Here is a 55,659-nt window from a genome sequence, read left to right on the forward strand (position 1 = left end):
GCGAAACCGGCGCTCAGGAGGTCATGCGACATGGATGTCGCTAGAGCCCCGATCAGCACAGGGACGTGCTGTCGGGGGGGGCCTCCGTGGCGGGGGAGTTCGTGAGGGTAGCCCGGCTCCATCGGGCCCGTATGCGGGGCAAGCCTTTTTGGTTCCTTTTGTGGCGATTGACAAAAGGGACTCGCCCGAGGGGGCGAAACAAAAAATCTCCGCAGACTCGGAGCGGCGCGCTACACCCAGACCCGACATCAACTGGGTCCCCGGCGGGAATGACGGGCTGGAGACCGGAGCGCAGGGCCATAACCGCAAACGAAGCCCCCTATGAAAAATGCCGTTTCTCCCATGGGAAGAAACGGCATTCTTCAAGGGAACAGCATCAGGGCATCTGCCCGGCTTCTCCCCGTGCGCTCGCGCCTATCAGAAGCGATAGGTGACTTGCGCGGTCAGGCCGTGGGCGCTGTTGTCGTACTTGGCGCTATAGGCCGGTTGTACGTTCAGGCCGAGGACGCTCGGGCCGTCGGGCTGGTTCACGCCTGCGGTGTTTTCCCACAGGTAGGCGTAGGCCATGTCGACGGTCAGGTCGGCGTTCGGCGACCAGCCGGCGCCCAGGGTGAAGATCTTGCGATCGCCCACCGGGATGCGCACGTTGCGGTCGGCGTTGCTGGTCGGCGACGGATCGTAGGCGAAGCCGGTGCGCAGCACCCATTCCGGGGTCAGCTGGTAGGAGGTGCCGACGGCCACGGACCAGGTGTCCTGCCAGTTCAGCTCTTCGCCGATGGTGTTGAACTGGGCGACCGGGGCGCCCTGGTTGCGCACGCTGATTTCCTTCAGGCGGCTCCAGCGGGTCCAGGTGGTGCCGCCGTAGACGGTCCACTTGTCGTCCAGCTTCTGGGTGATGGACATGTCCACCGACTCGGGCAGGGTGATGTCCAGCTTGGCGTCCATGCGCGAGTCGAACAGGCCCAGCGGCGAGCCGGACACGGTGGTGTGGCCGCCCAGGTGGTAGTCGACCTTGGAGTGGTAGGTCAGGCCCAGGCTGGTGCTGTCGGTCGGGGTGACCAGCACGCCGACGTTGTAGCCGATGGCGGTGTCGTCGCCCTTGATGCTGATCTTGGTGTCGTTGGCGGCGCCGGCCAGGCCGGCAGTGGCCAGGTAGTTCTCCAGCTTGCCGTCGATGCGGTTGAAGGTGGGGCCGAAGCCGACCGACACGACATCGTTGAACTTGTAGGCGATGGTCGGCTGGACGGTGATCACCTGGACCTTGCTGTAGGAGCCGTGGGCACGGCCCTGGAAGCCGCTTTCGTAGTCGTTGATGATGCCGTAGGGCACGTAGATGCCCAGGCCGAAGGTGAAGTCTTCATTGATCGGCGTGGAGAAGTAGCCGAACGGAACGGCGGCCAGGGGAACCGAGTCGCCCTTGTTGGTACCGGTGCCGCCACCGTGGGCCTGGCTGATGTCGTCCTTGGCGTCGACGATGGCCAGGCCGCCGCTGACTTCGGTGCGCTTGAGCTTGGACAGGCCGGCCGGGTTACCGTAGATGGTGCTGGCGTCGAGTGCCGAGGAAGCGCGGCCCGCGTAGGCGGTGCCGGCGCCGCTGGCGCTCTGTTCGTTGATCGCGATGCCGTTGGCCAGGGCCTGGGCAGAGGCAGCGCTGATGGTCAGAGCGAGGGTGGTTTTGAGCCATGTTGTTTTCATTGTAAGAGCAACTCCTGTGGTCAACGGCGCGCAAGCTACCAAGATTCCCGGGCCTTTGGTAGTACCCCAAAGGGGCTCTACGTCGGGCTTTTGCGCGCAAAGGGCCGCCGTTGGGCGAGCCTTTAGCTTCGTTAATGTATGTAAATGAAAGCTGACTGATCGGTCATTGATCGAGGTCAGGCCGCGAGCAGCGGATCGCCGATGTACGCCTGCCAGGCGTCGAGGAAATCACGCAGGTGGCCATGGGGCCGGAACACCCGGCGCCAGACCCTGGCCTGGCCGAGGTGGTCGGTGGGGGCGGGCAGTGGCAGGCGCTGGGCCTCCACCAGCATCCAGGCGATGGCGGTGCTGTAGCGCAGGTTCACGGTCAGTTCCAGGTGCGGGGCGTCGAGGAAGGCGTGCTGGCTGGCCAGGCCGCGCACGCGGCTGGCGAGGTTCGGGTCCAGGGCCAGGTAGCGATCCCAGAGCTGTTGGTGGCGGTATTCGTCGATGCGGAACAGGCCGTGTCCGTGGCCGTTGTCCAGGCTGCTGCCAAGCGCCGATTGACAGGCCGCCGCTCCCAGCAACAGCGCCTCGGCCTCCCCGCTGTGACGTTCCAGGTACAGCAGGGTGGGCCGGATGACGTGCTGTCGCAGGTCGCAGGCGGCGATTCCCATGGTCTTGTCCCTCGATGAACGGCGGGGCTGGGCGTCTTGGCAGCTTCTGATGTTCTCCTGGGCCCCGCCGTAAGCGGACTTAGCCGCTCGATTTGAAGTGTAGTGCGACAAATCCGCTGTAAAGGACTGTTTTTAAATTGTTTTGACTTTCTGCGGCCCAGGCATATTCCTCGATGTGATTAATCGGGAACGGGTTACTGTGCCGGGGAAGGAGCCCCGGGCCGCGTCAGCCGCGGCCTGGGGCGGGGCGTCAGGCGCCGGTGGCCACCGGGTGCCGCGGGTCGGTGATCCATTCGCTCCAGGAGCCGGCGTAGAGGCGGCCCAGGGGGTAGCCGGCCAGGCTCAGGGCGAACAGGTTGTGGCAGGCGGTGACGCCGGAGCCGCAGTAGGCCACCAGCTCCTGGGCCGGGCGGCCGCGCAGCAGGTGGGCGAAGCGCTGGTGCAGCTGCGCCGGCGGCAGGAAGCGGCCGTCGCTGCCGAGGTTGTCGGTGAAGGCCGCGCACTGGGCGCCGGGGATATGGCCTGCGACCGGGTCGATGGGCTCCACCTCGCCGCGGAAGCGCGGCTCGGCGCGGGCGTCGATCAGCGGCAGTTGCGGGTCGGCGAGCAGCGCCGAGAGTTCGCCGGCATCGATCAGCAGGCCGTTGTCCGGCTCGCCGTGGAACGCGCCCCGGGGCACCGCCGGCTCGGCGGTGGTCAGCGGCAGGCCGGCGGCGCGCCAGGCGTTCATGCCGCCGTCGAGCAGGTACACGCCGTCGCGCTTGCCCAGCCACAGCAGCAGCCACCAGGCACGGGCGGCGAAGGCGCCGGGGCCGTCGTCGTAGAGCACCACCTCGTCGCTGTTGTCCAGGCCCCAGGCGCGCAGGCGCTGGATCAGCGCATCGGCGTCGGGCAGCGGGTGGCGGCCGGTCACGCCCTTGACCACCGGCGCGGAAAGGTCGCGCTCGAGGTCGGCGTACTGGGCGCCGGGGATGTGGTTCTCGGCGAACACGCGGGCGCCGTAGCCCGGGTCGTCCAGGGCGAAGCGGCAGTCGAGGATCAGCAGGCCGGGTTCGTCCAGGCGGGCTGCCAGTTGTTGCGGGCTGAGCAGGCGGGCGAGTGACATCGTGCGGGTTCCTGTGTCGTGACGGTTTCCTCGCGCATCATAAGGCTTGTGCAATGGAAAACGCCGGTCTGCGGCGGCTTTCTTCGATCCGATGGAGTTTTCGCCCATGTCCAGTCTGCAACCGGCGACCCAGGCGGCCTCGCGGGCGCGCGTCTGCGCCATCGCCCTGGCGACCGGCCTGATCACCCTCTACTACAGCCTGCTGGTGCTGTCCCTGGCCGCCATCGGCCGCCTGCGCCGCGAGCGCGTGGACCGCTACACCCGCCAGTGGTCCGGCCTGCTGCTGCGCCTGGTGCGCATGCGCCTGAGCGTGCACGGGGCCATGCCGGACTTCGGCGACGGGCGGCGCTACATGATCCTCTGCAACCATTCCAGCCACTACGACATCCCGGCCAGCTTCGCCGCGCTGCCCGGTTCGATCCGCATGCTGGCCAAGCGCGAGCTGTACCGCATCCCGGTGCTCGGCCGGGCCATGCGCGCCGCCGAGTTCCCTTCCATCGACCGGCACAACGGCCAGCGCGCCCGCGACGACCTGCAGCGCGCGCGGCAGATGATGGAGAGCGGCATCGTGCTGTGGGCGGCGCCGGAGGGCACCCGCTCGGACGACGGGCGCCTGCTGCCGTTCAAGAAGGGCTGCTTCCGCCTGGCGCTGGACACCGACGCGGTGATCATCCCGGTGGCCATCCGCGGCATCCACCGGGTGCTGCCGGCGCGCACCTTCGACCTCAACCTGGGCCAGCCGGTGGACCTGCTGGTGGGCCGCCCGGTGGATGCCGCGGCCTTCCGCGGGCAGGGCCTGGAAGCCCTGATGGGTGAAGTCCGCGGGCGCATGCAGGAACTGCTGGAGCCGGGCGCCGCGAAGTGCGCCGAAGCGGCCCGAGAGGAGCCGCTGGCGCTGGGCTGAGGCGCCTCAGCGGAGCTTCAGGCGGCCGATGCGGTCGTTTTCCAGGCTGCCGAAGTACAGGTAGTCGCCCACCGGCTTGGCCGAGGTGATCATGCGCAGGTGCTGGCCGCTGGTGTCGTGCAGGCTGCGGACGATCTTGCCGTTCTCGTCCAGGGCGATGACCAGCCCGTAGGGCACCGGCTTGGGCAGCAGCGCCCGCGGCAGCTTGGTCAGCTGGCGCTTGAGCCAGGGCTGGCCGAGGATGAAGTCGGCGTCGGCCTTGCGCGGCGTCGGCAGGGCCACCCAGAAGGTGCCCTTGCGGTCGCCCTGGAGGTTGTCCGGCAGCCCCGGCAGGTTGTCGATGAAGATGTCCTGCTGCCCGGCCTTCGGGCCTTTCAGCCAGTAGCGGGCGATGCGGTAGCGGTAGGTCTCGTTGACCAGCACGAAGTCCTCGTTGGCCGATAGCGCCACGCCGTTGGCGAAGTACAGGTCCTTGAGCAGCGTCTCGGCCTTGCCGGTCGCCGGGTCGTAGCGCAGCAGGCGGCCGTGGGGGCGGGTCTCCAGGTAGTCGAGGATGTAGTCGGGCTGGCGGAAGCGGCTGGAGGCGTCGCTGAAGTAGATGCGCCCGTCGCTGGCGATGTCCAGGTCGTCGGTGAAGGCGAAGGGCACGCCGTCGGCCTCGGTGGCCAGCACGCTGACCTGGCCCCGGGGGTCGATCTTCAGCAGGCCCTTCCAGGCGTCGGCGACGATCAGGTTGCCCTGGGCGTCGAAATCCATGCCCAGCGGGCGGCCGCCGGTCTCGGCGAAGGTGCTGACCTGGCCGTTGTCCAGGCGCACCACGCGGCCATCGTCCAGGCCGGCGTAGAGGCGGCCCTGGGCGTCCACTGCGGTGTCTTCCGGGCCCTTCACCTGGCCCAGGCCGAGCAGTTCGGCCTTCATCAGGGTGTCGTTGGGTTCCAGCACGCCGGTCATCGGCGGCGCCGGCGGCGGGTTCCAGGCCACGGGGTCGATGGGACTGGGGGTGATGGCGAGGTAGACCGCGGCGGCGACGACCAGCAGTACCAGCAGGGTTGCGAGTTTCTTCATCATGAAGGCTTCTTGTCGGGGATCCTGGGGCGGGAAAGATAAGCCTTCGTCCGCATCTGTACAGCCTTGTAGGCAAAAGCGGAATGCTCGTACATCATCCGGCCCGATATAATGCGCCCTACGTGAAGCAAGGAGATGTTCGTGAGCGCCCTCGATATCCGGTGGATCCGCGACGATGCCAGCCTGGCGCAGCAATGCCGGGACTGGAAACAACGGCCGTACCTGGCACTCGATACCGAGTTCATGCGCGTCGATACCTTTTACCCCGGAGCCGGCCTGGTGCAGGTCGGCGACGGCGAGCGGGCGTGGCTGATCGACCCGCTGCTGATCCGCGACTGGACGCCCTTCGCCAAGGTGCTGGAGGCGCCCTCGGTGGTCAAGGTGTTCCATGCCTGCGGCGAGGACCTGGAAGTCTTCCAGCGCCTGACCGGCAGCCTGCCGCAGCCGCTGTTCGACACCCAGCTGGCCGCCGCCTACCTGGGCATGGCGCATTCCATGGGCTATTCCAAGCTGGTGCTGGAGATGCTCGGCCTGGACCTGCCCAAGGACGAGACGCGTTCGGACTGGCTGCAGCGCCCGCTGACCGAGATGCAGGTGCGCTATGCCGCCGAGGACGTGCAGCACCTGGCCGAGGTCTACGTGAAGCTGGCGCCGCGCCTGCCCGAGCACAAGCTGGCCTGGCTGCTGGCCGATGGCGCCGACCTGGTCGCCAACCAGACCCGCGTCAGCGACCCGCGCGAGGCCTGGCGCGACGTCAAGCTGGCCTGGAAGCTGGCCCCGCAGCAGCTCGCGGTGCTGCGCGAGGTCTGCGCCTGGCGCGAGGAGCAGGCGCGCCTGCGCAACCAGCCGCGCAACCGCATCCTGCGCGAGCAGACGCTGTGGCCGCTGGCGCGCCTGCAGCCGAAGGACAAGCAGGCGCTGGCGCGCATCGACGAGATGCACCCGCGCACCGTGCGCCAGGATGGCGACACCCTGCTGGCGCTGCTCGCCCATGCCGCCGCGCTGCCCGCCGAGCAATGGCCCGAGCCTCTGCCCGAGCCGCTGCCGCGCGAGGTGACGCCGCTGCTCAAGCGGCTGCGCGAGGTCGGCCAGCGCGAGGCCGAGCGCCAGGGCATGGCCCCGGAGCTGATGCTGCGCAAGAAGATTCTCGAGGCGCTGCTCAAGAGCGGCTACCCCGATGGCCCCTACCGCCTGCCCGATTCCCTGCAGGGCTGGCGCCGTGAACTGATGGGCCAGGCCCTGCTGGATTGCCTGGCCGCCCCGGAGAACCCATGAAACGCATCTGCTCCATCTACAAGAGCCCGCGCAAGAACGAGATGTACCTGTACGTCGACAAGCGCGAGGCCCTGAGCCGCGTGCCCGAGGCCCTGCTGGCGGCGTTCGGCGCGCCGCAGCACGCCTTCGACCTGGTGCTCGGCCCCGAGCGCAAGCTGGCCCGCGAAGATATCCACAAGGTGCTGGAGAACATCGAGAAGCAGGGCTTCCACCTGCAGATGCCGCCGGCGGAGGAGGAGTACATCGAGCACCTGCCCGAAGAGCTGCTGCGGATGAATGATCCTCTTTGAGGCGTCGAAAAGCCGACGCCTACGCGAATTGGTGCGAAATTGCTGTGCAAGTTGTGGGTGCAAGAGCATTATTGCGTCAGAAAATGCCTGGTTAAGCGGAACGCCTAGGCTTCCAGCCGGTCTACAGGCCCTCCGTTCAACTCGCACAGAATCGCCGCTGCACGCAGGGACGATAACGACAATGCCAACCAACGTGCCTCCGCCTTGCCCCACGGGTGCGATTTAAACCATGCGCCTGCTCATCCTCGATCGCGAACATACCCTCTACGCCGCGCTGACCATGGCTGCCGAGCCCAGCCTCAGCGTGGTATCCGGCGACAAACCCGACAACCTCGTCGAGGCCGCCGCCGAATGCCCGGTGTGGCTGGGCGAGCCCGACCTGGTGGCGCAACTGCTGCGCAAGGGCGTGCACCCCGTCTGGGTGCAGTCCACCTGGGCCGGCATCACCCCGCTGCTGGCCGACGACCTGCCCAAGGACTACGCCCTGAGCCGTGCGGTGGGCATCTTCGGCCAGGTGATGAGCGAATACCTGCTGACCTACATGCTGGCCCACGAGCGCCAGTTCCTCGGGCGCCTGGCCAGCCAGGTGGGCAGCCAGTGGGACGACCGCGCGCCCGGCAGCCTGCGTGGCCGCCACGTGCTGCTGGTGGGCACCGGCGAGATCGGCCTGGCCGTGGCGCACATGCTGGCCGCCTTCGGCGTCGAGCTGACCGGCGTGGCGCGCACCCCGCGGCCGCTGCAGCCGTTCCAGCGGGTGGGCTCGCTGGCCGAGCTGCCGCGCCTGGTGGAGACCGCCGACTACGTGGTCAACCTGCTGCCCGACACCCCGGACACCCAGGACATCTTCGACCTGGCGCTGTTCCAGCGGATGAAGCCCTCGACGCTGTTCATCAACGCCGGGCGCGGTGTCGCGGTGGTCGATGCCGACCTGATCAGCGCCCTGGAAAGCAACCGCCTGGCCGGCGCCGTCATCGACGTCTGCCGCCAGGAGCCGCTGCCGCCGCAGCACCCGTTCTGGAGTGCGCCGCGCCTGCTGCTCACCGGCCACACCGCCGCGCCGACGCTGCCGGGGCCGATGGTGGAGCTGTTCCGCGAGAACCTGTCGCGCTTCTGGGCCGGGCAGCCCATGCGCGGCGAAGTGGACTTCACCCGCGGCTACTGACGTCGGGCGCCCCGCGCGGGGCGCCCTGTCCCTTACAGGCTGAAATCGCCCTCGGCGGCCAACTGCTCCAGCGGTCGGCGCGGGCTGGGCGTTTCGCGCGCCTGCAGGCTTTCCGGGAGGATCGCCTTGTCGCCGAGCTTGCCGATGGCGATGGCAGCGTGGATCTCGTGGTCGTCCGGCACCTTCAGCTCGACGCGGGTGGCCTCGCGGTCGAAGCCGGCCATGCCGTGGCTGTGCCAGCCGGCCAGGCTCGTCTGCAGGGCCAGGAAGCCCCAGGCAGCGCCGGTGTCGAAGGTGTGCCAGAGCGCCGGTTTCTCCTCGCTGGAGCCGGGCGGGGCGAAGGTGGTCTTGGACAGCACTATCACCAGCGCCGCGGCGTTCTGCGCCCAACCGCGGTTGAATTCGCCCAGCAGGTCCAGGTAGCGCTGCCAGTTCGGCGTGTCGCGGCGCGCGTAGAGGAAGCGCCAGGGTTGCGAGTTGAACGAGGAGGGCGCCCAGCGCGCGGCTTCGAGGAAGCCCAGCAGGGTTTCCTCGGGGATGCTCTCGCCGCTGAAGGCGCGGGGCGACCAGCGATTGATGAACTGCGGGTCGATGGGGTAGTCGGCAACGCGGGGATTGACGCTCATGGCGGCTCCTGCTGGAAAAGGGGATGGTGCCGTGGACGGCTGGGCATCGCGGATCATGGGTGAGGCGGCGGCCCGCTCGGGCCTGATGGTGGAGGAAAGCTACCCAGCCGCGCGGCCCCTGGCAAGCGCTCCGGTGGTCACCTGCGCTTGGCCGGCGCGGCGCCTGGGCATAGACTTGGCGCCCCGTGAAAAGCCCCACCTAGAAAAACGATGGCCGCCAAAGTCGAACCCTTCTGGAAACGCAAGACCCTCGAGCAACTCGATCAGCAGGAGTGGGAGTCGCTGTGCGACGGCTGCGGCCTGTGCTGCCTGCAGAAACTCGAGGACGAGGACGACGGCACCGTCTACTACACGCGCATCGCCTGCAAGCTGCTGGACCTGAAGACCTGCCGCTGCACCGACTACGCCAACCGCCGCGCCAGCGTGCCCGACTGCATCCAGCTCACCCCGGCCCAGGCCGACGAGTTCCGCTGGCTGCCGCCGACCTGCGGTTACCGCCTGGTGGCCGAGGGCAAGGACCTGCCGCTGTGGCACCACCTGGTCTGCGGCGACCCCGACGCGGTGCACCACGAGCGCATCTCGCAGTCCGGGCGGATGCTCAGCGAGACCGCGGTGGCCGAGGACGACTGGGAAGAGCACCTGATCTTCCGGGCGGGGTGATATCGCCTGGGAGAATCGCGGACGGAGTCCGCTCCTACGCCGCCCCACCCACGTCATTCCCCTGTGGGAGCGGACTCCGTCCGCGATCGACCCGGCGCAGGCCGTAGGGCGCATAACCGTTCGCGGTTATCCGCCGCTGGCCGCAACGCCGGTGCCCGCGAGTGGTGGCGGATAACGCCGTAGGCGTTATGCGCCCTACGGTTATGGCTTGGCTGTAGCGCCGTAGGGCGCATAACCGTTCGCGGTTATCCGCCGATGGCCGCAACGCCGGTGCCCGCGAGTGGTGGCGGATAACGCCGTAGGCGTTATGCGCCCTACGGTTATGGCCCGGCCGTAGCGCCGTAGGGCGAATAACCGTTCGCGGTTATCCGCCGATGGCTGGAACACCGATGTCCGCGGATGACGGCGGATAACGCCGCAGGCGTTATGCGCCCTACGGTTATGACAGGCCCAGCACCTTGAACACGAAGGCGTATTCCAGGGCCACGTCCTTGAGCCCCTGGTAGCGCCCGCTCATGCCGCCGTGGCCGGCGCCCAGGTCGGTCTTGAGCAGCAGCAGGTTGTCGTCGGTCTTGCTGGCGCGCAGCTTGGCCACCCACTTGGCCGCTTCCCAGTACTGCACGCGGCTGTCGTTGTAGCCGGCCACCACCAGCAGCGCCGGGTAGTCCTGGGCGCAGACGTTCTCGTACGGCGCGTAGGCGCGGATGCGCTCGTAGACCTCGTGCTCCTGCGGGTTGCCCCACTCGTCGTACTCGGTGACGGTCAGCGGCAGGTCCGGGTCGAGCATGGTGTTGAGCACGTCGACGAAGGGCACTTCGGCGATGCAGGCGGCGAACTGCTGCGGGCGCTGGTTGAGCACCGCGCCCATCAGCAGGCCGCCGGCGCTGCCGCCGCTGATCACGCTCTGTGCCGGGGTGCTGTAGCCCTCGGCGCAGAGGTGCTCGGCGCAGGCGATGAAGTCGCTGAAGCTGTTCTGCTTGTGCGCCAGCTTGCCGGCGCGGTACCAGGCCTCGCCCAGCTCGCCGCCGCCGCGCACGTGGGCGATGGCGAAGACGAAGCCGCGCTCCAGCAGGCTCAGGCGGGCGTGGGAGAACCAGGGATCGAGGCTCGCCCCGTAGGCGCCGTAGCCGTACAGGTACAGCGGCGCCGGGCGGCCGGCGGCGATGCCTTGCAGTACCTCGCGGCGCGCCACCAGGCTGATCGGCACCTGCACGCCATCCACGCTGCCGGCCCAGAGCCGGCGGCTCTCGTAGGCGTCGGCGTCGAAGGGGCCTTCCACCGGGGTTTCCTTGAGCACCTGCTGGGCGCCGTCGAGCAGGCCCAGCTGGCGGATCTGCGCCGGGCGGTTGAGCGCCTCGTAGCGCAGGCGGATGACCGGGCTGTGGAATTCCAGGCTGTCCTGCACGTACAGGTTGTAGGCCGCGTCCGGCAGCTCCACGCGGCGCGGCGCCTGGCCTGCGGCGTGGACCTCGACGATCGGCAGGCCGCCCTCGCGCAGGCTGAGGGTGAAGGCATCCTGGTTGAGGGTGACGTCTTCGAGCATCACGCTGTCGCGGTGGGCGATCAGTTCGCGCCAGTGCTCGCGGTCGGGCTGCGCTTCGCTGGCGCTGTAGAGGGCGAAGTTGATGCCGCTCTGGTTGCTGCGGATGAACCAGGTCCATTGCTGGCCGAGCAGGCCATGGTCGACGTGATATTCGTGCTCTTCCTGGCGCGGCGCCAGGCAGCGGAATTCGCCGCGCGGCTGTTCGGCGTCGAGCACCCAGGCCTCGCTGGTGGTCTTGCTGCCCAGCAGCAGCACCAGCTGGCGCTCGGAGCTGGCGCGGTAGCAGTGCAGGAAGAAGCGCCCGTCGGGCTCCTCGAACACCAGTTCGGCGCCGGGCTCGCCCAGGGTGTGGCGGTACAGCTTGTGCGGGCGGTGGGTCTCGTCCAGCTCGCCGAAGAACAGGGTGCGGCTGTCGTTGGCCCAGGTCATGCTGCCGTCGCAGTCGTCGAAGGGCAGTTCTTCCACGGCGCCGCTGGCCAGGTCCTTGACGTACAGGCTGTAGATCTCGTCGCCGCTGGTGTCCAGGCTGTAGGCCAGGCGCGAATGGTCGGGGCTGATGCTGAAGGCGCCGAGGGAAAGGAAGCCGCCGGCAGCCAGTTCGTTGGGGTCGAGCAGCAACTGCTCGGCGCTTTCGTCCACGACCAGCGAGTCGCCGGCCGGGCGCGGGCAGCGGTAGTGGCGCGGGTACTCGTCGCCGGCGGTGGTGCGCTGGTAATACAGCCACGGGCCCCAGGGCGAGGGCAGCGACAGGTCGGTCTCGCGGATGCGGCCCTTGATCTCCTGGAACAGCTGCTCGCGCAGTTCGGCCTGCCCGGCCAGCTCGGTTTCGAGGTAGGCGTTCTCCGCCTTGAGGTAGTCGAGCACTTCGGCGCTGTCGCGCTGCTGCAGCCAGGCGTAGGGATCGGCGGCGGCTTCGCGGCGGGCGATGGGGGGCTGGCGGTGGGTCATGGCGGCTCCTTGGCGGGGCAGGGGTGACGCCCGGCTGCGCACCCGTGGGGAAAAGCGGCTATCATAAGCCCCCCTCTGCCGCCACCGCACGCACGCGCATGAACGAACACGATTATCAACTCGCCTGGGGCGTCTACCTGTTCGCCGCTTTCGGACTCCTGGTCGTCTGGTTCCTGATGACCGGCTGGATGTGGCGCTGGCTGCGCGAACCGCTGCGGGTGATCGTCCTCGTGCTGCTGTTCACGCCGACGCCGGTGGACCCGGCCAACAACGAATACGCCCCGGCCATCGCCATCACCGCCCTGGACGTGCTGTTCAAGGTGGGCAACAACGCCTGGCGCGCGGTTTCCGACCTGGCCCTGGTGCTGCTGGCGGCCTTCGTCGTGTACCTGATCTTCGTCGCCGTGCGCTGGCCCATCGAGCGCGCCGCGCGCAACCGCCGCCAGCGCGCCGAGGCGGAGAACGAGCCGACCATGCGCCAGCTCATGCAGCCGCAGCTGATGCCCGACGTGGACGACAGCCGCGCCGACGAGCGCGCCGGCAACCGCGGCATGCGCATCGAGCCGCGCCTCTGAGCGAAACCGGCGCCGCCCTTGCGCGGCGCCGGATGGGCGTTCAGCATGGCGGCATTGCCGTAGCGGAACGAGCCCGAATGCAGCCCCAGACCTTCGCGCCAGGCCGGCGCCTGATTTCCCTTGCCACCTTCCAGTCCGTGCCGGGCCTGTGCCTGCCACAGGAGCGCTGACCATGTGCGAACTGCTCGGCATGAGCGCCAACGTCCCCACCGACATCGTCTTCAGCTTCACCGGCCTGATGCAGCGCGGCGGCGGCACCGGCCCGCACCGCGACGGCTGGGGCATCGCCTTCTACGAGGGGCGCGGCGTGCGCCTGTTCCAGGACCCGAGCGCCAGCGTCGACTCGGAAGTGGCGCGCCTGGTGCAGCGCTACCCGATCAAGAGCGAGACGGTGATCGGCCACATCCGCCAGGCCAACGTCGGCAAGGTCTGCCTGTCCAACACCCACCCCTTCGTGCGCGAGCTGGGCGGGCGCTACTGGACCTTCGCGCACAACGGCCAGTTGGCCGACTTCGCACCGCCGCCGGGGTTGTACCGGCCGGTGGGCGACACCGACAGCGAGGCGGCCTTCTGCGACCTGCTCAACCGCGTGCGCCGGGCTTTCCCCGAGCCGGTGCCGGTGGAGGTGCTGCTGCCGACCCTGGTGTCCGCCTGCGCCGAGTACCGGCAGAAGGGCGTGTTCAATTGCCTGCTGAGCGACGGTGATTGGTTGTTCACCTTCTGCTCCAGCAAGCTCGCGTACATTACCCGCCGCGCGCCCTTCGGCCCGGCGCGGCTGAAGGACGCCGACCTGACCGTGGACTTCCAGTCCGAGACCACGCCCAACGACGTGGTCACGGTGATCGCCACCGAGCCGCTGACCGACAACGAGCACTGGTCGGTGCAGCAGAGCGGCGAATGGATGCTCTGGTGGCGCGGCGAGATTCTCGACCAGGGCCGCGTCTGAGAGGGGGACTCCCATGTTGCGCAGCTACATCCGCCTGGTGCTTTTCGCCCTCGGCCTGCTGGTCGGGGTGCAGGTGCCGGGCTTCATCAAGGACTATTCGATCCGCGTCGACGCCCACCGCCAGGAAGCCCTGCAGGCCCTGGAGGGCTACCGCAACACCGCCGGCCAGTACTTCCAGGGCGACCTCGACGCCCTGGTGGCGCACTACCGCGGCAGCCCGGACCCGGTGTTCCAGCGCGACGGCGACAACGTCGAGCGCCTGCTGCGCCGCGCCAAGCTGTTCGACAACGAATGGCAGGCCCTGCAGGGCCCCTGGTACGCCCGCGCCTGGCACCTGCTGAGCGCGCCGAACCGCGAGCTGCTGCAGGAAACCCTGGACGGCTACAGCTACCAGGTGGTGCTGGCGCCGGAAGCCATCGGCTGGGCCCTGGGCGGCGGCTTGCTGCTGGCCTGGATCGTCGAGCTGCTGATCGTTTCGGTCGGGGCCCTGGCGGGGTTGGGTGACAACCGCAATGTGGCGCGCCGGCATTGGAGTTGAACGCCGCACGGGACGGGGAGGGCGATCAGGCGGCGGATAATCGCGAACGGTTATTCGCCCTACGTCCATGATGGTCCTCGCGTAGGGCGAATAACGCCACGGCGTTATCCGCCGTTTCCTCAGCCCCGCGCCGCGAGGGCCCGTTGGTTGGAGGTGTAGATGTTGTCGCGCTCCAGGGCCTTGCCGCTTTCCACGGCCGCCAGCCATTGCGCCGTGCTGCCCACGGCGGCGAAGGACGACTGCAGCACCACGCTGAACACCCGGTGGATTTCCTCGGCGCTGGCCGCGCCCGCGCTGTTGGCGTAGGGCAGCGAGCCGCTGGCGTCGTCGAGGAACTCCACCTGCCAGCCTTCGTGGGCGGCCTGGCGGGCGGTGGAGTCGTCGCAGTTGTGCGTCATGTAGCCGACGATCGTCAGGGTGTCGACGCCGCGCTCGCGCAGCCAGTCGCCCAGCCCGGTGCCGCTGAGGGCGCTGGCCTTGCTCTTGTCCAGCAGCAGGTCGCGGGGGCGCTCGGCCACCTGCGGGTGCAGTTCCACGCCGTGGCTGCCGGGGGCGAAGATGGGCGCGCCGGCCGGGGCCTGGTGGCGCACCACCACCACCGGGATGCCGGCGGCGTGGGCGGCGTCCATGGCGCGCAGGATGTTCGGCAGCGAGTCGCCGACCGGCGGGTATTCGATGCGCAGGTTGCCGCTGAAGTACTCGTTCTGCACGTCGACGACGATCAGGGCGCGTTTCGGGGCGTTGCTCATGCTGGGTGTCTCCGCTGGAGTGGGGATGGGGCCATTCTGCGCAGGGGCCGGCGGTCGGCGTGAGTGGCCCGCAAGACAGCTTTCGCTAGAATCGGGCCAAACCCTTGCCCGGAGGATGCCCATGCAAACCCACCGCGTGGCCGTGGTGGCCTTCGACCAGATCAGCCCCTTCCACCTCTCGGTGCCCTGCCTGGTGTTCGGCGAGGGCGACCCGGGCGGGGCGCGCACGCGCTTCGAACTGCAGGTCTGCGCCGCCGAGCCGGGGCCGCTGAACACCACGGCCGGCTTCGCCATCGATACGCGCCATGGCCTGGAGGCACTGGAGAGCGCCGATACCCTGATAGTGCCGAGCTGGCGCGACCCCGCGGAGCCGGCGCCGCCGGCCCTGCTCGATGCCCTGGTGGCCGCCGAGGCCCGCGGCGCGCAGCTGGTGGGCCTGTGCCTGGGCGCCTTCGTCCTGGCCGAGGCCGGCCTGCTCGACGGGCGCCGTGCCACCACCCACTGGCTGTGGGCGGAATTCTTCGCCCGGCACTATCCGCGGGTGCAGGTGGAGCCGGACGTGCTCTACGTCGACGATGGCCCGATCCTCACCTCCGCCGGCACCGTGGCCGGCATCGACTGCTGCCTGCACCTGCTGCGCCAGCGCTGCGGCGCCGGCCTGAGCAACCAGCAGGCCCGCCGCCTGGTGGTGGCGCCGCACCGCCAGGGCGGCCAGGCGCAGTTCATCGAGCAGCCGCTGCCGGCCACCGCGCGGGACAACCGCCTGTCCGGCCTGCTCGACTGGGTGCGCGAGCGCCTCGACCAGCCCCACGACCTGGACAGCCTGGCCGAGCGCGCGTTGATGAGCCGGCGCAGCTTCAGCCGGCACTTCCGCCAGCTTACCGGCAGCACCCTGGGCGACTGGCTGCGCGGCGAACGCCTGGCCCTGGCACAGCGGCTGCTGGAATCCACCGAGCAACCGATTCCGGAGGTGGCGAGCCTGGCGGGCTTCGGTTCGGTGGCTTCGCTGCGGCAGCATTTCAGCGCGGCGCTGGGGGTGTCGCCGAGCGCCTATCGGCAGGCGTTTCGGGGGTGAGGCGGGTTTCGTGGGGGGCGAGATTGCTCGCGAATGGGGTTTGCCGGTTGCTTCGGTTCGGGGCTGGGCCACGCTCCCTCTCCCCAGCCCTCTCCCGCAAGCGGGAGAGGGGGCTTGTCCGTGCCGGTGGATAGCAATGGTTTCAACCTGAAACGTCATTTCCGGCTGACGCCGAAATATCCACATTCACCTAACGGTCCCCTCTCCCTTCAGGGAGAGGGTTAGGGAGAGGGAACGGAGTTCACCCGAAACACCATAGTCACCGGGAAACCCCATTCGCAAAAACAAGCGCCTACTCCGCCAGCGCCTTCTCCGGCAGCTCATTGCGCCGGTAGGGGAACACGTCTATCACCTTGCCCGCCCGTATCTGCGCCTGCAGGCTCTTCCAGTAGTCCGCGTCGTAGAGGTCGCCGTGCAGCTTGGCGAACAGCCGGCGCAGCTTCAGGTCGACGAACAGGAAGCGCGGGAACTCCTCGGGGAACACGTCCATCGGCCCCACCGAGTACCAGGGCTCGGACGACATCTCGTCCTCCTCGTAGCGCGGCGGCGGGATGTGGCGGAAGTTCACCTCGGTGAGGTAGCTGATCTCGTCGTAGTCGTAGAACACCACGCGGCCGTGGCGGGTGACGCCGAAGTTCTTCAGCAGCATGTCGCCGGGGAAGATGTTCGCCGCCGCCAGCTGCTTGATGGCCAGGCCGTAGTCGTACAGCGCCTCGTGCACCTGGGCCTCGGTGGCGTGCTCCAGGTAGAGGTTGAGCGGGGTCATGCGGCGTTCGGTCCAGCAGTGGCGGATCAGCACCACGTCGCCCTCCAGCACCACGGTGGAGGGCGCCACCTCCAGCAGCTCGGCCAGGCAGTCGGGGTCGAACTTGCCCACCGGGAAGCGGAAGTCGGCGAACTGCTGGGTGTCGGCCAGGCGGCCGACGCGGTCGTGGTTCTTCACCAGCTGGTATTTCTGCACCACGGTGGCGTGGTCGACGGTCTTGGCCGGGTTGAAGTTGTCCTTGATGATCTTGAACACGGTGTTGAAGCCGGGCAGGGTGAACACGCTCATCACCATGCCACGCACCCCGGGGGCCATGACGAAGCGGTCGTCGGTGGTCGCCAGGTGGTTGATCAGGGCGCGGTAGAACTCGCTCTTGCCCTGCTTGTAGAAGCCGATGGAGGTATACAGCTCGGCGATGTGCTTGCCCGGCAGCAGGCGCTTGAGGAAGGCCACCAGCTCCGCCGGCACCGGCACGTCGACCATGAAGTAGGAGCGGGTGAAGGAGAAGATGATCGACACCTCCGCCTCGTCGGTGATCACGGTGTCGAAGCGGATGCCCTGGCCTTCGCGGTGGATCAGCGGGAACACCAGCGGCCACTGCTCGTCCGGGGTGTACAGGCGGCCCACCAGGTAGGCGCCCTTGTTGCGGTAGAACACCGAGCCGATCAGCTCCAGGGCCAGGTCCGGGTCCTTGCACACCCAGTCGGGCAGGTTGCTGTGCAGCAGGGCGTCCAGGCGCGCCAGGTCGCCTTCGGCGTCCTCGTAGGGCACCTGGAAGCGGTAGTCGGCGAAAACCTGCTGCAGCGCCCGCCGCAGGTTGCCCTGGGGCCGGTAGAGGCGGGTGTGCGGGTCGCGGGTGTGGGCGCGCAGCGACGGCCGCGTGGTGTGCACGAACATGGTGCCGTCGCTGATGTTGTCGTGGCTGAACAGCCCGCAGAAGATCGAGTTGAACCAGGTTTCCGCCAGCTCGTCGTCGTTGCGCGGGTCGATCAGGCCGATGTAGGCGCTCTTGATCAGCGGCCAGCGCTCCACGTCCAGCAATGCCCCCGGGTCGAAGTCGGCGGTGACGCGGGCCACGGTCTCGCCGACCTTTTCCTCGTAGAGGTTGATGCGCTCGGCGGAGGTGCGCTGGATTTCCTGCCACTGCGCCCGCTCGAAGCGTTCCTGGGCGTCGTCGGTGATCTGCTTGAAGCGCTCGCGGTAGATGTCGAAGCCGTCGAGGATGGTCTGGGCGATCTGGGCGTGGAGCATGGCGCGCCTCTCGTGCGTGTCCTGTGCAGCGAGCTTAGCCAGACTCCGGGGGCGGCGAAAGCGCCGTGGGTGACCGGGCGGTCGGGGAAGCGGGGGCGCTGCCGCCCCCGTCCGTTCAGCGTCGCTCGGCCAGTGCCTCGGCGCGCTCCGGCCGCGGGCGGAACACCAGCAGCAGGCCGAGCACGATCAGCCCCATGCCCAGCAGGCTGAGGGCGCCCAGGCGGTTGCCGAAGGCCAGGTAGTCCAGCAGCGCGGTCACCGCCGGCACCAGGTAGAACAGGCTGGTGACCTGCACCAGGTTGCCGCGCGCGATCAGCCGGTAGAGCAGCAGGGTGGCGCCCACCGAGATCAGCAGGCCCATCCACAGCAGGCTGGCGATCAGCTCCAGGCTCCAGTCGAAGTGCAGCGGCTGCGTCGGCAGCAGCACCAGGCACAGCGCGAGGCCGGCCACGTACTGCAGCGGCAGGCTGCCCAGCGGGCTTTCGCTCAGGCCCTTCTGCAGGAGGGTGCCGAGGGTGATACCCAGCAGCGCCAGCAGCGCGCAGCCCAGGCCGGCGAAGGACAGCCCGGCGAGGCCCATGCCTTGCCAGACCACCAGTACCAGCCCGCCCAGGCCGAGCAGCAGCCCGGCCAGGCGGGTGGCGCCGAAGCGCCGTTCGGTGAGCAGGCCGGTGAGGATCGGCTGCACGCCGAGCAGGGTGGCGATCATCCCCGGGGTGACCTGCAGTTGCAGGGCCCAGACGTAGAAGATCGGGTAGAAGCCTAGCAGCACCAGGCCGGTGAGCAGGGCGCGGCGGCGCTCGCGCGGCTGCCGCGGCAGGCGCAGGCCGAGCAGCGGGCCGAGGACCAGCAGGGCGGCCAGGGCGATGGCGAAGCGGCCGATGAGGAAGGCCAGCGGCGAGGCATGGGCCAGGCCCCACTTGGAGGCGATGGCGGCGCTGCTCCAGAGCAGCACGAAGAGGCTGGAGCTGGTCACGCCGACCAGGGTGGAAGCGTTGATTCGGGACATGTCGTCACCTGTCTTGCAAGCGGTGGCCGGCTGGCGGGCAGGCGGCCGGGTGCAGTCCGCGGCGCGCGGGCGCGGCGGCGATGCGTTCAGGAAAGGCGCTGGGGCGCTGTCAGAAGGCGCTGGCGCCCGGCGGCGGGCAGGCCGCTACGCACGGGGGCGGAGGCGCTGCGACAGCAGCGGCGACGGGAGGCGACAGGAGGGCGACGGCACCACGCGGGCGCGCCCCGGCCTCGCCGCGGGCGGCGATGGAGAGGGCGAGGTTCGCGTGGGAGAGGGGCATGGCCGGGCTCTGGCTGGTGGTGGCGTCGAGGCAGACTATAGCGGCGCCTGTGGGCGAAGGCGAGGGGGAGCGAGAGTTTCGCGCCAGGCGCGCGAGCCCGGCGACGATTCGCCAGGCAACGGGCCCCCGCCGCGACGGGAGCCCGTGGGGCCTTACTTGCCGGTCTTGACGTTGGTCCAGATGCGGGTGCGCAGGCGGTCGATCTTCATCGGCATGGACTGCAGGGCGAACAGCTTGGCCATCTTGTCCTGCGGCGGGTAGATCGCCGGGTCGGCCTTGATCGCCGCGTCCACCAGCGGCTCGGCGGCCAGGTTGCCGTTGGCGTAGTGCACGTAGTTGCTGATGCCGGCCATGACGTCGGGGCGCAGCAGGTAGTTCATGAAGGCGTAGGCGGCCTTCTCGTCGGGCGCGTCGGCCGGCATGGCGACCATGTCGAACCACAGCGGCGAGCCTTCCTTGGGCGTGGAGTAGTGGATCTCGATGCCGTTGTTGGCTTCCTTGGCGCGGGTGGCGGCCTGCAGGATGTCGCCGGAGAAGCCGACGGCCACGCAGATGTTGCCGTTGGCCAGGTCGCTGACGTACTTCGAGGAGTGGAAGTAGGCGATGTAGGGGCGCACCTTCAGCAGCGCCGCCTCGGCCTTCTTGTAGTCCTCGGGGTTCTGGCTGTGGTGCGGCAGGCCCAGGTAGTTCAGGGCGATGGGCAGCAGCTCGGGGCCGTTGTCCAGCACGGCGACGCCGCACTTGGCCAGCTTCTGCATGTACTCGGGCTTGAAGAACAGGTCCCAGGAGTCGACCGGTGCATCTGCGCCCAGCACTTCCCTGACCTTGGCCGGGTTGTAGCCGATGCCGGTGGTGCCCCACAGGTAGGGGAAGCCGTACTGGTTGCCCGGGTCGTTGACCTCCAGGGCTTTCATCAGCACCGGGTTGAGGTTCTTCCAGTTGGGCAGCTGGCTCTTGTCCAGCTTCTTCAGCGCGCCGGCCTGGATCTGCTTGGCCATGAAGTGGTTGGACGGCACCACGATGTCGTAGCCGGACTTGCCGGTCATCAGCTTGCCATCCAGCGTCTCGTTGCTGTCGTAGACGTCGTAGGTGGTCTGGATGCCGGTTTCCTTGCCGAAGGTGGCGACGGTGTCCGGGGCGATGTAGTCGGACCAGTTGTAGATCTTCAGTGTCTCGGCCTGTGCGCCGGCGGCGCCCAGGGTGAGGGAAAGCGCGAGGGCACTGGACAGCGGTGCGGTCGTTTTCATTGTTGTTTCCTGACGGCAAGCGGTAGTGGCGCGGCCGGGGTTGGGCCACGGCTGCTCAAGGAATAACCGGATTGCCGGAGGATGTGGAGGGGGCGCGGTTGCCCGCGGGTCCGCAGACAGTGGCAAAGGGCCGCCGGGCGGGGCGCCGCCCCGGAGCGGGGCGGCGCACAGGGCCTACTGGACCATTTCCTGTTCTTCGAACACGCCCTCGAAGAGCATGCTCGACAGGTAGCGCTCGGCCGAGTCGGGCAGGATGACCACGATGGTCTTGCCCTGCATCGTCGGCTCCTCGGCCAGGCGCACGGCGGCGGCCATGGCGGCGCCGCAGGAGATGCCGCAGAGGATGCCTTCCTCGTGCATCAGGCGCTGGGCCATGCTGCGGGCCTCGTCGTCGCCGACCAGCTCGACGCGGTCGACCATGGCCAGGTCGAGGTTCTTCGGCACGAAGCCGGCGCCGATGCCCTGGATCTTGTGTGGCGAGGGCTTGACCTCCTCGCCGGCGAGGGTCTGGCTGATCACCGGCGAGCTGGTCGGCTCCACCGCCACCGAGAGGATCGGCTTGCCCCTGGTGTTCTTGATGAAGCGCGACACGCCGGTGATGGTGCCGCCGGTGCCGACGCCGGCCACCAGCACGTCCACCGCGCCGTCGGTGTCGTTCCAGATCTCCGGGCCGGTGGTCTTCTCGTGGATCGCCGGGTTGGCCGGGTTGTCGAACTGCGCCGGCATGAAGTACTGCCCGGGGTTCTCGGCCACCAGTTCCTCGGCCTTGGCGATGGCGCCCTTCATACCCTTGGCCGGCTCGGTGAGGACCAGTTCGGCGCCCAGGGCCTTGAGCACCTTGCGCCGCTCCAGGCTCATGGAGGCGGGCATGGTCAGCACCAGCCTGTAGCCGCGCGCGGCGGCGACGAAGGCCAGGCCGATGCCGGTGTTGCCGGAGGTCGGCTCGACGATGGTCATGCCCGGTTTCAGCCGGCCGCTGGACTCGGCATCCCAGATCATGCTGGCGCCGATGCGGCACTTCACCGAGTAGCCGGGGTTGCGGCCCTCGATCTTGGCCAGGATGGTGACGCCGCGCGGGGCCAGGCGGTTGATCTGGACCAGCGGCGTGTTGCCGATGGACTGCGCGTTGTCTGCGAAGATGCGGCTCATGATGGGTGTCCTTGTGGATCGATGCTGACCCACCAGCCTATTCCCCGGCGCCCTGGCCGTAAAGCCGCGAAACCGGCGGAAAGATCGGTCCCGCGACGGCGGCGGGATGCGAGGGTGGAGCGGCGCCGACAGCGTTCGACGAATGGATTGGCGGCCGTGCATTCAGTGACTGAATGCCATGCCTGCGTTCACACTCGCCCGAACTGCGCGGTATAGTCGCAGTCTGTCCCCCCTGTTCCCGCAGCCCGGGCCGCGGCCCGGCCGATACCGTTCGAGGATTCCCCGATGAAGTTCGAAGGCACCCAGTCCTACGTCGCCACCGACGACCTCAAGCTGGCGGTCAACGCCTCCATCACCCTGCAGCGCCCGCTGCTGGTGAAGGGCGAGCCGGGCACCGGCAAGACCATGCTCGCCGAGCAGCTGGCCGAAGCCTTCGGCGCCAAGCTGATCACCTGGCACATCAAGTCCACCACCAAGGCCCACCAGGGCCTCTACGAGTACGACGCGGTGAGCCGCCTGCGCGACTCGCAGCTGGGCGTGGACAAGGTCCACGACGTGCGCAACTACATCAAGAAGGGCAAGCTCTGGGAGGCCTTCGAGGCCGACGAGCGCGTCATCCTGCTGATCGACGAGATCGACAAGGCCGACATCGAGTTCCCCAACGACCTGCTGCAGGAACTCGACAAGATGGAGTTCTACGTCTACGAGACCAACGAGACCATCAAGGCCAGGCAGCGCCCGATCATCATCATCACCTCGAACAACGAGAAGGAGCTGCCCGACGCCTTCCTGCGCCGCTGCTTCTTCCACTACATCGCCTTCCCCGACCGCGAGACGCTGCAGAAGATCGTCGACGTGCACTACCCGGGCATCAAGGCCTCGCTGGTCAGCGAGGCGCTGGACATCTTCTTCGACGTGCGCAAGGTGCCGGGCCTGAAGAAGAAGCCCTCCACCAGCGAACTGGTGGACTGGCTGAAGCTGCTGATGGCCGACGACATCGGCGAGGCGGTGCTGCGCGAGCGCGACCCGACCAAGGCCATCCCGCCGCTGGCCGGGGCCCTGGTGAAGAACGAGCAGGACGTGCAGCTGCTGGAACGTCTCGCCTTCATGAGCCGCCGCGCTTCGCGCTGAATTTGACCGGCTCTTCGTAGGGGCGAGCTTGCTCGCGAAGCTCTTTGCGGGTTCGCAGGGTTCGCGAGCAAGCTCGCTCCTACAAGAGCAATGCTTCATGAGAGGGTGCAGCCATGCTGCTCAACCTGTTCAACGAAATGCGCGCGGCCAAGGTGCCGGTGTCGGTGCGCGAGCTGCTGGACCTGATCAATGCGCTCCAGCAGCGCGTGGTGTTCGCCGACATGGACGAGTTCTACTACCTCGCCCGCACCATCATGGTGAAGGACGAGCGCCATTTCGATAAGTTCGACCGGGCCTTCGGCGCCTACTTCAAGGGCCTGGAGAAGCTCGACGACCACCTCAAGGCGCTGATTCCCGAGGAATGGCTGCGCAAGGAGTTCGAGCGCCTGCTGACCGACGAGGAGCGCGCGCAGATCCAGTCCCTGGGCGGCCTGGACAAGCTCATCGAGGAGTTCAGGAAGCGTCTCGAGGAGCAGAAGGAACGCCACGCCGGCGGCAACAAGTGGATCGGCACCGGCGGCACCAGCCCGTTCGGCTCCGGCGGTTTCAACCCCGAGGGCATCCGCGTGGGCGATGCCGGCAAGCGCCAGGGCAAGGCGGCCAAGGTGTGGGACCAGCGCGAGTACAAGAACCTCGACGACCAGGTCGAACTGGGCACCCGCAACATCAAGATCGCCCTGCGCCGCCTGCGCAAGTTCGCCCGCGAGGGCGCGGCGGAAGAGCTGGACATCGACGGCACCATCGACCACACGGCGAAGGACGCCGGGCTGCTGAACATCCAGATGCGCCCGGAGCGGCGCAACACCGTGAAGCTCCTGCTGCTGCTGGACATCGGCGGCTCGATGGACGCCCACGTGAAGGTCTGCGAGGAGCTGTTCTCGGCCTGCAAGACCGAGTTCAAGCACCTGGAGTACTTCTACTTCCACAACTTCATCTACGAATCGGTGTGGAAGAACAACCTGCGCCGCGGCAACGAGCGCACCGCCACCTTCGACCTGCTGCACAAGTACGGGCCGGACTACAAGGTGGTGTTCGTCGGCGACGCGGCCATGGCGCCCTACGAGATCACCCAGGCCGGCGGCAGCGTCGAGCACTGGAACGAGGAAGCCGGCTACGTGTGGATGCAGCGCTTCATGGAGAAGTACAAGAAGCTCATCTGGATCAACCCCTACCCGAAGGACACCTGGAACTACACCGCTTCCACCAACCTGGTGCGCGAGTTGGTGAAGGACCAGATGTACCCGCTGACCCTGCGCGGGCTGGAAGAGGGGATGCGCTTCCTTTCGCGTGGGTGAGCCCACTGCGCTGCGCCAACCATCGCGCTCCCCTGTAGGAGCGCGCCCTGCGCGCGAATCGCGGGCAGGGCCCGCTCCTACAATTGCCGCCTTTGCCTTGCCAAATCCCATGCCCGCGACGGTAACATCGCGGGCACGGCGCAGCGCACCGATGGGCAAGACATGACCGGAACCAGCTTCTCCCGCAACACCTGGCTCAACTCCCTGCACATGACCACGCTGACGGTTTCCCTGCTGGAAGCCGAAGGCCATGAGCGCGACAGCATCCTCGAAGGCAGCGGCATCACCGCCGCCGACCTGGTGGACCTGCGCCGGCTGGTCAGCCCCTGGCAGGAGCAGCAGGTGTTCGCCAACGCCGAGCGCCTGGCCGCCGAGCCCGCCCTGGGCCTGCGCCTGGGCCTGCGCACACGGATTTCCGCCTACGGCCTGCTGGGCTACGCGCTGCTCTCGGCGCCGACCCTGGGCGAAGCGCTGCGCATCGGCCTGAGCTACCCGGTGCTGCTGGGCACCTACTTCCACCTGTCGCTGCAGGTGGAGGGCGAGGTGGCCTGGCTGGTGGCCACCGGCTACAGCGAGGACGAGGCCTTGCGGCCGTTCAACACCGAACTGTGCCTGGGCTCGATGAGGGTCACCTGCGGCGACCTGCTGGGCCAGCCGCTGGAACTGCTGTGCGCCGAGTTCGACTATGCCGGCCCGCCCGAACGCGAGGCCGCCTACGCCGAGGGCTTCGCCTGTGACCTGCGCTTCGGCGCCTCGCGCAGCGCCTTCGGCTTCCCCGCCGCCTGGCTGGAGCGCCGCCTGCCCCTGGCCGACCCGGTGACGCACCGCGAGATGCTCGAACAGTGCCGCCGCCAGAACGTCGACCTGGCCGCCCGCCGCGCCTGGCTGGACAAGGTCCGCGGCATCCTCGGCGAGCGCCTGCAGGCGCCGCCGGGCCTGGAGGAGCTGGCGCGGCGCCTGAACTGCTCCTCGCGCAGCCTGCGCCGCCACCTGCAGCAACAGCAGACCAGCTACCAGCAACTGCTCGACGAACTGCGCTTCGCCCGCGCCAAGGAACTGCTGCAGGGCGGCGACATGCCCATCTACCGCATCGCCGAGGAACTCGGCTTCAGCGAGACCGCCAGCCTGCGCCACGCCTTCCAGCGCTGGAGCGGCCAGCCGCCGAGCCATTTCCGGGCCTGAGTGGCACCCACCCACGCCATTCCAACCCGTAGGGCGCATAACGCCTGTGGCGTTATCCGCCGTTTGACCTTGGTTACCGGCCTGCTCGGTGTCGAGCTTGGCGCTGGTCATGCATTCCCCCGGATTGACCGAGGCATGGTCGATGAGAAAGGTGAGGCGGCGGATAACCGCGAACGGTTATTCGCCCTACGCAATTCCACCCGCTCCTACAGGAGGCACGGTGCCGGGAATGGCGTAGGAGCGGATCTTATCCGCGATAGCCGAACGTACCGGCGGGCACGGCTTCTCGTAGGAGCGAGCAGCCCGGCGCGGCCTGCAAGGCAGTTGTTCCTACGACCGACCCCTCATGGCCGCGCTTCGAGGATCAGGTTGAACGGCGTTTCCGCCGCCCGGCGGAAGCGGCTGAATCCGGCTTCCTCGAACACCGCGCGCAGCCTTGCCTCTCCGGCCTGGGCGCCCAGGCCCAGGCCCACTTCCTGGGACAGCGAGTTGGGTGTGCAGATGAAGGTCGAGGCGGCGTAGAACAGCTTGCCGATGGGCGTCAGGTTGTCCTCCAGGCGGTCGCCGGCGTAGGGCTCCACCAGCAGCACCGTGCCGTCCGGCGCCAGGTGGCGCAGGGCGTGGCGGGCGGCGCCCACCGGGTCGCCCATGTCGTGCAGGCAGTCGAAGTAGCAGATCAGGTCGTACTCGCCCAGGTAGTCCTTGGCGCTGGCCCTGGCGAAGCTCACCCGGTCCTCGACGCCGGCCTCGCGGGCGCGCTGGCTGGCGGTTTCCACCGAGGGCGCGTGGTAGTCGAAGCCGGCGAAGCGCGAGGCCGGGAAGGCCTGGGCCATGATCACCGTGGAGGCGCCGTGGCCGCAGCCGATGTCGGCCACCTGTGCGCCGTGCTGCAGCTTGGCCACCACGTCGTCCAGCGCCGGCAGCCACTCCTCTACAAGATGCGCGCGGTAGCCGGGGCGGAAGAAGCGTTCGGTGCCGCGGAACAGGCAGGGGTGGTGGTCGCCCCAGGGCAGGGCGCCGTCGCCGCGCATGGCGGCCACCAGCTTGTCCTTGTCCTGGTACAGCGAGGCCAGCACGCCGGCGCCGCCGGCCACGTACACCGGCGAGTCCTCGATGGCCAGGGCCATGGCCTGTTCCTCGGGCAGGCGGAAGTTGCCGCCTTCGTGTTCCAGGTAGCCGGCGGCGGCCTGGGCGCTGAGCCATTCGCGCAGCAGCCGCGGGTTGCAGCCGGTGCGTTCGGCCAGGGCCTGCGGGCTTACCGGCTGGTTGTCGGCCATGGCCCGGTACAGGCCCAGTTCGTCGCCGAGGATGACGTTCGCCAGCATGGCCGCGCCGCCCATGTCGGCGACCAGGCGGCCCATGAAGTCGTTGAGTTTGGCTTCGTCCATGGTAGCTCCTCCGCTGTCGGGCGCCCGCGCGGCGGCGGGGCTCCGGGTGGATGGCGGGAGGTGCCGGTTCTCCGTACGCGAGGCGAACGACGGGGCAGGGCAGGCGCCGGCCCGGGACGGGCGCGTGCCGGCAGCCGCGGTTCGCGCGTCATTGCCGGCCCGGGGCGGGCGGCCCCTCGGCGGGGCGTCGTTTCAGTCTAGCGCGGCGGCCGCGGCGGGTGGCGCCGGCCGACGCCCGGCGTCAGCGGGCGGCTTCGCCCAGGCCGCCGTTGCGCATGATCTGCGCGATGATCGGCACCGGCGTCATCAGGTGGTTGCGCATCATCTCGCTGGCGCGCGCGGCGTCGCGGGCGAGGATCGCCTCGACCAGCGCGGCGTGTTCCTGGCGCTTGAGCTCCAGGGCTTCCTCCGAGAACACCGTGTGCGTCAGCCACAGGTGGCGGTAGCGCTCGGCCTGGTCGAACAGGTAGGTGCGCGCCTGCAGCAGGTGCTTGGAGCCGCAGCCCTGGGCGATGGCCGTGTGGAAGGCCTTGTGCCGCTCGTCCCAGACGTCCAGGCGCTGCTCGCGGGTCTTCACCTCCACCACCTTGGCCAGGGTGTGCGAATGCGCCAGCACCTGCGCTTCCCAGGCGTCGTCGCCGCGCTGGATGGCCAGGCCGACGATCATCGCCTCCAGGTTGGCGCGGGCGTCGTAGATGTCCTTCATCTCCTCCAGCGACATGGGCGCGACGCGGTAGCCTTTCTGGCTGATGGCGACCACCAGGTGCTCGGCCACCAGTTGCGACAGGGCCTCGCGCAGCGGGCCCACGCCCAGGTCGTAGCGCTCCTTCAGGGTGCTCATCAGCAGCTTCTCGCCCGGTTTGAAGACGCCGCGGATGATGTCCTTCTTGAGCCACTCGTAACCGCTGACGGCGGAGTTCTGTCGGGGGGCGATCGCTTCCAAATCCAGCTCCTGTGGGGATTTGCGCTGGATCATACCCAAATGTCGTATGGACGAAAAACAATAGACAAGGCGAGTGTTTGTCGCTGAAAAATAAAAATGTAGACATTTTTAGTTTGTGGCGATATTTTTCTCCTGCCCGCCTGATCCAGGTCATTGCCGGACGGCGCCAACCCATCATTGCCAGGACACCGCCATGAACGCCTTCACCTCCATCCAGGACCTCGCCATGCCCCTGCCGCTGGAGACCCGCGGCTACTCGGTAGCGCCTTCGGCGCAGTCGCCGCGCCTGCTCGAGCTGACCTTCGCCCGCGAGACCGTGCAGGCCTTCGTCGAGGCGGTGGCGCAGTGGCCGGTACAGGCCCTGGAGTACAAGTCGTTCCTGCGCTTCCGCGTCGCCCAGATCCTCGACGAGCTGTGCGAAGGCACCCTGCGCCCGGTGCTGCTGAACAGCATCCTCGACCGCGCCACCGGCGGCATGCTGGTCAAGCCCCTGGGCCTGGACGACGTGGCCCAGGCCGAGGACATGGTGAAGTTCTCCACCGCCGTGGCGCACCTGGTCGGCCGCTCCAACTACGACGCCATGAGCGGCCAGTTCTACGCCCGCTTCGTGGTGGTCAACAGCGACAACTCCGACAGCTACCTGCGCCAGCCGCACCGCGTGATGGAGCTGCACAACGACGGCACCTTCGTCAACCAGATCACCGACTACGTGCTGATGATGAAGATCGAAGAGAAGAACATGGAGGGCGGCAACTCCCTGCTGCTGCACCTGGACGACTGGAGCGAGCTGGACGAGTTCTACCGCCACCCGCTGGCCCGCCGCGAGATGCGCTGGACCGCGCCGCCGAGCAAGAAGGTCAGCGAGGACGTGTTCCACGCGGTGTTCGACTGCGACGCCGAAGGCCGCCCGACCATGCGCTACATCGACCAGTTCGTGCAGCCGAAGGACTTCGAGGAAGGCATCTGGCTGAACGCCTTGTCCGACTCCCTGGAAACCAGCCCGGCCAAGCTCTCGGTGCCGGTGCCCCAGGGCTGCTTCCTGCTGATCAACAACCTGTTCTGGCTGCACGGTCGCGACCGCTTCACCCCGCACGAGGGCCTGCGCCGCGAGCTGATGCGCCAGCGCGGCTACATCGCCTACCAGAAACCGCTGTACCAGCGCGGCCAGTAATCCCCAACGCGTCACCCTTTCCACAGGGGAGGGCCGGCTGGCGAAGCGTCCGCGCACGACCTCCGCCGCCGGCCCCTCCTGTGGAGTTTTTTCAGCTGAGCCAGTGCGCGAGGTAATGGCTGTGTACGATTTCATCATCATCGGCGGCGGCATCGTCGGCATGTCCACCGCGATGCAACTCACCCAGGTCTACCCGGACGCGAAGATCCTCCTGCTGGAGAAGGAAGCCGGCCCGGCCCGCCACCAGACCGGGCACAACAGCGGCGTGATCCACGCCGGCGTCTACTACACCCCCGGCAGCCTCAAGGCGAAGTTCTGCCTGGCCGGCAACAAGGCCACCAAGGCCTTCTGCGACAAGCACGGCATCCGCTACGACGAATGCGGCAAGCTGCTGGTGGCCACCAACGAGCTGGAGATGGAGCGCATGAAGGCGCTCTGGGAACGCACCGCCGCCAACGGCCTGGAGCGCCACTGGCTGAGCGCCGGCGAGCTGCGCGAGCGCGAGCCGAACATCGTTGGCATGGGCGGCATCTTCGTGCCCTCCAGCGGCATCGTCAGCTACGCCGAAGTCACCGCCGCCATGGGCCGCGAGTTCCAGGCAACTGGTGGCGAGATCCGCTACAACGCCGAGGTGACGGCGCTGGACGAGCGCGCCGACGAGGTGGTGGTGCGCACCACCGACAACGAGTTCCGTGGCCGCTACCTGGTCACCTGCTCGGGCCTGATGGCCGACCGCATCGTGCGCATGCTGGGCCTGCAGCCGCAGTTCATCATCTGCCCGTTCCGTGGCGAGTACTACCTGCTGCCCAAGCAGCACAACCAGATCGTCAACCACCTGATCTACCCGATCCCCGATCCGTCCATGCCGTTCCTCGGCGTGCACCTGACGCGGATGATCGACGGCACCGTCACCGTCGGCCCCAACGCCGTGCTGGCGATGAAGCGCGAGGGCTACCGCAAGCGCGACATCAGCCTCGGCGACCTGTTCGAGACCCTGACCACGCCGGGCATCCTCAAGGTGCTGGCGAAGAACCTGCGCCCGGGCCTGATCGAGATGAAGAACTCGCTGTTCAAGGGCGGCTACCTGAAGGAAGTGCAGAAGTACTGCCCGAGCATCGTCAAGGCCGACCTCACCGAGTACCCGGCCGGCGTGCGCGCCCAGGCGGTGTCGCGCGACGGCAAGCTGATCGACGACTTCCTCTTCGTGAATACCAAGCGCAGCGTCAACGTCTGCAACGCGCCGTCGCCGGCGGCCACCTCGGCCATCCCGATCGGCGCCTACATCGTCGAGAAGGTTCGCGAACAGGTCGCCGCGCAGGGCGGCAACTTCGTCAAGGCCGCCACCCCGGACATCACCCTGGACATCAATCTGCGGGCCGCCGGCTGAGCCGCCCGCCACCGATAACGAGGAAGACAGCGTGCAACTCAAAGACTCCAGCCTGTTCCGCCAGCAGGCCTATATCGACGGCGCCTGGGTGGATGCCGACAACGGCCAGACCCTGAAGGTCAACAACCCGGCCACCAACGAAACCATCGGCAGCGTGCCGAAGATGGGCGCCGCCGAGACCCGCCGCGCCATCGAAGCCGCCGACCGCGCCCTGCCGGCCTGGCGCGCGCTGACCGCCAAGGACCGCGCCAACCGCCTGCGCCGCTGGTTCGAGCTGATGATCGAGAACCAGGATGACCTGGCCCGCCTGATGACCATCGAGCAGGGCAAGCCGCTGGCCGAAGCCAAGGGCGAGATCGCCTACGCCGCGTCGTTCCTGGAGTGGTTCGCCGAGGAAGCCAAGCGCGTCTACGGCGACATGATCCCCGGCCACCAGCCGGACAAGCGCCTGATGGTGATCAAGCAGCCGATCGGCGTCACCGCGGCCATCACCCCGTGGAACTTCCCTTCCGCGATGATCACCCGTAAAGCCGGCCCGGCCCTGGCCGCCGGTTGCACCATGGTGCTCAAGCCCGCTTCGCAGACCCCGTATTCCGCCCTGGCCCTGGCCGAGCTGGCCGAGCGCGCCGGCATTCCGAAAGGCGTGTTCAGCGTGGTCACCGGCAGCGCCGGCGAAGTCGGCGGCGAGCTGACCGGCAACCCGATCGTGCGCAAGCTGACCTTCACCGGCTCCACCGAAATCGGTCGCCAACTGATGGCCGAGTGCGCCAAGGACATCAAGAAGGTCTCCCTGGAGCTGGGCGGCAACGCGCCCTTCATCGTTTTCGACGATGCCGACCTGGATGCCGCCGTCGAAGGCGCGCTGGTTTCCAAGTACCGCAACAACGGCCAGACCTGCGTGTGCGCCAACCGCCTGTACGTGCAGGACGGCGTGTACGACGCCTTCGTCGAGAAGCTGAAGGCCGCCGTGGCCAGGCTGAACATCGGCAATGGCCTGGAGCAGGGCGTCACCACCGGCCCGCTGATCGACGCCAAGGCCGTGGCCAAGGTCGAGGAGCACATCGCCGATGCCGTCAGCAAGGGCGCGAAAGTGGTCGCCGGCGGCAAGCCGCACGCCCTGGGCGGCACCTTCTTCGAGCCGACCATCCTGGTCGACGTGCCGAAGAACGCCCTGGTTTCCAAGGACGAGACCTTCGGCCCGCTGGCGCCGCTGTTCCGCTTCAAGGACGAGGCCGAGGTGATCGAGCTGTCCAACGACACCGAGTACGGCCTGGCCGCCTACTTCTACGCCCGCGACCTGGGCCGCGTGTTCCGCGTCGGCGAGGCGCTGGAGTACGGCATCGTCGGCATCAACACCGGGATCATCTCCAACGAAGTCGCCCCCTTCGGCGGCATCAAGGCCTCGGGCCTGGGCCGCGAAGGTTCCAAGTACGGCATCGAGGACTACCTGGAAATCAAATACCTGTGCCTCGGCGTGTAACGCGCGTCCATCCACCCCATTCCTGACCTGGAGACAGCATGAACAGCAACCAGAGCCTGCAACAACGGCGCATGGCCGCCATCCCGCGCGGCGTCGGCCAGATCCACCAGATCTACGCCGAGCGCGCCGAGAACGCCACCATCTGGGACGTGGAAGGCCGCGAGTACCTGGACTTCGCCGGCGGCATCGCCGTGCTCAACACCGGCCACCTGCACCCGAAGGTGATGGCCGCCGTGCAGGCGCAGATGGCCAAGCTGACCCACACCTGCTTCCACGTGTTCGGCTACGAGGGCTACGTGGCCCTGGCCGAGAAGATCAACGGCATGCTGCCGGGCGACTTCGAGAAGAAGACCCTGCTGGTGACCACCGGCGCCGAAGCCGTGGAGAACGCCATCAAGATCGCCCGCGCCGCCACCGGCCGCAGCGGCGTGATCGCCTTCACCGGCGCCTACCACGGCCGCACCCACTACACCCTGGCCCTGACCGGCAAGGTGGTGCCGTACTCCGCCGGCCTGGGCCTGATGCCCGGCGGCGTGTTCCGCGCGCAGTACCCGAATGCGCTGCACGGCGTGTCGGTGGACGAGTCGATCGCCAGCATCGAGCGCATCTTCAAGAACGACGCGCAGCCGCGCGACATCGCCGCGATCATCCTCGAGCCGGTGCAGGGCGAGGGCGGTTTCAACCCGGCGCCGAAGGACTTCATGCAGCGCCTGCGCGCCCTCTGCGACGAGCACGGCATCGTGCTGATCGCCGACGAAGTGCAGACCGGCGCCGGCCGCACCGGCACCTTCTTCGCCATGGAGCAGATGGGCGTCGCCGCCGACCTGACCACCTTCGCCAAGTCCATCGCCGGCGGCTTCCCGCTGGCCGGCGTGGCTGGCCGCGCCGAACTGATGGACGCGGTGGCCCCGGGCGGCCTGGGCGGCACCTACGCCGGCAACCCGATCTCCTGCGCCGCCGCCCTGGCGGTGATCGAGGCCTTCGAGGAAGAGAACCTGCTGGACCGCGCCAAGGCCGTGGGCGAAATCCTCGGCGCCGGTCTGCGCCAGATCGGCGAGCGCCACGCCAGCATCGGCGAAGTGCGCATCCTCGGCGCCATGGTCGCGGTGGAGCTGTTCGAAGCCGACGGCCAGAGCCCGGCCGCCGAGCTGACCGCGAAGATCGTCGCCAAGGCCCGCGACAAGGGTCTGGTGCTGCTGTCCTGCGGCACCTACTACAACGTCTTGCGCATCCTCGTGCCGCTGACCGTCAGCGACGCCGACCTGCAGCGCGGCCTGGGCATCATCGGCGAGTGCTTCGACGAACTGGCCTGATTCCGCTTGCGCGTGCGCCGCGGCCCCTTTCCCTGAAGGGGCCGCGCCGAAGAGAACAAAGACGGACCCCGTACCCGCCCGTGCCCACGCACGGGCGGGCCGGGCCATTTCCGCCGCAGGGACGCAGCTCTACAAGGTGAGACCATGCAACAGCTCAACAAGAACAACCTGAGCCATGGGTTGAAATCGCGGCATGTGACCATGCTGTCCATCGCCGGGGTGATCGGCGCCGGCCTCTTCGTCGGCTCCGGCCGCGCCATCGCCGAGGCGGGCCCGGCGGCCATCCTCGCGTACATCCTGGCCGGCGCCCTGGTGGTGATCGTCATGCGCATGCTGGCCGAGATGGCCGTGGCGTCGCCCGACACCGGCTCCTTCTCCACCTACGCCGACCGCGCCATCGGCAAATGGGCCGGCTACACCATCGGCTGGCTGTACTGGTGGTTCTGGGTCCTGGTGATCCCGATCGAGGCGAACATCGCCGCCACCATCATCAACAGCTGGGTGCCGCAGCTGGACATCTGGGTGCTGTCCCTGGCCATCACCCTGCTGCTCACCGTGACCAACCTGTTCAGCGTGAAGAACTACGGCGAGTTCGAGTTCTGGCTGGCGCTGGTCAAGGTGATCGCCATCGTCGGCTTCATCATCCTCGGCGCCTGCGCCATCCTCGGCCTGCTGCCCAATACCGGGGTGAGCGGCGTCTCGCGGCTGTGGGACAACGGCGGCTTCATGCCCAACGGCTTCGGCGCGGTGCTCAGCGCCATGCTGATCACCATGTTCTCGTTCCTCGGGGCGGAGGTGGTGACCATCGCCGCGGCCGAGTCCGACGCGGCCGAGAAGCAGATCTCCAGGGCCACCAACTCGGTGATCTGGCGGATCACCCTGTTCTACATCCTGTCGATCTTCATCGTCGTCGCCCTGGTGCCCTGGACCGACCCGCGCCTGGCCGCCGACGGCTCCTACGTCACCGTGCTGGAAGTGCTGGGCGTGCCCAACGCCAAGGCGCTGATCGACGTGGTGGTGCTGACTTCGGTGACCAGTTGCCTGAACTCCTCGCTCTACACCGCCTCGCGCATGCTGTTCTCGCTGAGCAGCCGTGGTGACGCGCCGGCAGTCGCGCGGGTGACCAGCCGTGCCGGTACCCCGGTGGTGGCGGTGCTGCTGTCGACCGCCGCGGCCTTCGCCACGGTGATCGCCAACTACCTGGTTCCGGCCCAGGTGTTCGGCTTCCTGATGGCCAGCTCCGGCGCCATCGCCCTGCTGGTGTACCTGGTGATCGCCATCTCGCAACTGCGCATGCGCAAGCGCATGAACGCCGAGGGCCAGATGCCGCAGTACCGCATGTGGCTGTTCCCGTGGCTGACCTGGGGTGTGATCCTGTTCATCGTCGGCGTACTGGTGCTGATGCTGCTGCGCCCGGACCACCGCGTCGAAGTGACCGCCACCGCGCTGCTCAGCGTGCTGATCGTCTGCTCCGGCCTGCTGGTCACCCGCCGCCGTGCGCGTAGCGAGCAGGGCGCCACACACCTGAGCGTGGCTGAGCGCTGATGGCTCTTCGTAGGAGCGAGCTTGCTCGCGAACGGCTCCTCGCTCCTACAGGTTTCCGTGAGGCACGTAGCTCAACCGTAGGAGCGGACCTTGTCCGCGATAGCCAGCCATCCCGGCGCGATTCGCGGATGAGATCCGCTCCTACAGGTTGCCCGTATGCCGTGCCCTTGTAGGAGCGCGCCCTGCGCGCGAAATCGCGGGCAGGGCCCGCTCCTACAGGTATCTGTTAGTCCCAAATGAAAACGGGGCGCCCAAGGGCGCCCCATTTTTAGTTTAGTCAGGCCAGCTTCAGCAACACCATGCCCGCCACCAGCAGGCCCAGCCCGAGCCAGCCGCGCCACACCAGGCGCTGGCCGAACAGGGCCCAGCCCATGGCCACGGTGGCGAGGATGCCGAAGCCGCCCCACACCGCGTAGGCCACCGACAGCTCGATGTCCTTCACCGCCTGGGCCAGGGCCGAGAAGGCGCCCAGCACGCAGAGGATGGAGGTGACGCCGAGGGCGCGCCTGCGGAAGCCGTCGGAATACTTCAGCAGCAGGTTGGCGATCACCTCCAGCACTATCGCCAGGCCCAGCCAGGCGAACGGAATCCAGTTCAGGCTCAGCATGTGACGGCCTCCTCTGCGGACGGCTCGCGCTTGCTGCGGGTGCCGGACTTGACCAGCAGGATGCCGGCGATCATCACGGCCAGGCCCAGGATCTTCTCCGGGGCCAGTTGCTCGCCCAGCCAGGCGACGCTGACCAGGGTGATGAGGACGATGCCGATGCCCTCCCAGAGGGCGTAGGCCACGCCCACCGGCACGCGCTTGATGGCCAGCGACAGGAAGTAGTACGACAGGCCGACCATGGCGTACATCAGCAGGTGGCCGTACAGCGGGGCCAGGGTGGTGGTGAGCTTCATCGAGGTGGTGCCGACCACTTCGAAACCGATGGCGGCGAACAGATAGATCCAGGAACGCATGATCGAGCCCTCCCTTGGGCAAGCCGCCGCCCTCGCGAATGGACGCGGGGCCAGGCGGAAAAGTCGGAACGGGGAGGTGACGCTGGGCGAGCGGCGAGACGCGCGTGCGCATCGTCACCAAAAACGTGACTTCGGGGAGGGCGCTAGAGGTCGCCGGTCCAGTGGCGCTCGCGGGAGACCAGGCGGGAAGTGAAGCGGGTTTGGATCGTTGCGTTCAACATAATGAACACTATATTGCCTGAGTTTAGGATGATTGGCAAATCGATAGGCTCAGACAATGGATTGATGGCGATCGATTCCCTTGTTTCTTGACGTGGGCCGTATGTGGGATAGCGGGTGTTCAAAGTGGCTGTGCAATATTTTGTTCATTCGCCCGGCGCCCTCGTTCCCGCCATCCCGCTGGGCAAAACCGCCAGAAAGGAGTAGCCTTCATTTGACGGTTAGTTTTTCATCATTTGAGGAGGTCGCATGTTGGCCATCAAGACGGAAGATCGTCGTCGCAGCGACTCGCCGTCCCCGGTGTTCTGGCACCTGGTGCACGGCCATGCCAGCCTCACCGAGAGCCAGCGGCTGCAGCACATCCGCCACGGCTTGAGCTGGCGCTGGGTCGAATCGGTGCGGGACACCTTCCGCATCAGCGGCCCGGGCTTCGTCGAGCTGTTCAACATTTCCCTGTCCACCTACGAGCGCAAGAAGAAGGCGGACCAGGACCTGGACGCGGTGACCTCGGAGCGCCTCGACCGCCTGGCCTCGGTGGCCGTGCTGGCCGAGCAGGTGCTCGAGGACAAGGACGCCGCGACCCAGTGGCTGGGGCGCCCCAACGACGCCCTCGGCGGCCAGACGCCGCTGAGCCTCTGCGATACCGAAATAGGCGCCAACCAGGTACGCCGCGTGCTGCACGCGCTGGAGTGGGGCGGGGTCGCCTGATGCGGGCCTGGCGAGTCGCGAAAGCGACGCGGGCCACCGACCTCTCCGGCCAGGGCGCGGCCATCCTCGGCGGGCGCTGGAACGATCGCGACCTGCCCGTGGTGTACCTGGGCCTGACGCCGGCCATCTGCTGCCTGGAAACCTTCGTGCACGCCAGCGGCCGGCCGACCTTCGCGCTGAAGATCACCGCCTTCCGGCTCCCGGAAGGCGACGACCTCTACCTCAGGCCCGACCCCCGCGAACTGCCCGATGGCTGGAACAGCCTGCCGGCGGACCGCCCGAGCATGGACTACGGCACCCGCTGGCTGCGGGCCGGCGAGCAACTCGGGCTGATGGTGCCCTCGGCCGTGCTGCCGCTGGAGTGGAACATCCTGCTCAACCCGCGGCACCCGGCGATCGCCCAGGTGAAGGTCGAGGACAGCTACGACTTCCTCTATGACGAGCGGATGTTCCAGGGGCGTGCCTGAGCCGATGGGGAAGGTGAGTCAGCCGTCGTAGTGGTAGCGGCATTGCACGATGAAGAGTTGGCCGTCTTCGAACAGATAGACCAGCCGGTGTTCGTGGGTTATGCGGCGGGACCAGAACCCGGTGAGGTTACCCTTCAGCGCTTCGGGCTTGCCGGTGCCGCTGAAGGGGGTACGCAGGCATTCGCCGATGAGCCGGTCCAGGGCTGCGGATATCTTCGGATCCTGGCCCTTCCAGTACTGGTAGTCGTCCCAGCCGTGATCGGTGAAAGCCACCGAAACCGTCTTGCGGGCGCCGGCCTTGTTACGTTTCTTCTGCGTTGTCACTGATGCTCAATTCCCTTGGCGCGCTCTTGCCGGCTCGCAACTGCTCGATGGATTCATGCAGCCGTTGTGCGTTGGCCGAGGACTGCAGCAGGTACATGGTCTCGCGCATGCCGTTGTAGTCCTCCAGCGAAAGCAGGACGACAGGTTCGCCTCTTTGCCGGGTGATGACAGTCGGCTCATGGTCGCGGCATACGTCATCCATGGCCTGTTTCAGGCTGGCTCGCGCTTGGCTGAATGTCAGAATTTGCATGGCGGGTACCTTCTGGCGAAGCCAGGGCTGATTGAATCTTCCGACGGGAAAAGAGTGCGGAGGGCGGGTCCGGTGCTGGACGAGATGATTGTACAGAACGTTGTACTTTGATCAAGCGCAGCCATTGGTGCCCGCCAGTCCCGCTGCGTGCTATGGCTGATCCACCAGCCCCGCCGCCAGCCGTCCAACCTCCGCCAGCACCGCTTCGCGCTTTTCCGCCGAGGCCGGGCTGCCGGTGAGGTAGGCCGCCACCAGGATCGGCGCGCGGCCCGGCGGCCGGAGGATGGCTACGTCGTTGCTGGTGCCGCGCTCGCCGGTGCCGGTCTTGTCGCCGACCTTCCAGAGCGGCGGCAGGCCGGCGCGGATGCGCTTGTCGCCGGTCTTGTTGGCCGCCAGCCAGGCGTCCAGCTGGGCGCGTGAGGCGGGTTGCAGGACGTCGCCCAGCAGCAGGCGCTGCAGGGTGGCGACCATCGCCCGCGGGGTGCTGGTGTCGCGCGGGTCGCCGGGGAGGGCTTCGTTGAGCGTGGGCTCGTTGCGGTCCAGGCGGCTGACCTCGTCGCCCGTGCTGCGCAGCCAGTCGGTCAGCCCGGCTGGGCCGCCCAGGCTGGCCAGCAGCAGGTTGGCGGCGCCGTTGTCGCTGAGGGTGATCGCCGCCTCGCAGAGTTCGGCGACGCTCAGGCCCGGCTTGCCGACGTGGCGTTCGCTGACCGGCGAGTAGGGCACCAAGTCGTCGCGGCCATAGACGATGCGCCGCGCCAGCTGCTCTTCGCCACGGTCGACGCGGGCCAGCACGGCGGCGGCGAGCAGCAGCTTGAAGGTGCTGCACAGCGGGAAGCGCTCGTCCTCGCGCAGGCCGAAGCGGCGGCCGTCGCCGCTGTCGAGCACGGCCACGCCCAGGCGCCCGCCGCTGTCGCGTTCCAGTTGCTTCAGGCGCTCCACGGCCGGCACGGCGCCGGCCCGCGCGCCGCCGGGGAGCAGCCCGGCCAGTGGCGCCAGCAGTAGCGCACGGTTGATCTGTCTTCTGTTGAACATGCTGCCTCCTGGTCGAGGGGCGACTATCGGCCAGCCGGGCAGGGCGCGGCAAGCGGCCACGCCCATCGGTTTTTCCCGGCCGCCGCCGTAGCGCTTCTACCCTCAAGGGAGGCAGGCGCCGAAGGCAGATTCTTGCAACCTTTGCTCCGGGCCGTGGCTCGAACCCGATGACTGCCGTCGCAGCGGCGCCTTCTCCCCGGCGAAGGTCGACCGCCCGCGTGCCGAACCCGCCCACGGAAAAGGGGACCACCCCATGTCCAGCAAGGCCCCGTCGTTGCTCGACGCCTACCGCCAGGTGCGGCGGCGCAGCGAAGAACTGATCGCCCCCCTCAGCGCCGAGGATGCGGTCACCCAGTCGATGCCCGATGCCAGCCCGGCCAAGTGGCACATCGCGCATACCACCTGGTTCTTCGAGACTTTCCTGCTGCAGCCGCACCTGCCCGGCTACCAGCTGTTCGACGCCCACTTCGGCTACCTGTTCAACTCCTACTACGAGGCCCTGGGCGCGCGCCAGCCGCAGCCGCAGCGGGGGATGCTGACGCGCCCGCCGCTGCACCGGGTGCTCGACTACCGGCTGCACGTCGACGAGCACATGCACAAGCTGCTGGCCCGGGCGCCGGACGCCGGGCTGGAGGCCCTGGTGCGCCTGGGCCTGGCCCACGAGGAGCAGCACCAGGAACTGCTGCTGATGGACATTCTCCACCTGTTCAGCCTGTCGCCGCTGGCGCCGGCCTATGGCGAGGGGCATGCGCCCTCGGCCTGCGGGCCGCAGCGCTTCCTGGCGATCCAGGGCGGGCTGCTGGGCATCGGCCATGACGGCGAGGGCTTCGCCTTCGACAACGAGGCGCCGGCGCACCGCTGTTTCCTGGCGCCGTTCGAGATCGCCGAGTCCCTGGTGAGCAATGGCCAGTGGCTGGCGTTCATCGAGGATGACGGCTATCGCCGCCCCGAGCTGTGGTTGTCCGACGGCTGGGCAAAAATCCAGGAAGCGGGCTGGCAGGCCCCGCTGTACTGGCGCAGGCAGGACGACGGCTGGCACGAATTCGGCCTGGCCGGCCTGCGCCCGCTGGACCTGCAGGCGCCAGTGCTGCACGTCAGCTACTACGAGGCCTGCGCCTACGCCAGCTGGGCCGGCGCGCGCCTGCCCACGGAAATGGAATGGGAGGTGGCCGCCCGCGACGGCCGCCTGCGCCAGCTCTACGACGCCGCCTGGCAGTGGACGCAGAGCGCCTATGCGCCTTACCCCGGCTTCCGCCCCGGCGCCGGCGCGGTGGGCGAGTACAACGGCAAGTTCATGGTCAGCCAGATGGTCCTGCGCGGCGGCGCCTGCATCACCCCGGCCGGGCACTCGCGGCCCAGCTACCGCAACTTCTTCCACCCGGAAAAGCGCTGGATGTTCGCCGGCCTGCGCCTGGCCCGCGACCTGCCGGAGCAGGCCGCGCTGGACCCGCGCGCCCGCGAGCTGGCCGAGGACCTGGAGGCGGGCTTCTCGCTGACGCCGCGGCAACTGTCGCCCAAGTACTTCTACGATGCCGCCGGCTCCGAGCTGTTCGAGGCCATCTGCCGCACCCGCGAGTACTACCCCACGCGCAGCGAGACCGCCCTGCTCAAGCGCATCGCCCGGCCCTCGCCGAGCGCGTCCCGGCCGACTGCACCCTGGTGGAGTACGGCAGCGGCGCCAGCGAGAAGACCTGCCTGCTGCTGGACGCGGCGCCGCAGATCGGCCGCTACGTGCCCATCGACATCAGCCCGGCGGCCCTGGACAAGGCCGCCGCCCGCCTGCAGCGCGACTACCCGGCGTTGCGCGTGGAGCCGCTGTGCGCCGACTTCACCCGCCTGGAAGCGCTGCCCCCGGCGCTGGCCGATGGCCCGCGGCTGGGCTTCTTCCCCGGCTCCACCATCGGCAACTTCGACCCGCAGCAGGCCCTGGCCTTCCTCCAGGGCGCCCACGAACTGCTGGGGCCGGGCGCCGGTTTCATCGTCGGGGTGGACCTGCGTAAGGACGTGGCCGTGCTGGAGGCCGCCTACAACGATGCCGAAGGCGTCACCGCGCGCTTCAACCTCAACCTGCTGAGGCGCATCAACCGCGAACTGGGCGCCGACTTCCAGCCCGACCGCTTCGACCACCTGGCCTTCTGGAACGCCGAACACGGCCGCATCGAGATGCACCTGGTCAGCCGCGTCGAGCAGCGCGTGCGCATCGCCGGCATGGAGTACCTGTTCCGCGCCGGCGAACGCCTGCACACGGAGAACTCCTACAAATACGCCATCGACGACTTCCGCGAGCTGGCCGAGCGTGGCGGCTGGCTGGTGCGCGAGCAGTGGACCAGCGCCGAGCCGGCCTTCGCGGTGTTCCGCCTGCAGGCCTAGCGCTCCAGCCCCAGGCGCTGGTGCCAGTCGGCGATGGACTCCTCGGGATAGCCGTCGAAGTAGCGGTCGCGCGGGTGCTTCTCCACCTCCACCCAGGGGGCCCTGGAGTCCAGCAGCAGGTGGGTGTGTTCCGGCGGCACCGGCAAGGGGGTGTCGATGGCCGAGGCGAAGGGGTGGATCAGTTCCGGCCACTCCGGGCTGAACAGCCACAGGGCGCTGCCGCACTCGCCGCAGAAGTTGCGCTCGGCGGTGCTGGTGCGGGTGCGTTGGCCCGGCTCGCGCAGCTTGGCGTGGTACACGCGCAGGTGCTTGCGCCCGCGCACCTTGAGGCTGGCGGCGGCGCCGCCCAGGTTGATGGCGTAGCCTCCGCCGCCCTGGGTCTTGCGGCAGATCGAGCAGTAGCAGCGCTGGTAGGGGTAGGGATGGGCGCTCTCCAGGCTGAAGGTCACGGCGCCGCAATGGCAGGAACCTTCCAGTCGCATGGCGAATCTCCTCTATACGGATCGGGACCCGGGCAAGGGTGGTCGATCGCCTCCCGCCGCGCCGGGCGCGACGACGGATGGTCAGGTTGCCCGGGATGTTATATGTTGGTCGTAATTCAATGATGGCTAAGCCATCCTCATGCAGGTGAAGTCATGGCCGTACAACGCATAGTGGTAACCGGGACCGGGGTGGTCAGCCCCCTGGGGTGTGGCACCGAGACGGTCTGGCAGCGCCTGCTGCAGGGGCGCTCCGGCATCGTCCGGCTGGCCGACGAATTCGTCCGCGACCTGCCCTGCGCGGTGGGTGGCCGGGTACCGGACATCGGCGAGGACGCCGAGGCCGGCTTCGACGCCGAGCGCGCCGCGCCGGCCAAGGAACAGAAGAAGATGCACCGCTTCATCCTCTTCGCCCTGGCCGCCGCCGAGCAGGCCCTGGCCCAGGCCGGCTGGGCGCCCCAGGATGAACGCGGGCAGACGCGCACCGCCACGTTGATCGGCTCCGGCATCGGCGGCTTCAGCGCCATCGCCGACGCCGTGCGCACCACCGACGAGCGCGGGCCGCGGCGCCTGTCGCCGTTCACCATCCCGTCGTTCCTGGTCAACCTGGCGGCTGGCCACGTATCCATCCGCTACGGCTTCAAGGGGCCGATAGGCGCGCCGGTGACCGCCTGCGCCGCCAGCGTCCAGGCCATCGGCGACGCCGCGCGGCTGATCCGCGCCGGCGAGGCGGACATCGCCCTGTGCGGTGGCGCCGAGGCCTCCATCGACCGCGTCGCCCTGGGCGGCTTCGCCGCGGCGCGGGCGCTGTCCAGCGGCTTCAACGACCATCCGCAGCAGGCCTCGCGGCCCTTCGACCGCCTGCGCGACGGCTTCGTCATGGGCGAGGGCGCCGGGCTGCTGGTGATCGAATCGCTGGAACATGCCCTGGCCCGCGGCGCGCAGCCGCTGGCCGAGCTGGTCGGCTACGGCACCAGCGCCGACGCCTACCACCTGACCGCCGGCCCCGAGGACGGCAGCGGCGCGCGCCGGGCCATGCAACTGGCCATCGTCCAGGCCGGCATCGACCCGGCGTCGATCGGCCACCTCAATGCTCACGCCACCTCCACGCCGGTGGGCGACAAGGGCGAGCTGGCGGCCATCCGCGCGGTGTTCGGCGAAACCGGCTCGGTGGCGGTGAGCGCCACCAAGTCCGCCACCGGCCACCTGCTGGGCGCGGCCGGCGGTCTGGAGGCGATCTTCACCCTGCTGGCCCTGCGCGACCAGTTGGCCCCGGCGACCCTCAACCTGGATGAACCGGACGAAGCCGCCGCCGGCATCGACCTGGTGCGCGGTGCGCCACGCGCGCTGCAGACGGACTATGCGCTGTCCAACGGTTTCGGCTTCGGCGGCGTCAACGCCAGCGTGCTGTTCAGGCGCTGGACCGGCGCCTGAGGCGAACGCGAGGCGCCCGGCGCTGTCGGATCGTCACTGAAACCCCTTATCATTCAGCGACATCCTCCAGGGCCGGAGCCTTCCGATGCTGTCTGCCGTAAGGCGCTACAAACTGCTGCTGTCCGAATCCCTGGCGCGGTACTTCCCGCGCACCACCGCCTACCTGCGCGAGCAGAACGAGGTCGCCCAGGCGCCGGCGTCGAAGAAGCCGCGCGCCGCGGCGAGGAAGCAGGGTGGCGCCGAGGCCAAGCCTCGCGCGCCGCGCAAGCCCAAGGCTGCCGAGGGCGAGAAGGCCCCGGCGAAACCCGCGGCGCAGGGCCCCGCCGGCATCTACCCGGCGCGCGCCCTGGCGGTGCGTCCGGAGCAGGTCGAGGCGATGCGCGAGCGGGTGCGCCAGGCGGTCAGCGCCGGCGTGATCAGCCCGCCGTCGGACGAGCAGTGGGCGATGATCCTCTGCCGCCAGCCGCTGGCGCGCATCTTCGCCGGCGCCGGCTCCGGCAAGTCGACCACCCTGGTGCTGCGCCTGGTGTTCATGCTCTGCCACCTTGGCATCGAGGCGGACAAGGTCACGGTGATCTCCTTCACCAACGCTTCCTGCGCGCAGCTGCGCGAACAGCTGGTGCGCGTCCTGGCCTTCTGGCAGTACCCCTTCGACATGGCCCGCGCCCGCGAATGCGTGCGCACCTTCCATTCGGCCATGGGCGTGCAGGCCCGCGAACTGCTGGGCAAGCAGCGCTGGTTCGAGCAACTGGAGGAGAAGAACCCCGACGAGCCGGACAACCCCCTCACCGGCGGCCGCCTGCGCCCGGCGCAGCAGCGCCTGCTGCTGGAGGCCTACGAGGAATGCTATGCGGTGAACGGCGCCTTCCGCGCCAAGGTGCACCGCCTGCTGGGGCTGGAGAAGCCCGAGGAAGTGCCGGGCCCGGCGCCGGTGCAGCCGTTCCGCCTGCCCGGCGAATTCGTCGAGGCGCCGCTGGTGGAAGTGTTCTACGCCCAGGCCGGTTTCATGGAGAGCCTCGGCCTGCGCCCGCAGGAGCTGAAGGTGGCCGAGCTGGACTGCTCGACCCGCGAGAAGATCTTCCTCGAAGCCCTGGCGATCTACTGGAGCTTCTTCCTGGCCCTGCTCAAGCGCCAGCGCCTGACCACCTTCAACGCCGCCTTCCAGCAGCTCACCAAACGCTTTGCCGAAGGCGAGGCGAAGCTGGAAGCGGCCGAGCCGATGACGCATCTGCTGATCGACGAATTCCAGGACATCTCGCCGCAGATCGTCCTCTGGCTGCAGGCCCTGCACCGCTTCCTGGCGCGCAGCGGCAAGGCGCCGAGCCTGATGGCCATCGGCGACGACTGGCAGTCGATCTACGGCTGGCGCGGCAGCTCGCCGGAGCTGTTCATGGACTTCGACAGGCACTTCCCCAGCAAGGGCCGCAACCGCCAGAGCACGGTGCTGCTGCTGGAAACCAACTACCGCAGCATCGAGCCGGTGATCCGCGACGCCGAGGCGGTGCTGGCCGAGGTGAACTTCAAGCAGGCCAAGACCTGCCGCGCCTTCAAGCCGATGCAGCCGGGCGACCACGGCGTGCGCGTGGAAACCCGCTTCGACCTGGCCCGCGACCTGCCGAAGCTGGTGGCGGACATTCGCGCTCAGTGCGAGCACGTGGCCCAGCGCGGCAGCCGCGAGAGCACCGCGGTGATGCTGCTGAGCCGGCGCAACGAGCCGCTGCAGCAGATCCAGGCGCAGCTCGACGCCAAGCTGCCGGTGAAGGCCATGAGCATCCACCGCGCCAAGGGCCTGCAGGCGGAGGTGGCGATCATCGTCGACGACTGCGCGCCACCCGAGCGCCACCCGCTGCGCAACGTGCTGTATGCCCACAGCGGGTTCTTCCGCAACAGCTACGACCAGGCGATGCAGGACGAGAGCCTGCGCCTGGCCTACGTGGCGGTTACCCGCGGGGTGAGCCGGGTGTTCTGGTATTCGCGCAAGGCGCAGGGGGCGGCGGCGTTGTTGGCGAGGAAGGGCTGAGGGGGTTCTGGCTTTTCGTAGGAGCGAGCTTGCTCGCGAACGGATGTTCGCTGGAGATTCCGCTGCGTCGTTTGACTCCGCTCCCTCTCCCTAACCCTCTCCCTGAAGGGAGAGGGGACCGTTCGGAGTGAAGCGGTACCTCGATGCACGCCTGAAACAGCAGAGTTGCAGGATGACTCTGTCCTCGCCGCCGGCACGGACAAGCTCCCTCACCCTTCATGGGGGGACGCCTAGTCAGAGGGCTGGGGAGAGGGGCTCTCAGGCTTTGGCTTTTCACCCGAAGCAGAATCCTCCACCAACCGCCCATCACCCCCCACCAACCGCAAGCTCCTTGGCGCCACCAGGCTGATGCCTTCCTCGCGCAACCTGCCGAAGATGGTGAACAGCAGATCGCTCCGGGCGCTGGAAACCCCGCGGGGGCTGCTGACGCTGCCGCTGGCGGCCAGGGTCAGGCCCTGGTCGGTGAGCTGGGTGAAGCTCACCGAGGGCCTGGGCGTCTCGAGGATCGCCGGGTGCTCGGCGTAGGCCGCCAGCATCAGTTCGCGGACCTTGTGCACGTCGGTGTCCAGCGGCAGCGTCAGGCTGATGCCGACGCTGCCCAGGGCGCCGCCCATGGTCACGTTGCGCACGTTCTGGGTGATCATCTGGGAGTTGGGCACTATCACCGTGGAATTGTCCGCCTGCTGGATTTCCGTGGCGCGCACGTTGATCCGGCGGATGTCGCCCTCCACGCCGCTCAGGCTGACCCAGTCGCCGACCTTCACCGGGCGCTCGGTGAGCAGGATCAGGCCGCTGATGAAGTTCTGCACGATGGCCTGCAGGCCGAAGCCGATGCCCACCGACAGGGCGCTGACCACCCAGGTCAGGCTGGTCAGGTTGATGCGCAGCGCCGACAGCGTCAGCAGCCCGAGCAGGACGAAGCCGAGGTAGCCCACCAGTGTCACCAGGGAGGCGCGCATGCCGGCGTCCATGCTGGTTTCCGGCAGCAGTTCCTCGGCCAGCCAGCGCTTGAGCAGGCGCAGGGCGAACAGCCCGCCGAGCAGGGTGAGCAGGGCCAGCAGGATGTCCTGCGGGACGATGTTGAGGTTGCCCAGGGCCTGGCCGCCCTGGGCCAGGCGCTCGACGCCGGCGAGCAGTTCGTCGGGGCTGCTGGCGGTGGGCGAGAGCACCACCATCAGCGTCATCAGCACCAGCAGGGTGCGGCCCACCCCGGCCAGCAGGGTGGCGGCCTGGGCCTGGTGTTGCGGCGCAAGGCCCAGGGCGCGGGCGAGGGTCTTGCCGGCGGCCTGGCGGGGCGACAGCAGGGTGTCGCAGAGGTCGCCGAAGAAGGCCGTGAGCAGGTAGCCGATCACCGCCACGGCGCTGACCCACAGCAGCTTGGTGGCGAGGAAGAAGGCCAGCGACAGGTAGCCGCTGAGCAGCGCCAGGACGATCAGCGCCACCACCAGCAGGGCGGCGAAGTGGATCACCCCGGCCAGTGCCGGGCGCGGGTGTTCCTCGTCCTCCTCGCCGCTGCGGCGCAGGCGCAGCAGGGCGATGCCGAAGAGCACGGCGATCAGCAGCGCGGTGAGCCCATTGACCGCCACGGTCAGCGCCAGGCTGGCGCCGATGTTGCTGTTGATGCGGTCCTGGGCGCCGAGCAGCATGACCACGATGGCCAGCAGGCCGGGGAAGTGCGCCACCGCCTGGGCGGCGTGGTCGGGGATCGGCAGCAGGCGCCAGGACGGCCGATCGACCATCAGCAGGGCGCGGCCGAGGCCGGTGATGAAGGCGCTGAACACCGCCAGGGTGACCATCTGGTCGGCCAGCGCAGCCAGGCCGTTGTCGAGGCTGCCGTTCCAGCCCAGGCCCTGGCGGGCCAGCGCGGCGCCGCCGCCGAGGGCGACCACGCTGGCCAGGGTCGTGGCCAGGGCCAGGCTGCTGCGGCGCAGGCGGCCCTCGGGGATGAAGCGGCTGACCAGGTAGCCGGCGAGCCTTTCCAGCAGCCGCCGGCCCGGCGTCCACAGCAGCACGGCGGCGACCAGGCAGACCAGCAGCGCCAGGCGCGCGTCGTGCCAGGTGGCGGCCAGGCTGGCGCTGAGTCGGTCGCCCAGGTTGCGCAGGCGCGCCAGGTCGTCGTCGGTGGGGCGCGTCAGGGTGGACCAGAAGGTCGGGCTGAAGGGCGGCGGCGAGCGCATGGCGATCTGCGAGTTGAACAGGCTGCGGCGCAGGTTGACGATCTGCGCCGCCAGGTCCTGGGCCGAGCGCAGGATGTCCGCCGCCTGGGTGGCCTGGGCCTGCAACTCGGCCTTCTGCCGGCTCAGCTCGACGCGCTGCACCGCCAGCGCGGCGGCCTCGCCCTCGGCCGGCGGGCCGAGCACGTTGAGCTGGTCGGAGAGGCGGTCCAGGCGCGCCTGCAGTTCTTCGCCGTGCTGGCCGGCCAGCTTCTGCACGTCCAGGGTGGCCAGGCGCAGGCGTGCCAGGTCGTCGTCGCCGACCTGGTCGGAGACGCCCTGGCGGATGCTTTCCAGGCGTTCGGCCAGGGCCGGCAGGCCGGCGTCCTCGGCCAGCACCGGCAGTTCGGCCGGCACCTGCGGGGCGGGCGCGGCCAGGGCCCAGCCGGCGCAGAACAGGCTGAGGATCAACAGGCAACGGAGTAGGATCTTGCGGTCCCCCGACATCTTTTCTTCCTTACGTTCAACAGGTGCACGCCGGCCGGCCGACAAGGCCGGCAGCCATTCTCCAGAGCATAGCGAGCCGATGGGAAATGGTAAGGGGCGCTGTGGTAAAGGGCCATAAATGTTGGCCATATCTATCCCCTTTTGGCCGCTGCCACCGTTCAGCCGAGGCCGCCCGAATGGGCAGAATCCCCCCACCAAGAACAACAAAGCCGAGAGGTTTTATTCATGTTGACCGTCTACAGCGACGATCATCGCCTGCATTTCGGCCAGTCCGAACTGGTCGATGGCAAGCTCCAGCCCTGCTTCGAAATGCCCAGCCGCGCCGACACCGTGCTGGCCCGGGTGCAGTCGCAGAACCTCGGCGAGATCATCGCGCCGAAGGATTTCGGCCTGGATGCGATCCACCGCGTGCACGATCCGAAGTACGTCGCCTTCCTCAAGGGCGCCTGGGCCCGCTGGGCCGCCGAGGGCCACACCGGCGACCTGGTCTCCACCACCTTCCCGGGCCGCCGCCTGCGCCGCGACGGGCCCATCCCCACCGCGCTGATGGGCGAGCTGGGCCACTACAGCTTCGACACCGAGGCGCCGATCACCGCCGGCACCTGGCAGGCCATCTACAGTTCGGCGCAGGTCGCGCTGACCGCCCAGGACCACATGCGCCAGGGCGCGCGCACCGCCTTCGGCCTGTGCCGCCCGCCGGGCCACCACGCCGGCAGCGATTTCATGGGCGGCTACTGCTTCATCAACAACGCCTCCGTCGTCGCCCAGGCCTTCCTCGACCAGGGCGCCAGGCGCGTGGCCATCCTCGACGTCGACTACCACCACGGCAACGGCACCCAGGAGCTGTTCTACGATCGCGGCGACGTGCTCTTCGCCTCCATCCACGGCGACCCGCTGGTGGAGTACCCGTACTTCCTCGGCCATGCCGACGAGCGCGGCGAAGGGGCGGGCGAGGGCTTCAACCACAACTACCCGCTGGCCCACGGCACCGGCTGGGACGGCTGGTCCGCCGCCCTGGAGGATGCCTGCCGCAAGATCGCCGCCTACGCGCCGGACGCGGTGGTGGTATCCCTCGGCGTGGACACCTACAAGGACGACCCGATCTCCCAGTTCAAGCTGGACTCCCCGGACTACCTGCGCATGGGCGAACGCATCGCCGCCCTGGGCCTGCCGACGCTGTTCATCATGGAAGGCGGCTACGCGGTGGAAGCCATCGGGGTGAACGCGGTCAATGTCCTGCAGGGTTACGAAGGAGCCGCCCGCTGAGGGCGCGCCATTTCGAGGAGCGAGTCATGCGCCAGAACAAGAAGATCATCCGCGGCCTGCTCGGCGTGGCATTGCTGGCTGCCGCCGGCGTGGCCAGCGCCGAGCCGGCGGTGCGCATCTACAACTGGTTCGACTACATCGGCCCGGACACCCTCAAGGGCTTCCAGAAGGACACGGGCATCGCGCCCAAGTACGACGTCTACGACAGCAACGAGGTGCTGGAGGCCAAGCTGCTCTCCGGGCATTCGGGCTACGACCTGGTGGTGCCCAGCGACAGCTTCCTGCCCAACTACCTCAAGGCCGGCGTGTTCCAGCCGCTGGACAAGAGCAAGCTGCCGAACTGGAAGAACCTCAACCCGGCGCTGCTCAAGGTGCTGGAGAGCAAGGACCCGGGCAACCAGTACGCCATGCCCTACATGTGGGGCACCAACGGCATCGCCTACAACGTCGACAAGGTGAAGGCGGTGCTCGGCGACAACGCGCCGGTGGATTCCTGGGACCTGATCTTCAAGCCGGAGAACCTCGCCAAGCTCAAGCAGTGCGGCGTGGCCTTCCTCGACTCGCCCACCGAGGTGATCCCCGAGGCCCTGCACTACCTGGGGCTGTCGCCGAACAGCCACGACCCGGCGGACTACGCCAAGGCCGAGGCGTTGCTGAGCAGCCTGCGCCCGTACATCACCTACTTCAGCTCCTCGAAGTTCGTCACTGACCTGGCCAACGGCGACGTCTGCGTGGCCATGGCCTGGTCCGGCGGCGCCATGCAGGCGGCCAACCGCGCCAGGGAGGCGAAGAACGGCATCCACATCGAATACCGCATTCCCAGGGAGGGCACCGCGGCCTGGTTCGACGTGCTGGCCATTCCGAAGGACGCGCAGAACGTCGAGCAGGCCCACGCCTTCCTCAACTACCTGCTGCGCCCGGAGGTGGTGGCGCCGATCTCCGACTACGTGGCCTACGCCAACCCCAACCAGGCGGCGGACAAGCTGATCTCCGCCGACCTGCGCGACAACCCCAACGTCTACCCGCCGGCCGAGGTGCAGGCCAGGTTGTACTCGGTGGAGATGCTGCCGCCCAAGCTGGAGCGCATCCGCACCCGTACCTGGAGCAAGGTCAAGACCGGGCAGTGAGTTGACGCTGTGACGGCCGGCGGTGTCGGATTTGTGCTGGTACCGTTCGTCGCTTGGCTGGAATAATCGGCGGTACTACTTTCGAGTACCGCCGTTTTCCTTGCGAGTCGGTACCCGTTTCGCCATTGCCGAGCCTGCCATGAAACTGCCTGACCGCCGTTGCACCCTTCCTTCGTCCCGACAGCGGAGGTGCGCATGACGCCGCCGACGCGCAAGGGCGCCGATGCCTTCGCCCTGCAGGTGATGCTGGGGCTGTGCCTGATCTGGGGCATGCAGCAGGTGGCGGTGAAGTTCGCCGCCGGCGACATCGCCCCCATCATGCAGGCCTTCGGCCGCAACCTGGTGGCCGCGCTGCTGGTGGGCGCGCTGGTGCTCTGGCGCGGCGACTGGAGGGCCGTGGGCCAGGGCACCCTGGCCGGCGGCGCGCTGGCCGGGCTGCTGTTCGCCGTGGAGTTCCTGTTCATCGCCCAGGGGCTGGTGTACACCAGCGCCTCGCACATGGCGGTGTTCATCTACACGGCGCCGATCTTCTCCGCCCTGGGCCTGCACTTCCTGCTGCCCAGCGAGCGCCTGCGGCCGCTGCAGTGGCTGGGCATCGCGGTGTGCTTCGGCGGCATCGCCCTGTGCTTCGGCGGCGGCTTCGACCTGCAGCACATGGACGCGCGCATGCTGCTGGGCGACTTCTTCGGCGTGCTGGCCGGGGCGGCGTGGGGCGCCACCACGGTGGTGGTGCGTACCACCCGCCTGTCGGAGGCGCCGGCCAGCCTGACGCTGTTCTACCAGTTGTTCGCCGCCGCGCTGCTGCTGCCGTTCCTCGCCCTGGCCCTGGGCGAGTTCGGCAACGTGCGCTTCACCGCGGTGGGCGTGGGCAGCGTGCTGTTCCAGGGCGTGGTGGTGTCCTTCTTCAGCTATTTCACCTGGTTCTGGCTGCTGCGCCGCTACCTGGCCTCGAACCTGGCGGTGTTCTCCTTCATGACGCCGGTGTTCGGCATAGCCTTCGGCGTGCTGCTGCTGCACGAGCCGCTGGCCTGGAACTTCGTCGCCGGCGCGGTGCTGGTGCTGGCGGGGATTTCCCTGGTCAGCGGCGAGGCGTGGGTCCGCCGGACATTGCGCGGCAAGCGTGCCTGATCTTGATCCAGGTCAGCGGCCGGAGGCCGGCCGACGCGTAGTCTTTGTTGCAAGGAGTGAGTGGCACGGGCGGAGAGTGGGACGCCGGGCTACTCTACTCTGAGGGCGGCCCGGGTCAGTGGGCCGCCCGACCTCTTCCACCGCAAAGGAGGCATCCCATGAAATTCTGGCTGCAAACCCTGGCATGGAAACTGGGTGTAACGCTCGGCCTCATCGAGCCTCCGCGCCTGCAACCCATTCCCATTCCCAGCGACGAGCAAAGGCGTTACACGGAGCAACGCCGGCGCTGAGTGCTCCTGAAAGCTCCTGTTGCGACACAGCCTCTGCCCGCCTCGTGCGGGCAGATTGCATTCCGTACCCGGCGTTTCAGCCGTGGGCCGCGAACCATTCGTCGATGATCACGCGCAGGCGTTCCCCGGAAAAGCTCGGGAAATGCCCGCCGTGCACGGTGCGCACCGGCAACTGGCGCAGGCGCTCCAGGCTGCGGGCGTAGTCGTCCAGGTTGGAGTGGTAGGCATCCTCGATCAGCGGGCCGTCGTAGACGATGTCGCCGGAGAACAGCGTCTGCGTGCCGGCTTCCCACAGGCTGATGCCGCCCGGCGAATGGCCGGGGGTGTGCAGCACTTCCAGCACGCGGTCGCCCAGGTCCAGCACGTCGCCCTCGTCGATGGTGCGCGTGGCCGGCGCCGCCTTCACCCGGTACTCGGCGTAGCACAGCGGGCAGTCCGGGTGGGCCTCGAACATCTCGTCGCCGACGAAGGCCGTGGCCAGGGTGCGCTCGCCGTCGGGGCTGGCGAGGATGTCGGCCTCGGCCGGGTGGCACAGGCGCTCGGGGAATTCGTAGTGGCCGGCGATGTGGTCGAAATGGGTGTGGCTGGCCACCGCCAGCAGCGGCCGCTCGGTGAGCCAGGGCAACTGCTCGCGCAGGCTGACCAGGCCGGAACCGCTGTCCACCAGCAGGTCGCGCTCGCGGCCCTGGATGTGCCACATGTTGCAGCGGTAGAAGGGGCGCACCCAGGGCTCGTGAATGAGGCTGACGCCGTCGTAGCAGTGGCGGACCTCGAACCAGCGGTCGCGGGTGACGATTTTCATGGGCGGGGCCTGTTCCGGGGCGTTGATCTTGGCGTAGGAGCGGACCTTGTCCGCGATAGCCGGGTGTCACGGCGCGATTCGCGGACAAGGTCCGCTCCTACAGGGTGGCATAGCTGCGGCGCTGATGTAGGGCGAATAACCGTTCGCGGTTATCCGCCGCTGGCCGTGCTACCGGGGTGTCCGGCGTGCCCGGTGCATCCAGTCGCGGACTCTGTCCGCGATCATGGCGGATAACGCCGTAGGCGTTATGCGCCCTACGGGTCAGGGCGCGAACGGTGCCGCCTCCATCACTTCCACGATCAACGGCCGATCACCCGGCGCATTGCGCAGCAACGCCTGCAGGTGCTCGTAATCCCGCGCCCGCTCCGCCTCGCAGCCGAAGCCACGGGCGATGGCGAGGAAGTCCGGGGTGTAGATATCCACACCCAGCGGGGTGATGTCGCGGCGTTCCATGTAGCGCTTGATCTCGCCGTAGCCGTGGTTGTTCCACAGCAGCACCACTATGCCCACCTTGGCTTCCACGGCGCTGGCCAGTTCGGTCAGGGTGAACTGCAGGCCGCCGTCGCCCATCAGGCTGATCACCGGGCGGCTCGGGTCGCCCAGTTTCGCGCCGATGGCCGCCGGCAGGCCGTAGCCGAGGGTGCCGTAGCCGGTGGAGGCGTTGAACCAGCGGCGGCCGCCGTCCAGTTCCACCAGGTGGTTGCCGCTGTACACGGTTTGCGTGGAGTCGCCGACGAAGCGGGCGTCCGGCAGCACTTCGAGAATCTTGCCGAACAGCGTGCGGTAGTGCGCCCAGCCGCCGAAGTCCTCGGCCAGTTGCGCGCGTACCTTGGCCGCGCGCTGGGCGCCGGGGCTGTCCGGGCTGGCCTCGCGGGCCGGCAGCAGTTCCAGCAGGGCGCGCATGGCGGTGCGGGCGTCGGCGTGGATGGCCACGCTCGGCGTGTAGTTGCGCATCAGCTGCTGCGGGTCGATGTCGATGCGGATCAGCTCGCCGCCGATGCGGAAGTTGCCGTCGAATACCACGTCGTAGTCGGTCTCGCCCAGCTCGGTGCCGATGGCCAGGACCACGTCGGCCTCTTGCGCGAGTTCACGCACCGGGACCAGCGACTGGTTGCTGCCGATCAGCAGCGGGTGTTCCGGCTGCAGCAGGCCCTTGGCGTTGATGGTCAGCGCGGTGGGGGCGTCCAGGGCAATGGCCAGGGCGCGGGCCTCGGCCTGGGCTTCCACGCAGCCGCCGCCGAGCAGCAGCAGCGGCTTCTGCGCCTTGGCCAGCTTGGCCGCCGCCTCGTGCAGCGGCGAGCGCGCCGGGGCCGGGCGGGCCAGTTGCACGCGCGGGCGCACCTGCATGTGGTCGGCCGGGGCGGTGATGATGTCCAGCGGCAGCTCGATGTGCACCGGGCGCGGGCGTTCGCTGTCGAACACGGCGAAGGCGCGGGCCAGCACCGTCGGCAGTTCCTCGACGCTCATCAGGGTGTGGCTGAAGGCGCTCACCCCGGCGGTCATGGCGCGCTGGTTGGGCAGCTCGTGCAGGTAGCCGTTGCCGTGGGCCAGGCGCGAGCGCTCGTTGACGCTGGAAATCACCAGCATCGGGATGGAGTCGGCGTAGGCCTGGCCCATGGCGGTGAGGATGTTGGTCATGCCCGGGCCGGTGATGATGAAGCACACGCCCGGCTTGCCGGTGACGCGCGCGTAGCCGTCGGCCATGAAGCCGGCGCCCTGCTCGTGGCGCGGGGTGACGTGGCGGATGGCGCTGCCCGGCAGGCCGCGGTACAGCTCGACGGTGTGCACGCCGGGGATGCCGAAGACGGTATCCACGCCCCAGGCTTCGAGTTGCTTGACGAGGAATTCGCCGCAGGTGGTCATGGCAGTTCCTTTTGTTCGTGGGTGAGGAAGTGGGGAAAACGAAGAGGGCGCGGAGATCGACTCGCCGCGCCCTTGTTCATCGCACCGTGCGCGTCAGGCGACGCTGGCGGCCGCCGCCGGGCGGCGCGACAGCAGGCTGACCACGACGAAGCTCACCAGGCCGACGGCCAGGCTGTAGTAGATCGGGGTGTTGGCGTCGAAGCCATCCTTGAGCATGAACACCAGGGCGGTGACGAAGCCCAGGCTCATGCTGCTGATGGCGCCGGCGGTGGTGGCGCGCTTCCAGTAGATGGCGCCGATCAGCGGGATCAGCATGCCGCCCACCAGCAGGTTGTAGGCCAGGGTCAGGGCGCTGATCACGTCGTTCACCACCAGGGCGATGGCCAGTACCACCAGGCCGGTGAGGGCGGTGAACAGGCGGTTGATGCCAAGGCTCGAGGTCTTGCCGCCACGCAGTTTCGGCAGCAGGTCCTCGGTCAGGGTGGTGGAGGCGGCCAGCAGGCCTGCGCTGGCGGTGGACATCATCGCGGCCAGGGCGGCGGCGATCACCAGGCCGCGGATGCCATCCGGCAGCGAGGCCTGGACGATGGCGGCGAAGGCGTTGTTGACGTTGTCCAGGTTGGGCAGCAGGACCTTGGCGCACATGCCGATCAGCGCGCCGACCAGGCCGTAGATCACGCAGTACACGCCGGCTACGGTGCCGGCGTACTTGGCCACGCCCTCGCTGCGCGCGGTGAACACGCGCTGCCAGATGTCCTGGCCGATGAGGATGCCGAAGAAGTAGATCAGGAAGTAGGTGATGATGGTGTCGTAGCCGATGGTGTGGAAGCTGAAGGCGCTCGCCGGCAGCTTGGCCACCAGCTCGTCCCAGCCGCCGACGCGGTACAGGCAGATCGGCAGCAGCAGGAACATCAGGCCGACGGTCTTGATGATGAACTGGACGATGTCGGTGAGGGTCAGCGACCACATGCCGCCGATGGTCGAGTAGACCACCACCACGCCACCGCCGAGCAGCACCGAGACCCAGAACGGCAGGCCGAACAGCACCTGCATCACGGTGCCGATGGCCAGGGTGGAGACGGTGCCGATCATCAGCGCGTAGGCGAACATGATCACCGCGCTGGCCTGGCGCGCCATGGGGTTGTAGCGGCGCTCCAGGACCTGGGTGACGGTGAAGATGCGCAGCTTCAGCAGCGGCTTGGCCAGGAACAGGTTCAGCGCGATGATGCCGGCGCCCAGCGCGGCGCACAGCCAGAAGCCGGAGATGCCGTGGACGTAGCCCAGGCGCACGGTGCCGACGGTGGAGGCGCCGCCGAGCACGGTGGCGGCCATGGTGCCCATGTAGAACGACGGGCCGAGGTTGCGTCCTGCTACCAGAAAGTCCTCGTGGGTCTTCGCCCGGCGCATGCCGTACCAGCCCAGTACCAGCATGCCGGCGGCATAGATCAGAACGACGATTATATCCAAGGCCATGATCGGCTCCTCACACTCGAATTGTCATTGTTGCCGGCCGCGGGTGGCGGACGGTAGGCCAGCGGACCGGTGGCAACCGGCCCGTCGGCGTCTCACAGGTACTTGCTTGGTGCTGCGCCCAGGCAGGGGGCGCGGGCTCAGGCCGCCGGCTCGTTGATGCCGAGCACCGGGCGGTCGTGGCTGCCGACCCAGCGCGGGCCTTGCGGGCCGTACACCCCGGCGGATTCCGGGAAGGTGCGCAGCAGGGTCAGGTAGAGCAGGGCGGCCAGGCCCAGGGTCACCGGCAGGCTGATGTCGATGCCGCCGGCCAGGTCGCCCAGCGGGCCGACGAACTGGCCCGGCAGGTTGACGAAGCACAGGCCGAGGATCGCGCTGGGGATCCAGGCGCCCATGCCGCGCCAGTTCCAGCCGTGGTGGAACCAGTAGGCGCCGCCTTGC

The 55,659-nt window shown here is 68.5% G+C and carries 49 protein-coding genes and 1 pseudogene (1 of these 50 only partly in view); 26 read left to right on the top strand and 24 right to left on the bottom strand.

Going from position 1 to position 55,659, the window contains the following annotated elements; genetic code table 11:
* Positions 1–417: 417 nt before the first annotated feature.
* From VV867_RS15890 to VV867_RS15900, 3 genes are all read right to left on the bottom strand, one after another.
* Positions 418–1,695, bottom strand: a complete 1,278-nt coding sequence (locus VV867_RS15890; RefSeq protein ID WP_328566950.1) for an outer membrane protein transport protein — start codon at positions 1,693–1,695, stop codon at positions 418–420.
* Between the two features lie 176 nt (positions 1,696–1,871).
* The gene (locus VV867_RS15895; RefSeq protein WP_089393646.1) at positions 1,872–2,351 is read right to left on the bottom strand and encodes a hypothetical protein; all 480 of its coding nucleotides are present in this window, start codon (positions 2,349–2,351) and stop codon (positions 1,872–1,874) included.
* 250 nt (positions 2,352–2,601) lie between these two features.
* Positions 2,602–3,456: a sulfurtransferase gene (locus VV867_RS15900; protein ID WP_109932442.1), complete on the bottom strand. Its 855-nt coding sequence runs from the start codon at positions 3,454–3,456 to the stop codon at positions 2,602–2,604.
* Between the two features lie 106 nt (positions 3,457–3,562).
* On the opposite strand from VV867_RS15900, the gene VV867_RS15905 reads away from it, so the two are divergent.
* Entirely contained in the window at positions 3,563–4,360 is a 798-nt protein-coding gene (locus tag VV867_RS15905; RefSeq protein WP_328566951.1) for a lysophospholipid acyltransferase family protein, read from the top strand.
* Positions 4,361–4,366: 6 nt separating this feature from the next.
* On the opposite strand, the gene VV867_RS15910 is transcribed toward VV867_RS15905, so the two are convergent.
* Positions 4,367–5,425, bottom strand: coding sequence for an SMP-30/gluconolactonase/LRE family protein (locus VV867_RS15910; RefSeq protein WP_328566999.1), 1,059 nt, complete (start codon positions 5,423–5,425; stop codon positions 4,367–4,369).
* Positions 5,426–5,560: 135 nt separating this feature from the next.
* On the opposite strand from VV867_RS15910, the gene rnd reads away from it, so the two are divergent.
* The 3 genes from rnd (at position 5,561) to VV867_RS15925 (ending at position 8,152) form a co-directional block, all read left to right on the top strand.
* The gene (gene rnd / locus VV867_RS15915; protein ID WP_442965034.1) at positions 5,561–6,700 is read left to right on the top strand and encodes a ribonuclease D; all 1,140 of its coding nucleotides are present in this window, start codon (positions 5,561–5,563) and stop codon (positions 6,698–6,700) included.
* On the top strand, positions 6,697–6,990 hold the full coding sequence (locus VV867_RS15920) for a YcgL domain-containing protein (RefSeq protein WP_089393643.1): 294 nt from the start codon (positions 6,697–6,699) through the stop codon (positions 6,988–6,990). The genes rnd and VV867_RS15920 overlap by 4 nt, the downstream gene beginning before the upstream one ends.
* A gap of 229 nt (positions 6,991–7,219) precedes the next feature.
* Positions 7,220–8,152, top strand: coding sequence for a D-2-hydroxyacid dehydrogenase (locus VV867_RS15925; RefSeq protein WP_109932438.1), 933 nt, complete (start codon positions 7,220–7,222; stop codon positions 8,150–8,152).
* Positions 8,153–8,184: 32 nt separating this feature from the next.
* On the opposite strand, the gene VV867_RS15930 is transcribed toward VV867_RS15925, so the two are convergent.
* The gene (locus tag VV867_RS15930) at positions 8,185–8,778 is read right to left on the bottom strand and encodes a nitroreductase family protein (protein WP_328566953.1); all 594 of its coding nucleotides are present in this window, start codon (positions 8,776–8,778) and stop codon (positions 8,185–8,187) included.
* Between the two features lie 210 nt (positions 8,779–8,988).
* Between VV867_RS15930 and VV867_RS15935 the strand changes: the two genes are divergently transcribed.
* On the top strand, positions 8,989–9,438 hold the full coding sequence (locus tag VV867_RS15935) for a YcgN family cysteine cluster protein (protein WP_089393640.1): 450 nt from the start codon (positions 8,989–8,991) through the stop codon (positions 9,436–9,438).
* A 439-nt stretch (positions 9,439–9,877) separates the two neighbouring features.
* Here VV867_RS15935 and VV867_RS15940 read toward each other — a convergent pair whose 3' ends face one another.
* Positions 9,878–11,929, bottom strand: coding sequence for a S9 family peptidase (locus tag VV867_RS15940; protein WP_328566954.1), 2,052 nt, complete (start codon positions 11,927–11,929; stop codon positions 9,878–9,880).
* Between the two features lie 98 nt (positions 11,930–12,027).
* Here VV867_RS15940 and VV867_RS15945 point away from each other — a divergent pair, with 98 nt between their 5' ends.
* From VV867_RS15945 to VV867_RS15955, 3 genes are all read left to right on the top strand, one after another.
* Complete coding sequence (locus VV867_RS15945; protein WP_089393638.1) at positions 12,028–12,504, top strand: MFS transporter; 477 nt, start codon at positions 12,028–12,030, stop codon at positions 12,502–12,504.
* A gap of 172 nt (positions 12,505–12,676) precedes the next feature.
* Positions 12,677–13,450 carry a class II glutamine amidotransferase gene (locus VV867_RS15950; protein ID WP_109936149.1) on the top strand — a complete coding sequence of 258 codons (774 nt, stop codon included), beginning with the start codon at positions 12,677–12,679 and terminating at the stop codon, positions 13,448–13,450.
* 13 nt (positions 13,451–13,463) lie between these two features.
* Positions 13,464–13,988 (top strand): DUF2937 family protein, encoded by a 525-nt coding sequence (locus VV867_RS15955; protein ID WP_009623586.1) that lies wholly within the window; start codon positions 13,464–13,466, stop codon positions 13,986–13,988.
* 119 nt (positions 13,989–14,107) lie between these two features.
* Here the strand turns inward: VV867_RS15955 and VV867_RS15960 are convergent, their stop codons facing one another.
* On the bottom strand, positions 14,108–14,737 hold the full coding sequence (locus VV867_RS15960) for a cysteine hydrolase family protein (protein ID WP_328566955.1): 630 nt from the start codon (positions 14,735–14,737) through the stop codon (positions 14,108–14,110).
* Positions 14,738–14,858: 121 nt separating this feature from the next.
* Here VV867_RS15960 and VV867_RS15965 point away from each other — a divergent pair, with 121 nt between their 5' ends.
* Positions 14,859–15,812, top strand: coding sequence for a GlxA family transcriptional regulator (locus VV867_RS15965; RefSeq protein WP_328566956.1), 954 nt, complete (start codon positions 14,859–14,861; stop codon positions 15,810–15,812).
* A 292-nt stretch (positions 15,813–16,104) separates the two neighbouring features.
* On the opposite strand, the gene aceK is transcribed toward VV867_RS15965, so the two are convergent.
* From aceK to cysK, 4 genes are all read right to left on the bottom strand, one after another.
* Positions 16,105–17,829 (bottom strand): bifunctional isocitrate dehydrogenase kinase/phosphatase, encoded by a 1,725-nt coding sequence (gene aceK, locus VV867_RS15970; RefSeq protein WP_275629189.1) that lies wholly within the window; start codon positions 17,827–17,829, stop codon positions 16,105–16,107.
* A 115-nt stretch (positions 17,830–17,944) separates the two neighbouring features.
* Positions 17,945–18,838, bottom strand: coding sequence for a DMT family transporter (locus VV867_RS15975; RefSeq protein ID WP_328566957.1), 894 nt, complete (start codon positions 18,836–18,838; stop codon positions 17,945–17,947).
* Positions 18,839–19,270: 432 nt separating this feature from the next.
* A complete protein-coding gene (locus VV867_RS15980; protein ID WP_328566958.1) occupies positions 19,271–20,365 on the bottom strand; it encodes a polyamine ABC transporter substrate-binding protein in 1,095 nt (364 codons plus the stop codon).
* 174 nt (positions 20,366–20,539) lie between these two features.
* Positions 20,540–21,514, bottom strand: a complete 975-nt coding sequence (cysK, locus tag VV867_RS15985; RefSeq protein WP_109936143.1) for a cysteine synthase A — start codon at positions 21,512–21,514, stop codon at positions 20,540–20,542.
* 285 nt (positions 21,515–21,799) lie between these two features.
* On the opposite strand from cysK, the gene VV867_RS15990 reads away from it, so the two are divergent.
* From VV867_RS15990 to VV867_RS16000, 3 genes are all read left to right on the top strand, one after another.
* The gene (locus VV867_RS15990; protein ID WP_009623574.1) at positions 21,800–22,645 is read left to right on the top strand and encodes an AAA family ATPase; all 846 of its coding nucleotides are present in this window, start codon (positions 21,800–21,802) and stop codon (positions 22,643–22,645) included.
* Between the two features lie 113 nt (positions 22,646–22,758).
* Positions 22,759–23,940, top strand: coding sequence for a vWA domain-containing protein (locus tag VV867_RS15995; RefSeq protein ID WP_328566959.1), 1,182 nt, complete (start codon positions 22,759–22,761; stop codon positions 23,938–23,940).
* Positions 23,941–24,102: 162 nt separating this feature from the next.
* Positions 24,103–25,122: an AraC family transcriptional regulator gene (locus tag VV867_RS16000; protein ID WP_328566960.1), complete on the top strand. Its 1,020-nt coding sequence runs from the start codon at positions 24,103–24,105 to the stop codon at positions 25,120–25,122.
* 344 nt (positions 25,123–25,466) lie between these two features.
* On the opposite strand, the gene VV867_RS16005 is transcribed toward VV867_RS16000, so the two are convergent.
* Positions 25,467–26,510 (bottom strand): class I SAM-dependent methyltransferase, encoded by a 1,044-nt coding sequence (locus tag VV867_RS16005; protein WP_328566961.1) that lies wholly within the window; start codon positions 26,508–26,510, stop codon positions 25,467–25,469.
* Between the two features lie 241 nt (positions 26,511–26,751).
* Positions 26,752–27,453, bottom strand: coding sequence for a DNA-binding transcriptional regulator CsiR (gene csiR, locus VV867_RS16010; RefSeq protein WP_176450341.1), 702 nt, complete (start codon positions 27,451–27,453; stop codon positions 26,752–26,754).
* A gap of 193 nt (positions 27,454–27,646) precedes the next feature.
* Here csiR and glaH point away from each other — a divergent pair, with 193 nt between their 5' ends.
* From glaH to gabP, 5 genes are all read left to right on the top strand, one after another.
* On the top strand, positions 27,647–28,624 hold the full coding sequence (gene glaH, locus VV867_RS16015) for a glutarate dioxygenase GlaH (RefSeq protein ID WP_275629193.1): 978 nt from the start codon (positions 27,647–27,649) through the stop codon (positions 28,622–28,624).
* Between the two features lie 121 nt (positions 28,625–28,745).
* Complete coding sequence (gene lhgO / locus VV867_RS16020) at positions 28,746–30,011, top strand: L-2-hydroxyglutarate oxidase (RefSeq protein WP_328566962.1); 1,266 nt, start codon at positions 28,746–28,748, stop codon at positions 30,009–30,011.
* A gap of 31 nt (positions 30,012–30,042) precedes the next feature.
* Complete coding sequence (gabD, locus tag VV867_RS16025) at positions 30,043–31,491, top strand: NADP-dependent succinate-semialdehyde dehydrogenase (RefSeq protein WP_328566963.1); 1,449 nt, start codon at positions 30,043–30,045, stop codon at positions 31,489–31,491.
* Between the two features lie 38 nt (positions 31,492–31,529).
* Entirely contained in the window at positions 31,530–32,804 is a 1,275-nt protein-coding gene (gene gabT / locus VV867_RS16030; protein ID WP_109936137.1) for a 4-aminobutyrate--2-oxoglutarate transaminase, read from the top strand.
* Between the two features lie 144 nt (positions 32,805–32,948).
* The gene (gene gabP, locus VV867_RS16035) at positions 32,949–34,349 is read left to right on the top strand and encodes a GABA permease (RefSeq protein ID WP_328566964.1); all 1,401 of its coding nucleotides are present in this window, start codon (positions 32,949–32,951) and stop codon (positions 34,347–34,349) included.
* A gap of 277 nt (positions 34,350–34,626) precedes the next feature.
* Here the strand turns inward: gabP and mdtI are convergent, their stop codons facing one another.
* Together mdtI and VV867_RS16045 are read right to left on the bottom strand one after the other, a co-directional pair.
* Positions 34,627–34,956: a multidrug/spermidine efflux SMR transporter subunit MdtI gene (gene mdtI, locus VV867_RS16040; RefSeq protein ID WP_275629197.1), complete on the bottom strand. Its 330-nt coding sequence runs from the start codon at positions 34,954–34,956 to the stop codon at positions 34,627–34,629.
* Positions 34,950–35,309, bottom strand: coding sequence for a multidrug efflux SMR transporter (locus VV867_RS16045; protein WP_328566965.1), 360 nt, complete (start codon positions 35,307–35,309; stop codon positions 34,950–34,952). Before VV867_RS16045 ends, mdtI begins: the two co-directional genes overlap by 7 nt.
* Positions 35,310–35,777: 468 nt before the next feature.
* On the opposite strand from VV867_RS16045, the gene parS reads away from it, so the two are divergent.
* A complete protein-coding gene (gene parS / locus VV867_RS16050) occupies positions 35,778–36,236 on the top strand; it encodes a type II RES/Xre toxin-antitoxin system antitoxin (protein WP_109936133.1) in 459 nt (152 codons plus the stop codon).
* Positions 36,236–36,703, top strand: coding sequence for an RES family NAD+ phosphorylase (locus VV867_RS16055; RefSeq protein WP_328566966.1), 468 nt, complete (start codon positions 36,236–36,238; stop codon positions 36,701–36,703). Before parS ends, VV867_RS16055 begins: the two co-directional genes overlap by 1 nt.
* 18 nt (positions 36,704–36,721) lie before the next feature.
* Here the strand turns inward: VV867_RS16055 and VV867_RS16060 are convergent, their stop codons facing one another.
* The 3 genes from VV867_RS16060 to bla form a co-directional block, all read right to left on the bottom strand.
* Complete coding sequence (locus tag VV867_RS16060; RefSeq protein ID WP_089393617.1) at positions 36,722–36,976, bottom strand: Txe/YoeB family addiction module toxin; 255 nt, start codon at positions 36,974–36,976, stop codon at positions 36,722–36,724.
* Between the two features lie 28 nt (positions 36,977–37,004).
* Positions 37,005–37,277: a type II toxin-antitoxin system Phd/YefM family antitoxin gene (locus tag VV867_RS16065; protein WP_109936131.1), complete on the bottom strand. Its 273-nt coding sequence runs from the start codon at positions 37,275–37,277 to the stop codon at positions 37,005–37,007.
* A gap of 150 nt (positions 37,278–37,427) precedes the next feature.
* Positions 37,428–38,309 (bottom strand): class A beta-lactamase, encoded by an 882-nt coding sequence (gene bla / locus VV867_RS16070; protein WP_328566967.1) that lies wholly within the window; start codon positions 38,307–38,309, stop codon positions 37,428–37,430.
* Between the two features lie 253 nt (positions 38,310–38,562).
* Between bla and egtB the strand changes: the two are divergent.
* Positions 38,563–40,679 (top strand): annotated as a pseudogene (egtB, locus tag VV867_RS16075) (ergothioneine biosynthesis protein EgtB).
* Here egtB and VV867_RS16080 read toward each other — a convergent pair.
* Positions 40,676–41,161, bottom strand: a complete 486-nt coding sequence (locus VV867_RS16080) for a GFA family protein (protein ID WP_089393613.1) — start codon at positions 41,159–41,161, stop codon at positions 40,676–40,678. The pseudogene egtB and the gene VV867_RS16080 overlap by 4 nt on opposite strands.
* A gap of 153 nt (positions 41,162–41,314) precedes the next feature.
* On the opposite strand from VV867_RS16080, the gene fabF reads away from it, so the two are divergent.
* Together fabF and VV867_RS16090 are read left to right on the top strand one after the other, a co-directional pair.
* Complete coding sequence (gene fabF / locus VV867_RS16085) at positions 41,315–42,592, top strand: beta-ketoacyl-ACP synthase II (RefSeq protein WP_328566968.1); 1,278 nt, start codon at positions 41,315–41,317, stop codon at positions 42,590–42,592.
* Between the two features lie 85 nt (positions 42,593–42,677).
* Positions 42,678–44,612 carry a UvrD-helicase domain-containing protein gene (locus VV867_RS16090; protein WP_328566969.1) on the top strand — a complete coding sequence of 645 codons (1,935 nt, stop codon included), beginning with the start codon at positions 42,678–42,680 and terminating at the stop codon, positions 44,610–44,612.
* A gap of 230 nt (positions 44,613–44,842) precedes the next feature.
* Here the strand turns inward: VV867_RS16090 and VV867_RS16095 are convergent, their stop codons facing one another.
* Positions 44,843–47,272 (bottom strand): DUF3772 domain-containing protein, encoded by a 2,430-nt coding sequence (locus VV867_RS16095; RefSeq protein ID WP_328566970.1) that lies wholly within the window; start codon positions 47,270–47,272, stop codon positions 44,843–44,845.
* Positions 47,273–47,497: 225 nt separating this feature from the next.
* Between VV867_RS16095 and VV867_RS16100 the strand changes: the two genes are divergently transcribed.
* The 4 genes from VV867_RS16100 (at position 47,498) to VV867_RS16115 (ending at position 51,083) form a co-directional block, all read left to right on the top strand.
* On the top strand, positions 47,498–48,538 hold the full coding sequence (locus VV867_RS16100) for a histone deacetylase family protein (RefSeq protein ID WP_089393609.1): 1,041 nt from the start codon (positions 47,498–47,500) through the stop codon (positions 48,536–48,538).
* Positions 48,539–48,564: 26 nt separating this feature from the next.
* Positions 48,565–49,665: an extracellular solute-binding protein gene (locus tag VV867_RS16105; protein ID WP_109936125.1), complete on the top strand. Its 1,101-nt coding sequence runs from the start codon at positions 48,565–48,567 to the stop codon at positions 49,663–49,665.
* Positions 49,666–49,860: 195 nt separating this feature from the next.
* A complete protein-coding gene (locus tag VV867_RS16110) occupies positions 49,861–50,793 on the top strand; it encodes a DMT family transporter (protein ID WP_328566971.1) in 933 nt (310 codons plus the stop codon).
* A gap of 158 nt (positions 50,794–50,951) precedes the next feature.
* Positions 50,952–51,083, top strand: coding sequence for a PA1414 family protein (locus tag VV867_RS16115; RefSeq protein ID WP_256595960.1), 132 nt, complete (start codon positions 50,952–50,954; stop codon positions 51,081–51,083).
* Positions 51,084–51,159: 76 nt separating this feature from the next.
* Here VV867_RS16115 and VV867_RS16120 read toward each other — a convergent pair whose 3' ends face one another.
* The 4 genes from VV867_RS16120 to VV867_RS16135 all read right to left on the bottom strand — a co-directional run.
* On the bottom strand, positions 51,160–51,885 hold the full coding sequence (locus VV867_RS16120) for an MBL fold metallo-hydrolase (protein WP_328566972.1): 726 nt from the start codon (positions 51,883–51,885) through the stop codon (positions 51,160–51,162).
* A gap of 261 nt (positions 51,886–52,146) precedes the next feature.
* Positions 52,147–53,748, bottom strand: a complete 1,602-nt coding sequence (locus VV867_RS16125) for a 5-guanidino-2-oxopentanoate decarboxylase (RefSeq protein WP_328566973.1) — start codon at positions 53,746–53,748, stop codon at positions 52,147–52,149.
* A 93-nt stretch (positions 53,749–53,841) separates the two neighbouring features.
* Positions 53,842–55,221, bottom strand: coding sequence for a sodium:solute symporter (locus tag VV867_RS16130; protein ID WP_109936121.1), 1,380 nt, complete (start codon positions 55,219–55,221; stop codon positions 53,842–53,844).
* Positions 55,222–55,358: 137 nt separating this feature from the next.
* On the bottom strand, positions 55,359–55,659 hold the 3' portion of the coding sequence (locus VV867_RS16135) for a purine-cytosine permease family protein (RefSeq protein WP_109936120.1). The gene runs 1,214 nt beyond the window's last position; only the last 301 of its 1,515 coding nucleotides appear in the window; its start codon lies off the right edge, out of view — the gene reads right to left on this strand; the stop codon is at positions 55,359–55,361.

The sequence above is a fragment of the Pseudomonas sp. JH-2 genome (assembly GCF_036231725.1).
In the GTDB taxonomy this organism is placed as follows: Bacteria; Pseudomonadota; Gammaproteobacteria; order Pseudomonadales; family Pseudomonadaceae; genus Pseudomonas; species Pseudomonas delhiensis.

Excerpts from the sequence above, each read along its gene's own strand:
- VV867_RS15890 (WP_328566950.1), bottom strand. The coding sequence starts at position 1,695 with ATGAAAACAACATGGCTCAAAACCACCCTCGCTCTGACCATCAGCGCT.
- VV867_RS15895 (WP_089393646.1), bottom strand. The coding sequence starts at position 2,351 with ATGGGAATCGCCGCCTGCGACCTGCGACAGCACGTCATCCGGCCCACC.
- VV867_RS15900 (WP_109932442.1), bottom strand. The coding sequence starts at position 3,456 with ATGTCACTCGCCCGCCTGCTCAGCCCGCAACAACTGGCAGCCCGCCTG.
- VV867_RS15905 (WP_328566951.1), top strand. The coding sequence starts at position 3,563 with ATGTCCAGTCTGCAACCGGCGACCCAGGCGGCCTCGCGGGCGCGCGTC.
- VV867_RS15910 (WP_328566999.1), bottom strand. The coding sequence starts at position 5,425 with ATGAAGAAACTCGCAACCCTGCTGGTACTGCTGGTCGTCGCCGCCGCG.
- rnd (WP_442965034.1), top strand. The coding sequence starts at position 5,561 with ATGTTCGTGAGCGCCCTCGATATCCGGTGGATCCGCGACGATGCCAGC.
- VV867_RS15920 (WP_089393643.1), top strand. The coding sequence starts at position 6,697 with ATGAAACGCATCTGCTCCATCTACAAGAGCCCGCGCAAGAACGAGATG.
- VV867_RS15925 (WP_109932438.1), top strand. The coding sequence starts at position 7,220 with ATGCGCCTGCTCATCCTCGATCGCGAACATACCCTCTACGCCGCGCTG.
- VV867_RS15930 (WP_328566953.1), bottom strand. The coding sequence starts at position 8,778 with ATGAGCGTCAATCCCCGCGTTGCCGACTACCCCATCGACCCGCAGTTC.
- VV867_RS15935 (WP_089393640.1), top strand. The coding sequence starts at position 8,989 with ATGGCCGCCAAAGTCGAACCCTTCTGGAAACGCAAGACCCTCGAGCAA.
- VV867_RS15940 (WP_328566954.1), bottom strand. The coding sequence starts at position 11,929 with ATGACCCACCGCCAGCCCCCCATCGCCCGCCGCGAAGCCGCCGCCGAT.
- VV867_RS15945 (WP_089393638.1), top strand. The coding sequence starts at position 12,028 with ATGAACGAACACGATTATCAACTCGCCTGGGGCGTCTACCTGTTCGCC.
- VV867_RS15950 (WP_109936149.1), top strand. The coding sequence starts at position 12,677 with ATGTGCGAACTGCTCGGCATGAGCGCCAACGTCCCCACCGACATCGTC.
- VV867_RS15955 (WP_009623586.1), top strand. The coding sequence starts at position 13,464 with ATGTTGCGCAGCTACATCCGCCTGGTGCTTTTCGCCCTCGGCCTGCTG.
- VV867_RS15960 (WP_328566955.1), bottom strand. The coding sequence starts at position 14,737 with ATGAGCAACGCCCCGAAACGCGCCCTGATCGTCGTCGACGTGCAGAAC.
- VV867_RS15965 (WP_328566956.1), top strand. The coding sequence starts at position 14,859 with ATGCAAACCCACCGCGTGGCCGTGGTGGCCTTCGACCAGATCAGCCCC.
- aceK (WP_275629189.1), bottom strand. The coding sequence starts at position 17,829 with ATGCTCCACGCCCAGATCGCCCAGACCATCCTCGACGGCTTCGACATC.
- VV867_RS15975 (WP_328566957.1), bottom strand. The coding sequence starts at position 18,838 with ATGTCCCGAATCAACGCTTCCACCCTGGTCGGCGTGACCAGCTCCAGC.
- VV867_RS15980 (WP_328566958.1), bottom strand. The coding sequence starts at position 20,365 with ATGAAAACGACCGCACCGCTGTCCAGTGCCCTCGCGCTTTCCCTCACC.
- cysK (WP_109936143.1), bottom strand. The coding sequence starts at position 21,514 with ATGAGCCGCATCTTCGCAGACAACGCGCAGTCCATCGGCAACACGCCG.
- VV867_RS15990 (WP_009623574.1), top strand. The coding sequence starts at position 21,800 with ATGAAGTTCGAAGGCACCCAGTCCTACGTCGCCACCGACGACCTCAAG.
- VV867_RS15995 (WP_328566959.1), top strand. The coding sequence starts at position 22,759 with ATGCTGCTCAACCTGTTCAACGAAATGCGCGCGGCCAAGGTGCCGGTG.
- VV867_RS16000 (WP_328566960.1), top strand. The coding sequence starts at position 24,103 with ATGACCGGAACCAGCTTCTCCCGCAACACCTGGCTCAACTCCCTGCAC.
- VV867_RS16005 (WP_328566961.1), bottom strand. The coding sequence starts at position 26,510 with ATGGACGAAGCCAAACTCAACGACTTCATGGGCCGCCTGGTCGCCGAC.
- glaH (WP_275629193.1), top strand. The coding sequence starts at position 27,647 with ATGAACGCCTTCACCTCCATCCAGGACCTCGCCATGCCCCTGCCGCTG.
- gabT (WP_109936137.1), top strand. The coding sequence starts at position 31,530 with ATGAACAGCAACCAGAGCCTGCAACAACGGCGCATGGCCGCCATCCCG.
- gabP (WP_328566964.1), top strand. The coding sequence starts at position 32,949 with ATGCAACAGCTCAACAAGAACAACCTGAGCCATGGGTTGAAATCGCGG.
- mdtI (WP_275629197.1), bottom strand. The coding sequence starts at position 34,956 with ATGCTGAGCCTGAACTGGATTCCGTTCGCCTGGCTGGGCCTGGCGATA.
- VV867_RS16045 (WP_328566965.1), bottom strand. The coding sequence starts at position 35,309 with ATGCGTTCCTGGATCTATCTGTTCGCCGCCATCGGTTTCGAAGTGGTC.
- parS (WP_109936133.1), top strand. The coding sequence starts at position 35,778 with ATGTTGGCCATCAAGACGGAAGATCGTCGTCGCAGCGACTCGCCGTCC.
- VV867_RS16055 (WP_328566966.1), top strand. The coding sequence starts at position 36,236 with ATGCGGGCCTGGCGAGTCGCGAAAGCGACGCGGGCCACCGACCTCTCC.
- VV867_RS16065 (WP_109936131.1), bottom strand. The coding sequence starts at position 37,277 with ATGCAAATTCTGACATTCAGCCAAGCGCGAGCCAGCCTGAAACAGGCC.
- bla (WP_328566967.1), bottom strand. The coding sequence starts at position 38,309 with ATGTTCAACAGAAGACAGATCAACCGTGCGCTACTGCTGGCGCCACTG.
- VV867_RS16080 (WP_089393613.1), bottom strand. The coding sequence starts at position 41,161 with ATGCGACTGGAAGGTTCCTGCCATTGCGGCGCCGTGACCTTCAGCCTG.
- fabF (WP_328566968.1), top strand. The coding sequence starts at position 41,315 with ATGGCCGTACAACGCATAGTGGTAACCGGGACCGGGGTGGTCAGCCCC.
- VV867_RS16090 (WP_328566969.1), top strand. The coding sequence starts at position 42,678 with ATGCTGTCTGCCGTAAGGCGCTACAAACTGCTGCTGTCCGAATCCCTG.
- VV867_RS16095 (WP_328566970.1), bottom strand. The coding sequence starts at position 47,272 with ATGTCGGGGGACCGCAAGATCCTACTCCGTTGCCTGTTGATCCTCAGC.
- VV867_RS16100 (WP_089393609.1), top strand. The coding sequence starts at position 47,498 with ATGTTGACCGTCTACAGCGACGATCATCGCCTGCATTTCGGCCAGTCC.
- VV867_RS16105 (WP_109936125.1), top strand. The coding sequence starts at position 48,565 with ATGCGCCAGAACAAGAAGATCATCCGCGGCCTGCTCGGCGTGGCATTG.
- VV867_RS16110 (WP_328566971.1), top strand. The coding sequence starts at position 49,861 with ATGACGCCGCCGACGCGCAAGGGCGCCGATGCCTTCGCCCTGCAGGTG.
- VV867_RS16115 (WP_256595960.1), top strand. The coding sequence starts at position 50,952 with ATGAAATTCTGGCTGCAAACCCTGGCATGGAAACTGGGTGTAACGCTC.
- VV867_RS16120 (WP_328566972.1), bottom strand. The coding sequence starts at position 51,885 with ATGAAAATCGTCACCCGCGACCGCTGGTTCGAGGTCCGCCACTGCTAC.
- VV867_RS16125 (WP_328566973.1), bottom strand. The coding sequence starts at position 53,748 with ATGACCACCTGCGGCGAATTCCTCGTCAAGCAACTCGAAGCCTGGGGC.
- VV867_RS16130 (WP_109936121.1), bottom strand. The coding sequence starts at position 55,221 with ATGGCCTTGGATATAATCGTCGTTCTGATCTATGCCGCCGGCATGCTG.